The organism is Shewanella litoralis (assembly GCF_009828585.1).
GTDB lineage: Bacteria > Pseudomonadota > Gammaproteobacteria > Enterobacterales > Shewanellaceae > Shewanella > Shewanella litoralis.
This window is the reverse complement of sequence record NZ_WSRZ01000006.1, coordinates 57,672-115,342: the sequence shown is the minus strand read 5'-3', so window position 1 is coordinate 115,342 and position 57,671 is coordinate 57,672. Positions and strand designations below refer to the sequence as shown.

The following is a 57,671-nucleotide window of genomic DNA, read 5'->3' as shown; positions in this document are numbered from 1 at the left end:
CTCAGTCGTGAGCATTGGTATGCATTGTATGTCAGTGCTAAAGGACAAGAGCTACCTTAACCATTACGACAACATGCTTGTTCAATACCTGAGCATTTAATCGATACCATTCAATGAAAGGATTCTAAGACAATATGAATAAGACAACATGGGCATTATTGAGTGCAGCATTGGTGTTAAGTGGATGTCAGCAAAAAGAAGTGGCAGCGACGGTGGTTCAGCCTATGTTGCAGCCAACCGATCGAGCTGATATATATCAGGATTATTTACACCGTGATATCCGTGATGACATTTTCTATTTTGTACTGCCCGATCGTTTTTATAACGGTAATTCAAGTAATGACAACGGCTCAACAACGCAACAGATTTCAGCAGGTGGCTTAGATTTAACTCACCCTCGTGGTTTTCATGGCGGTGATATTAATGGCATCGAACAGAAACTCGATTACCTACAAAATCTTGGTATAACCGCTATTTGGATGACACCGCTATTACGCAATAAAGCGATTCAATCTGACGGTATTGCCCATCATGGCTACTGGATTGTCGACTTTACTGAAATTGACCCGCATTTTGGCAGTAATGCAGATTTAAAACAGCTCATTAACGCTGCGCATCAACGTGGTATTAAAGTGTTTTTTGACATTATTACTAATCACACCGCTGACGTGATTAAGTACCAAGAGTGCCATCAAGCGTCGGGCGAGTTTATTGCACCCAATATACATTGCGAATATAAATCTCTAGACCAATTAGCAAAGGGCGACAGTTACACGCCATTTGTGCCCGCAGGCCAGGCTGAGGTCAAAGTACCGAGTTGGCTTAACGACCCACGTTTTTATCATAATCAAGGCGACAGCACCTTTAAAGGTGAAAGCTCGCTTAATGGTGATTTTAATGGGTTAGACGATCTCAATACCGCGGATCCAGAGGTATTAGCGGGCATGATTGAAATATACCAAAACTTGATTAAAGAGTTTAAGCCCGATGGTTTTAGGATCGATACCGTGAAACATGTCGACTTATCATTTTGGCAAACCTTTAGCCCACAAATCGTTAACTTTGCTAAAGCGCAAGGCATTCCTCAGTTTCATGTGTTTGGTGAAGTGTACGATCCTGATCCAAAAGTGCTCAGCCTTTACACCACCGCAGGCAAGCTGCCATCTGTTCTCGACTTTGCGTTTCAGCAAACCGCAGCAGATATTTTCTACCGTAAAAAGAGCCCGCTGTTAGCACAGCAATTGTTTGCTCAAGACGCGCTTTATCAAGACAGCGATAGTCAGGCCGACTTGTTAATGACCTTTTTAGGCAATCACGACATGGGGCGCACGGGGTATTTTATTAATCAAGCTGCGCCAACAATGTCTGCCGAAGACAAATTGCAACGCAGTATTTTGTCGCATGCGTTTATGTTTTTATCTCGCGGCATTCCGGTGATTTACTATGGTGATGAGCAGGGATTTACTGGTGATGGTAACGATATTCACGCTCGCGAAGACATGTTTGCCTCACAAGTGGCCAGTTATAATGACAATACCTTATTAGGCACTAAAGCAACAACCGCAGATGACAACTTTAACAGCAACCATCCTTTGTACCAGGCTATTGCTCAATTGAGTGATTTGCGTAAGCAGCATATATTGCTGCGCCGTGGCGAGTATCAGGAGCGCTTTTATCAAGCTGATAATGACATATTTGCATTTGCGCGTGTTGATGCTGTCAGCGGCGCTGAAATGTTGGTGGTGTTTAACACTGCTGAGCAAGCACAAACGATGAATCTAACAGTACAAGGCAAATCATATCGTTTATTGACATCGTGGCCACAACCGATAAAGGCAACGAGTAATGCAGACAAATCCGCAACAGCATTAACCGTGACTTTACCTCGACTAAGCTATGCGATTTATACTAAAGCTTAAGGCTCAAAAGATTAGTGCGAAGGTTTAGCGCAACGTAGGTATAAAAAATGGCTATCGAGTAGATAGCCATTTTTATTGATTTACGTAAGCTAATTATTGCTTTAACGCAAGGTAGTTAATCAACCCGATAATATCGTCCAGGCTACGCATTTCATTTAAGTTAATCGCGTATTTATCGTTAACAATAAAAGCAGGCACGCTTTGTACGGCATACATATCCTGTTGCTGGCGCCATAAGGCTAGCTTTTGGTCTGTTTCAGTGCTGTCGGCTAAGGTGTCATATTGTTTGGCATCAACGCCTAACTCGGCAAACACTTTTTTAATATCATCACGGCTGTTAATCAGCGATTTATGTTCATGACCTGCTGCGTTGTGGTCATGACCAGCGTTATTGTCTTTGCCTTGTATCGCACTAAACATGGCAATTTTTAATGCTTCTTTGTTATCTAACTCATGGATAACCGCGAGTGAACGCATCACTTCAGTACCTAAATCACTGTTCATAAAGTCGACGTGTTTGCTGTCGAATGCCACTCTTTTATCTAGGCCTTTTTTGATTTCTGGTAGGTACTGGCTTTCCATGTTGAAGCAGTTATGGCAATAAAAAGAGAAAAATTCAGTTACTTTGGGCTCTGTAGGCACCATGTTATTTGATATTTGAGTGTAGTGCGTTCCTTCAACAAATGGCGCAGCAAAGCTGGTGAGAGGGGTAACCATTAACGTGACGGCTAAAGCTAAATATTTAAACATGAAAACCTCAAGATGGAGATGAAAATTGATAAAATAATGCCACTAATGATGGCATAAATAGCCAAAATCAGGCGCAGAATTTGTGTGATCAGGTAGCGATTTACGTTAAATAACCTGAGCTCAGGGAAATAACGAGTTGAGTTGGCGTTAAGCCACTAAGCTTTTTTCGCGCAGGGTTTGCCAGGCTTCGCAGACTTCACGGAATCGTTCAGCATTACCTTCATCACGATCAGGATGCCATTTTAGCGCCAACTTACGCCATTGCTTACGGATGTCTTTATCGGTCGCAGTGGCATCTAACTCAAACACTTTTAAAGCATGACCTTTATGCATTAATTGAACATTAACGCCGATATATTGTTGGTAACTAGACCAGAATGACTCGAGCATTTCACGCACTACGTTAACGCTAGCATCGTAATTAGCCCAATCAAGGTAGTAGTCACGCAGGGCGCCGTCTCGGGTATGTTCGATATCGGCATTGCTGGGAATTATTCTAAAAATTTGAATGTCCATTGCTTTCACTTGCAGCCATTGCCTAGGCATTAGCATGTCTTGCAATTCATATAGGGCATTCATTAATAGAAAGTTGCGTTTGAAGAGATCTTTTTCAGGCATTGGGTCAAGGTCGTGCATCAACCCTTTGGTTTGCAGTTCACTGGCTAAATGGTGCACTTTCCAGCTAGTGTTCGACGATTTAAGTAAGGTTAATACTGGCCAAATTAAGGGGTTGTCGCCTTTAGGCACACTCAATACACGGGCATCGGTTGCAGTCGACTGCGCGTTTGCATAATGATTCTGTGAGTTTTTGTCGAGCAACATAGTGGCGTATTCATCCTGAATTGGCGGTAATATACGATAAAATCAACAAATCGGTTAAAAAACACTATGCCATAGCCATAGTGAATGACAAGTAGATTTTATCGGCAATGATACCCGTTCAGCTTTTCTTAGCGCCGGTATAGCCGATGAATAGAAAGATTAATTTATCCATTTGAACCACTAGATGATAATTATCGACTTAATCGAATAACTTTATGCTGACTTTGATCAATTAATTCTGATTCTTACGGGCAAGATAATTTTATTTGGTATAAAATTCTCGACAACAAAATAACAGGGGGCTTCACCAATGACTGATAAACATTATATTAGCGCACAACAACTTTTAGAAGATTCATTTAGACTGGCTGCGCAGGTATATGACAGTGGTTTTAGACCGCAGTTTATTGTCGGTATTTGGCGTGGCGGTGCACCGATTGGTATCGCGGTTCAAGAGTATTATGACTTTAAAAAAGTCGAAACCGACCATATTGCTGTGCGTACATCCTCTTATTACGGTATTGGTACCGACAAGCAAGACAAAAACATTAAAGTACATGGTTTGCACTACATTATCGAAAATGCCAATGCCAGCGATGGCTTGTTAATTGTTGATGACGTATTTGACTCAGGTCGAAGTATCGATGCCTTAATCGGTAAGCTTAAAAAGTTTATGCGTCTTAATGTTCCAAGCGATATTCGCATCGCGTGTCCTTACTACAAGCCTAAAAACACCAAAGTCGATTTAAAGCCTGATTATTTCATCCATTCATCTGAAGATTGGTTGGTATTCCCTCATGAAGTTTCAGGATTAAACCCACAGGAAATTGCTGAAGGAAAGTCTGACTTTAAAAACATCCAAGAGCTGTTTTTATAAACAAATGCGTTAGTCGCAATTTTACTTAGAACTTTGTTTAAAGTTTGCTAAAATACAAGACTATGCGAGTGCGTCAACATACTAATGTCACCAAGACGGTATCAGTATGTTGGCGCACTTTTTTATCCGAATTGAGCGAAATTTAGTTAACATTATGGTTTCTGTAGAATTGTTTACCCCCGAGGCTCCGGTAAAGCGCCAACTTGAATTGCTTGCACCGGCAAAAAATGCTGATTACGGCATTGAAGCGATTCGTCATGGTGCCGATGCGGTTTATATTGGTGGTCCTGCGTTTGGCGCGCGTCACAATGCTGGCAACAGTGTTGAAGACATTGCTCGCTTAGCAGAGTTTGCTCATCGTTATCATGCCCAGGTGTTTGTTGCCTTAAATACCATTTTAATGGATAACGAAATAGACAAAGCGCAAAAGCTAATATGGGAACTCTACGAAGCCGGCGTTGATGCCTTGATTATTCAAGACATGGGTGTTTTACAACTGGATTTACCGCCAATAGCCTTGCACGCCAGCACGCAAACCGATAACCGCAGCCCTGAAAAAACCGTGTTTTTTGAACAGGTGGGTTTCTCGCAGGTGGTATTAGCGCGTGAACTGAATATTCCGCAAATTCGTGATATTGCCGCTAGCACAAAAATGAAATTAGAGTTTTTCATTCATGGGGCATTGTGCGTTAGTTACAGCGGCTTATGTAACTTAAGCCATGCGTACTCAAACCGCAGTGCTAACCGTGGCGAATGCTCTCAAATGTGTCGCTTGCCGTGTAATTTAACCACGCGTGATGGCGACGTATTAGCGGAAAATCAGCATTTGTTGTCGCTTAAAGACAACAATCAAACTGACAATTTAGAAGCCTTGATAGATGCTGGTATTAGCTCGTTTAAAATTGAAGGCCGCTTAAAAGACATTACCTATCTTAAAAACGTGACCGCTCATTATCGTCAGCAATTAGATGCGATTATTGCTAAGCGTAACGATCTTGAATCGATATCTCATGGTCGCTGCGAGTTTAACTTTACCCCCGACCCAGATAAGAGCTTTAACCGCGGTAAAACGGACTATTTCGTTAACGAGCGTACCGAAGCGATTGAGCATTTTAGTTCACCTAAGTTTATTGGTGAAAAAATTGGCCGTATTACTCAAGTTGGTAAAGATTTTATCAAAATTGATACCAGTGAAAGTGGCAAAGACATTCTGTTTAATAATGGTGATGGCTTATGTTATTTCGTTGAGCATTACGAAACTCAGCGCCTGTCTGATGACAAGTTATCTGGTTTACGAGTTAACCGCGCAGACGGCAATACCTTGTATTTAACCGAGGTGCCAAAAGATTTAAAAGTTGGTGTGATGATGTTCCGTAACTTTGACCACAAGTTTGAAGCCACACTAAACAAAGACTCTGCCACGCGTAAAATCAGTGTCGACATGCAGTTTTTTGATACCGATGATGGTGTAGGGCTAACAGTTACTGACGCACATAACATTAGTGTTACAGCGACATTGGCATGTGATAAAGCTCCGGCAAATGACCAGGCTAAAACGGCTGAAAACTTAAAGAAGCAATTAGGTAAATTAGGTAGCAGCGATTTTGTGTTAAATAAAATCAACCTGCAAACCGAGCAAATGTGGTTTTTACCGGCATCAATGGTCAACGAATTGCGCCGTGATGCTGTGAGCGAGTTAATGGCGGCTCGCGTTGCTGCGTATCAGCGCCCAGAGCGTTGGGTGCATAATAAAGAAGCGCGTTTCCCGCAAAAAGCCTTAAGCTTTTTATCTAACGTGGCCAACGAAAAAGCCAAATCGTTTTATGAACAACATGGTGTGATTCAAATCGAAGACACCTACGAAAAAAACACCGTGTTGCATGATGCGCCATTGATGGTGACCAAGCATTGTTTACGCTACAGCTTTAATTTATGCCCTAAAGAAGTTGAAGGTATTAAAGCTGACCCAATGTTTTTAGATGTAGGCAAAGATAAGTTAAAACTGGTGTTTGACTGCCACAAATGTGAAATGATGATTGTGGGCTCAAACCAGTTAGTGAAGCAGCAATAACGCGATCACAAAAAAGCGTTAAAAATAACCAATAATAGCTGCCCAAACTCGTGAGTATCGAGTACACTGCGCGGCTGAAATTTAATGGGTTTTGCATTGGCGATGCCCAAAGTAGGATAGAAAAGATTATGAGCGATAGCAAAAAGTACGGTTTACGTGTTACACAAGTTGAAAACACGTGGAAAACCGAAATCACTCGTCGTATGACAGCGACTAAAACCATCGTATCAAAAAGCCAAGATGGTTTTGCGACAGAAGCAGAAGCCATTGCATGGGGCGAGCAGTCTCTACAGGGGTTCCTGTCTAAGCAAGCAGATCGCAACAAGCGTAAAACAGAAAAGCATCTTAAAGCGAAAAGTCTAGCAGCGGCGATTGCAGCTGAATCTGCCGTTGATGAAGATGAGCTATTTGACGCAGAAGACGAAGACGACGAAGAGTTAAACTAACATTTTACAATGGTGTAAATGTTATAGATAAGTTTCAATTTTTGTATGTTCAGGATAGGATATACATAATTAGAATGATTTTTAGTCAACTTATCGTCACATCTTGACCTAGCAAGGATGACATTGGGATGAACAAGATTGCTGCAGTTATCAGCTACGCGGGATGCGTTGGAATATTCAGTTTATTCCCCTATACCGCGTATGCTACTTTTCCAGCATTGGTCACATTAGAATCTGACAATGATGCCTCTGGCGTGCTTGTTATGTCTAGCGACGTCCAACGGCTAACGACTGTGTCGCAAACCTTCGGCTTTTTACCTCCTCTTTCATGGAAACTCGCTTTTAACGAAAAGCGCGGTGACATGACCATGGCTGAATTTATTCCCGCCAACGAAACTCTTAATGATTGGTCTAGCCTCGTGTGTATGCAGGGCTTTAAAGGGCTTGCCGAAGATGTTGAGCCTGAAGAGTTTTTAGATTCAATGGCAGACACCTATAAAGAACATTGCCAGGGTGAAGTGATTTATCAGCAACTTGGCAGCATGAAAGTTGAAGGTTATGAAGCGGTGCATGGTTTGCTGGGGTGTACGAGTATGCCTAACATTCATAATGCTTCTGCTATTGTGTCTGAGTCTTACGTTACCAGCCCTCGTGGCGAGATGGGCTACTTTACGGTAATTAGCGATGATGAAGATATTTTTTTAGTGCATAAATCCATTCGTACCGCTGTATTTGCAGCCGAGTCAGCGCCTGTAACCCAAAACAATTATCGCGAGTTTATGGCTGAGCCTTAAATCGCACTAACGTGAGTAATCTGCGGGTTGATATACAACGAGGCGACTATCAGCAACGTGCTGATTCCGTTATAATCCTGCCGAAGTTTATGGCTGTCGTTATTAATCCATTCAGCCATTGAGCTCTAATTTTATATTTATATCAGTTTAGTCAATCTTTACGGTGCCAATGTTGAGTCATATCGACCCATTGGAGAATCGGGAAACCAGTGAAAGTCTGGTACTGCCCCCGCAACGGTGATAGGTGAGAGCCCAATATGCAAAGCATATTTGCTTGGCTCGTGTGTACTATTGAGTACCGTAACCTCAGTCCGGAGACCGGCCATAAAGGTGATTTCGAGATTTCGGTGGGCAGATCTCGAGATGTGATGTTATGCCGTTTTGGGTTTGCTCTGCTGAGTAAGCCCAAAAGTGGTGGTCAATGTTGCGGCGCTTTTGCCCCATTTTTCCTTTCAGGAGTTAAAGGTAAATGGGTACTAAACCAACTACACTCGCACTATTAATCAGTGCAATGCTTTGCGCAACGAGCCTTAACGCTGTTGCAGCACCAACCTCGACACAATCAATACCCAGCGCGTCAACCGAGTCAGATATGACAATGGATGAGACGATTGTGGTGATTGGTCGCAATCAAACCAATCCGTTAAATATTGCCGCTAATGTCAATGTCATCGATGCTGCAGATATTGAAATGAGTGGTGCAACCAACCTTACTGACTTACTGCGCGGCCAATCTGGCATTCAAGTTTCAGATAATAATTCTGGTGCGGTCTTTTCGATGCGCGGCTTTTCAGCTTCGCAAGCGGTTAATAACACCCTTATTTTAGTTGACGGTCGTCGGTTAAATAATATCGATATTTCTGCACCAAGCGTTGAATCCATCCCACTTAACTTAATTGAACGCGTTGAGATTTTATCTGGCAGTGCGGGTGTATTGTATGGCGACCAAGCGGTAGGCGGCGTGATTAACATTATTACCAAAGCCCCAACCCAAACCGCTGGTGGCTTGCAAGTGGGTGGCGGCAGCTTTGACACCTATGAAGTTAAAGGCGATGTTTCTGGTGCAATTAACGACACCTGGCGTTACTTTTTAGCGGGCAGTTATAACCAAAGCGATAACTATCGTGATAATAACGACAACGAAACAGGCTCTATTCTAGGTCGTATTCAGTACCAAACCGATGTTGAAGATTTTTATGTAGAAGTGAATTACTTCGATAATGATCGCCAGGCTCCTGGGGCGTTAAGTTTAGCGCAATATGAAGACAATCCTCGTCAAGTCGCGTCTTTTTCAGACGGTGAATATTCTCACGAAATCACTACCGCCGTTCGCAGTGGCTATCAATATCAGCTCACTGATGTATGGGCGCTGGGCGCAGATTTAACGTATTCAGACACTTCAATGAGCAGCTTATTGTTTGGCAGTGCAGGGCATATTGATCGAGATTTACTGAGCTTTTCACCAAAAGCGACCGCGAACTATCCGTTAGCAAATGGTGCCTTAACTATGGTTGCTGGTATTGATGTGAGCCGAGGTGAGGCTGACTTTGATACCTTGTATATTCAGCGTAATAACCAACAAACCATGCAAAGTGCTTATGTTCAAGCAACGGTGCCGTTAACCTCAACCTTGTCATATGTAGTTGGTGGTCGTTATTCTGAAGTAACCGACGATTTAACTGATCAATTATTGTATGCAGAGGGTATTGAACTAGATAACGATGCTCATGCATTAGAGTTAGGTGTCAATTATCGTCCAAGTGTAGAACATCGTTTTTATGTTCGCGCCAATGATAACTTCCGTTTTGCAAAAGTCGATGAGCAAGCCTACACGCCATTAGACGTGCAAGGATTAGATCCACAAACCGGGCGCTCATTTGAGGCTGGCTGGGATTGGACTGGTGCAACGCAAACCGTTAAGTTAAACCTTTATCGCCTTGATTTGGAAGATGAGATTGTTTACGACGGCAGCCGTACTGACGGACCTTACGGTGGTGGAGCAAACGTAAACGCTGATGAGTCTCGTCGTTTTGGTATTAACACGACTTATGAAGTGCAGTTAGCAAATGATTGGCTGTTAGGCGCTTCGTACGACTATATTGATGCCGAATTTACCCAAGGCGAAAACGAGGGTAAAGCACTATCATGGGTCGCTGAGCATTCTGGTAAAGCGTACATGAGTTACGATTTTGCAGATCATTGGCAAACCTTTGTTGAAGGCGTTTATACGGGTGAGCGTTACATGGAAGGCGATAATAGTAATGCTGGTGATAAGCTCGACAGTTATGTACTCACAAATGTCGCGTTAAACTATCAGCGTAATGCCTGGACAGCGAGTTTGCGTGTCGATAATTTGTTAGATGAAGACTATGTAGGAACAGGTTATTACTCGTCTTTTGGTAATGGTTATTACTCAGGTACTGGGCGCTCATTTAGAATAACGGCCGGTTACCGCTTTTAATCAACTCAGCTGAACTCAGCTTAAACACCAAAGCCAGTAACTATTACTGGCTTTCGTTTTAATATATCGTTAAATTAATTTATAGCCTGATTCTTTCACCAAAGGTAACTGATGCATATGACAAATCTTGAACAACAAGTGCTGACTCAAGTTCAAGCGATTATTGGCAATGAAGAGCAAGTGATTGGTCGCCGTGGTATTTTGATCCCATTAAAAAAGGCACTCATTAATGAAGCTGATATTCGCATTGTTATTGATACCGTTTCTGCCGATCCCGCGCTTGCCGCTCATTTATTACAACGCAGTAATACAGCGCAAAATGCAGGGGTTGTGTCAACCAAAAGCCGCAGTGTAAAAGATGCCTTAATCCGTTTAGGTCAGGTGAATATTTACCGTTATGCTTTTTCATTTTATTTAAAAGAACGTCTTGATGAACTCGCCGAGCCTTACAAAAAGCTAGTCCAGGGTTACTGGGCGTTAAATGAAACTATAGCCCATGATTGTATCGAGTTACTGCGAGCTGAAAACGAAGCTGGAGCGGGGATAAAAGTCGATGCTGATGAAGTGCAAACCTTAGCCTTATTTAGTGTGTTTGGCCAGGTGATAGCCTTAACGGCATTTGCTTATTTAAATGCAGAACTGCCAAGACCTGTGTCTTTAAAAGTGCTTAAGTCATTGATTGACCAACAGCAACAAAAACTGTCTTTAGAAGCGTTTGAATCGTTAGGCTTAGATGATGATTTACGTGAAGAGTTTTTAATCGCGCATAACTTACGTCAAACACAAAACCCTGACTCTGCAGGACTTGTGCTTCGACGCGTGTTATCTAAACGGAAACTATTGATTAATCCGTTGTAATGCCATGCCTTCACTTGCAACAAGCTCAAGCCACTTTTGAATCAAATTAGCATTAGTGGCGTCTCGGCGATAAGCACCAAACAACGGACGTTTAAGCCCTTCTGAACCTAATTTTACCGCAGCTAAACTTAAGCCCTGGCTTTCACGAATTGACCATGTTGGTAATGTCGCTACGCCATCATTACAAGCCACTCGTTGCAATAACATTGACGTTAAGTCGCATTGCTTTTGCTCTCCAGGTTCAATACCTGCAGGCTCTAAGAAGTGTTTGTAAATGTCTAAACGAGCTAATGGTACAGGGTAACTAATCAAGGTTTGTTTTGCTAAATCGGTTGGCGTTACGTAAGCTTTTTTCGCTAAGGTATGCTCACTCGATGTCACGAGCTTTACTTCAAAATCAAACAAATGTTGATACGCCACGCTGTGACCAGGAACCGGATCAGAGGTGAGCACAATATCTAACCCGCCTGTTTCTAGCGCATTAAGTGAATCAAATAAATGGCGGCTTGAAATATCAATCTGCGCAGCTGGAGCGTGGTGCTTAAATTGCTCAATCACCGGCATTAACCAACGAAAACAGCTGTGACATTCTATGCCTAATTTAAGCTGCTGACTTTCACCTTCAAGACCGCGTTTAAGATCAGACTCAGTTGCAATCACCTTTGGTAAGATTTCTTCTGCTAAATTCAGCAGTCGCGCACCTTCATGAGTGAAAGTTAACGGTTTACTTTTGCGCACAAAAATCGCTGAGTTAATTCGAGTTTCTAACTCTTTTATTTGATGAGAAAGCGCCGACTGGGTTACAAACCGCTTTTTAGCTGCACCTGCCAAACTGCCACTTTCTTTTAACGCCATCAAGGTGCGAAGGTGTCTAAGCTCTATCATTTTCTCTCCACATGAATCTTGCTCAACTAGCTGATGAAATCAATTCGATTGCTTGGCAGCAGAGTAACACAATAAACTTCTAGACGTCCAGACGCCTGTATGAGTTTTTGTACATATTTAACTATTAATTTTAGTTAATAAAGCGACTTTGCTGTATACAATATTCAATAACTGAGCTTCAAGTTGTTGCTGGGTCAGTTAGATGCTTAACCTAAGCGCCTATTTGAAGAGAAGTAGAGCCCACTTGCGTTATAGGATTGAAACCATAACGCCTCGCACGATAGAAAAAAGCGAACAGACAAGCTTAAGGCTACACTGATAAAGGATTAATCATTTATTAATAGCGCTTTAATGATCTGAAAATAAGGAGCTAAGCATGAGTCATACTTACAAGATTATTGAGCTTGTCGGTTCATCGCCAATCAGCAGCGACGATGCAGTAAAAAACGCCATTGCCCAGGCCAATAAAACGGTTAAGCATTTACGCTGGTTTGAAGTAATAGAAACCCGTGGTCATTTGGAGGAAGGACTAGTGGCTCACTGGCAAGTCACCATAAAGGTGGGCTTTACCTTAGATACTTAACATCATGACGGTTTAGCCTGCTCAGACAAAAACACTCAAAAACCTAGGCGTCTCTTGGTAGGCCTTTTTGTACTGAGCGGATGACTCGCTGGGTTTTACGTGAAAGCGCCTCTTGTGGCGCTTTTTGCTTTTGTTGTGCCAGGGCCCAATCGATATGCTCTAGCACCATGTCATCGACTTCGTCGCTGAGTTTACGTTGTTCAAGTGCGGCGATGATATCTGGATTTGCAGGTGCATTACCTAATGCTATGGCGATATTGCGTAACCAGCGTTTATGGCCGATACGTCTAATGGCGCTGCCTTCTGTTTGGCGTAAAAAGTATGATTCTGACCAACTAAATAAATCGATTAACTCGGGTTGAATAAGTGGTTGGCGGGTATGAAAGTCGGGCTCTGCTGTCAGTGGGGCTTTGCTGTTAACTGGGCAGACTAATTGGCAATCGTCACAGCCGTAAATTCGGTTACCGATTAAGGGTCTAAACTCTTCTGGGATAGCGCCTTGCAACTCTATCGTTAAATATGAAATACAGCGGCGCGCATCGACAACATAAGGCGCAACGATGGCATCGGTTGGGCAGGACTTTATGCAGGCAACGCAGGTGTTGCAGCCTTCTTTTATTGGAATATCTAACGGTAAAGGCAGGTTAATGAGCAGTTCACCGAGAAAAAACCAACTGCCAGCGTCGGGGTGTAAAATCAGCGAGTGTTTGCCAGTCCAGCCCAGTCCAGCCTTGTCTGCTAGCGGCCGCTCTAATATTGGTGCTGAATCGACAAAAGGCCTAAAGTCGGTTGCATCAAATCCGAGGGTTTTGCAGTGTTCCGTAATGTTATCGCCGAGCTTTTTAAGCCGTTGACGGATCATTTTATGATAGTCACGCCCGCCAGCATAACGAGATATATAGGCCAAGTTTGGATTGGTTAAATTACTGGCAAAGCCAGCGTCTGGTGGCAGGTAATCCATGCGTGCACAAATGACTCTGAGGCTGCCTGGGTGTAACTCATTAGGCCTGGCACGCATCATGCCATGGCTCGCCATGTAGTTCATTTCACCGTGATAGCCTTTGTCTAACCAGTCTTGTAATCCCGCTTCATGTTGGCTTAAATCAATGTCTGCCACGCCAATGTGAGCAAAACCGAGTTCTTTACCCCAGAGTTTGATTTGTCGGTTGAGCGCATCAAGCTGGGCCGCTGTCAATGGACATGGCTCAGGTGATTGGCTGGTAAGATCGATATGTTGATCTGGCGTTGATTCTGGGGTCGATGCAGTCATAACACTATCATTGAGTAAACACGCAGAAATTATACCCGTTTTACTCGGCTTTAACACAGTTTCGGCCCGCAGCTTTGGCAGAATAAAGTGCTTTGTCGGCTTTGAGTAATAATGGCGACAGTTCGACTTCATTGCTGTAGCTCGCAACCCCTGCGCTGACCGTTTGAGCTAAGTTAGGGGCAATTTGCTGCCAATCGTAATGCGCAATGGTTTCGATTAGGCGCTTAGCAATTTCGATAGCGGTGGTTTTATCAATATTGGGCAATAATACTAAAAATTCTTCACCGCCCACTCTGCCAACCACATCGGTGTCTCGCATCATACTGGCACAAATCGATGCCAACTTAACGAGCACCTTGTCACCAATTTCATGGCCTAACTGGTCATTAACCTGTTTGAAATGATCGGCATCGAAAGAAATAATCGAGAAAGGTTTGCCAGAGAGTTGAGCCACTTTTAAAAAGTGCTGCCCCTGTGAATAGGTATCACGCCTATTTGACAATTTAGTGAGTTCATCGGTCATGGCGAGGCGTCTAAACAACTTTTTACGCATCAATTGTTTATAGGCAAAAATCGACACAATGATTAAAATGATCGCCACTAAGATAATAATGATGATTTGCATGTTTTCGTTGCGCTGCATTATCTGCAATTGTTGTTCTTTGTCTTTATCTCGTTGCACTAACAAGTCATTTTCAGTTTGAATTTTGTTGGTATTAAAACGAGTCTGCATTTCAGTGTTTCTGTCTGACATGGTTTGTTTGTCGAGTGCTAGATGTGATTCAACATATGCAGATAATGATTGGTAGGCCTCAAGCCATTGCGCTAAACCTTGATAAATTTGACTTTTCAAACGCAATGCTTTGTTGAGCCCTCGAGCATTTTCACTGTAACGAAATGCAGTTTCAGCTTTTTGAGCATAGGTGAGTGCTTGAGTATTATTGTTTAATTGGTAGTGGACTTGGGCAAGATACAAATTCATATAACTATAACTGCCTTCGTTATCAGATTTAATTTGCTTTTCGGCTTGCTCAAGTACTGATTTTGCTTCATCTAATCGATTTAGATGGATTAAATTTCCACCAATGCTAATCGAGGTGTCGGCGGCGGCAATGAATTCCTTTTCTTTGAGCCAAAAATCACGTGTTTTTTGATAACGTACAATCGCTTCTTGATAGCGCCCGAGTTCTTCAAGCGACATAGCTATTTCACTATTAGTTTGATTGGCGGCATATAGCTGCTTGTTTTTGAGATAGACTTGCTCGAGTTTTAATTGATATTTTAAGGCTGTTGTAGCATCACCAAAGCGTCTGTAGCTGTTGGCAAGCTCACTTAAATTAACGTTTGCCCAATAAGGAATGTTAAGGGTTTCATATAAATTTTGTGCTGTGATGAGATCTTCTAGCGCGGCAGAAAAGTTACCCATGTAAGATAATATCGTGCCTCTAATGCTACGTCCGTCTGCAATAAGGCGTGGGTCTTCAAGCAAATAAGCATTGTCTATAGCGTTATCTAAAATACTAAATAACGAGCTATTTTGGCCTAAATAATGCAAATACCAAGATTTACACAACTGCAAATCGACTTGAATAAGGGATGGGCTAGGTTGGCTGTATATTTTTAGGTATTCGTCGGCATAAGCAACCGCTGTCTTCATTTGCTCTGACGTGTCGTAAGGGAAGTTCCAACATGTTAAGCGGATATGCAATTGCTGTCTGACGGTATCATTTGAGGCTAAACTGTTTTTGTATTCTTGTAGCAGTTCGCTTACTTCGTCGTCGGGTAAAAATTTGCCGCTATCAAAAAGCTGATAAATTTCATCTGCACGTTTATTTTCGATAGGATTGGCATATGCAATGCTGCTCAATCCCATTAAAAGCATGAGTACGATCGTGCGAGTCATTTGCGTTATTTTTAGCGTAAACAAAGTGTCGGAGTCTCAGCATTAATTATTATTTTTGGCTTAACTTTTCCAAGAATAGCGTGTTTTTGTATCAATGTCTTGCGGGTGTGTTTTTCATGGTAAATTATAGCGTGTTAAAGTTTTGTTACACTTGTTTTTGGCAGGTTTAGCACACGTTTTTGTATCCGTTTTGCAATAATATTATCTATGTTGGCGTTTGCATTCACATAGCTACGCGAGTATAAAGACGCCTTTGTGATTGTGGCTTTACATACACTTGCCCGAATAGCCTTACAGAGTCGGCTTAACCGCGCCTGAGTATATACCCAATCAACTTGAAGATCCGTGTTTCAGAGCTTCACCGTGTTTTCAATACTAGGCGCGTTAATGCGGTAATGTAGGTACCTTATAAATTAGCGCAACAACGTAGTGGGAACACGGTGAAACTCCCAAAGGGCAAGTTTTACACGTGTTTATGCTGCGTTATTGATTTTGGAAAGGGAACGACCATTACCCGCAATCAATGCCTTGCCTAAACGCGTGTAAACTCTTGCTGAAATCGAGCATCTTCAGGTTGTTTGGGTATAGACCACATATTATGTACATTGTTGCTAAAAGTAGAGAGAACACCATGAGCAAAGTTGATCAAGAATATGAAAAAGTGGCCAAGCAAATTTCATACAATGTAGCCAATAAAGTGCTACCCATGGACAAATTACCAGAAACACTTCAAGAAGCGTATGAAGGCTTGTTTAAAGAGTTGGTTGAAGATAACGCCAATGCATTTGCTAACGCCTGGGAAGCTTTGCCTGGCAGTGCGCAGAAGTTAATGCCCAAAGCAGAATTTCATGGCTTTTATATTGCCAATGCCTGGATGCAATTAAGCCGTGTGGCACAAGAAATTGCCGATAGTGCAGACTCTGAAGAAGAAATGAATAACAATGAATATGATGGTGTATTTGGCCGTTTAGCGGAGCAGTCGCTAAAAGAGTGTATCCGTAAACTTAAAAAAGCCCGCACCGATCGCTCAATGTTTAACAGTTTTAAGCAAGTCATGTCAGCTTAAGTAACCTGAGGTCGGGGGGGGTAAAGTATTGATTTTAAACAGCATAAATTCATCCCTTATCCCGAGTTCAGGTTAAGTATTGTAAACAGACATAAAAAATCCCAGCCTGGCTGGGATTTGTTGTTTTAAGACGCTTAAAATTAATTAAAATGCAGTACGTCTATAACGGCGGTATTCTGGTTCCCAGAAGTTTGCTTCAATCGATTGCTGCAAAAGCTCATCAGTGCACGGTAAAGCTAAGCCTTGATCAATTGCCGTTCTTGCAACCGCAAAGGCGATGTATTTACTCACTTCTTGAATATCTTCAAGTTTTGGCAATAACGAACCCGTACCGTTTTTACCCAATGGTGAGCATTCTGATAACGCCTGACTTGATGCCATGAGCATTTCATCCGACACACGTTTAGCACCACAAGATAACACGCCTAAACCAATACCTGGGAAGATAAAGCTATTATTACACTGGGCAATTTCATAGGTTTCGCCATTAACAACAACCGGTTCAAAAGGGCTACCCGTTGCCACTAAAGCCTGGCCTGCTGTCCAATGTAAAATGTCTTTTGGTGTCGCTTCTACACGGCTTGTTGGGTTTGACAATGGAAACACAATAGGGCGTTTGCAGTGGCTGTGCATGGCGCGAATAATTTCTTCGGTAAATAATCCTGGCGCGCCAGAGACACCAATTAGCACGGTTGGCTTGGCGTTGTTAACCACATCCAATAACGAGATGTTGTCACTGTAATTATCCCAGCCGTTAACACGGTCGCATTGTTGAGCTAACTTTTGTTGGAATGGCAGTAAGTTAGGCATGTTGTCTAGCAATAACCCCCAACGGTCAACCATAAACACCTGCGAGCGTGCTTGTTGGTCAGTGATGCCTTCTGCCACCATTTGCGCCACAATGGCTTCGGCAATACCGCAACCTGCGCTACCAGCACCTAAAAAGGTGATGCGCTGCTGGCTAAGTTTACTGTTAGCCGCTTTACAGGCTGCCAGTAATGAGCCTACCGTGACCGCAGCTGTACCCTGGATATCATCGTTAAAGCTACAGTATTGATCTTTGTAGCGCTCCAGTAATGGCATGGCATTTTTTTGGGCAAAATCTTCAAATTGAATTAATGCATCTGGCCAACGACGGCTAACAGCTTGCATGAATTCTTCAACAAATTCAGCGTATTCCTCACCGCCAATTCGTTGGTGACGCCAACCCATGTACATAGGGTCTTCTAATAAATGCGGGTTATCGGTACCGACATCTAGGGTAATCGCTAAACAGTATGCAGGGCTGATACCGCCACAGCTGGTGTAAAGTGATAATTTGCCAATAGGGATACCCATGCCGCCAATGCCCTGGTCGCCAAGGCCTAAAATACGTTCACCATCAGTGACTACAATGACTTTTACTTTATGACGAGTAGAGTTGTTTAAGATGTCATCTATACGGTCTTTGTTAGGGTATGAAATAAATAACCCGCGGTTACGGCGATAGTTTTTTGAGAAACGCTCACAGGCTAAACCCACTGTAGGGGTGTAGATAATCGGCATCATTTCGCTGATGTGATTACGCAATAATCGATAGAAAAGCGTTTCGTTGGTGTCTTGAATGTTGCGCAGATAAATATGTTTATCAAGATCGTTATTGAAACTTTTAAATTGGTCGTAAGCGCGCGATGCTTGCTCGTCGATTGTTTCAATGACCCAAGGAAGTAAGCCTTCAAGGTTAAAATAAATGCGTTCTTCTTCGCTAAATGCAGTGCCTTTATTAAGCAGAGGAGATTCAAGAATCGCAGGACCAGCGAAAGGAAGATATAGGGGGCGTTTATTATCGTCCATGGGAAACCTTTATGTGTGTGTTTATGATAAGAATATTTATCAAGGTAGATTATCACGTCTGATCTTTTTTGTGGTCTGTTAAGTGACTAAAATCACGTTTTTTATGATGAATTATTGTCCTTATCAATAAGCATTCTTTCAGTGAGGCCTGTTTGAATTCAAACGTTAAAGACAAAAATGCGCAGCCTAAGCTACGCATTGATAACGTGTTGCAGTGGGATATTGCCACTTTATTCAGTCAGGTTACTTACCGCGATGCTTAACCGATAAACCTTTAACGAAGTTACGTAACACCTGGTCGCCACAGGTTTTATAATTTTTGTGGTCAGGGTTGCGGAAAAGTGCACCAAGCTCTGACTTAGACATGGCAAAGTCTGCTAGGGCTAACGTAGCAATAATATCGTCTTCGCGCATTTCGAGTGCAACACGCAATTTTTTGAAAATAAGATTATTGGTTAATTGCTTTAGTGGTGCAGGGACTTCTGTACCAGGCTTTAAGCCACGGTTGTTGATAATCAAACCATCTAAAAATTGACACATTAATTTGTCGTTACAAGCTTGATAACCTTCTTCTTCCTCTTTTTTCAGCAATGCAATAATTTCATCTGAGGTGATTTCGGTATTAGCTTGGCTGAAAATATTAATCATTTTGGCATTTGAAAAGTCAAAAACAAAACGAATACGGCGAAGAATATCATTGTTAATCATAAGGTTCTCTGGCGCGGCTGCGCATAAGTGGTTTAGGTCAAGTGACGAAGCGCTATTATAGCGAGTTATGTGCGATCCGTCAGATTATTCGTCAGCTTTTAATTGATTTCTTATTGTGTGGCGGATTTTGTCATGTAAACCAAAAACACGCTCCATGTTGTCTAAGTCCCACGAGGTATTTTCTAAAATCACCATACTCAATTGTGCTTGTGGATAATAGAGCATCAGGCTGATGTAGCCGGGTAAGTAACCGCTATGGCTGTATTCGATTAGCCCATCCTGATGATTAATTTGCAAACCATAGCCATAATTTAACTCACCCCAACGATGTGGCCTTTTGGCGCTAGGCGAGGTCATTACTTGTAAACTTGCAGCAGATAAAAATTGCTGTTGGGTTAAGCCCTCAATAAATGCCGCAATGCCTTGGTTACTGGCTTGCATAGCACCAAAAGCAATAAAACCATTGTCTATGGTGAACTCATCTAACAGCACGCGTTGCTGTTGTTGCTCCATATATCCGCGCACTAATCGTGGTTGTTGAGCGTATAAGTCGGTTATTTCACCCACATCAGCGCTTATATCGAGCTGGTATTGCCTGGCAAACTGATTAACTAACTCAGCGTAGGGCACCTGGTAGCTTTGCCTAAGAATATCGCCAAGCAGTTTGTAGCCATAATTTGAGTAGTTAAATTGACTGCCAGGAATAAATTGCGACCTCGCATTAAGGCTCGGTGATTTAGGCGGCAAAATGCCAGAAGTATGGTTAAGTAGCTGCGCAACAGTGATGGGGTGTTCCGTCACGATATTAAGATAATCAGTGATGTTATCGTTTAAGTTTATTTTTTGCTGATCAACAGCCCGTAAAACCAAGGTTGCAGTGATGGTCTTAGATATTGAGCCAATTAAAAAGCGGCTGTCAGCGTGAATGTCTTCTCCTATCATTAGGTCAACATAAGTTTGCTGGTTGTCACTGATTAAAATCCGCCCAGTAAAAGGCCTGGAGTCATGGTTGATAATCGTTTGTACATTACTATTGGTTATGCTCAATGCAAACGCTGAAGCTGACAGTAGGCTGCTGCTTAGTAATAGTAATGCGTAAACTCGGATTGTCATTTTGTTTATCATTTTTGTCATTTTGTTAAATACCAATAAATAAACAACAGCGCAAAACCAACTAAGTACACCAGCCCAATCCAGGATAATACTACCATAGCAGGGCCATACCGATGTGCTTTAGGTAAGTTTTGACTGGTCATTAAGCGGAAGTTTAACCAGGCAAAAATAACCGTGGTCATAAAGGCAAGGATCATCACAAACTCAAGCAGTGGCAGCAGAGCGCCTTTAAAAAATAAAATAAGCATCAAACCGAGTGCGCTAACCCCTAACATCACTGGCGTTAAATAGCTGCGTGGTGAAGTGTTGTGAGACAAGAGTTTCCAGCCCATATCTAACGTGCGGCTGTAGCCATCTATGACGGTGACAGTGGTGCTGAAAATGCATAAAAAAGCCACAACACCAATCAAATAGCGGGTTTCATTGCCCATCACCTGGCTATAAAGAGTAATCAGCTGTGAGGCAAATACCGCCCCAGAGTCTGAAAAACGCTCGCCACTGCCGTGCATCACCAGAGCTCCCAATGCTAAAAATACAATCGCGAGAATGGCGGTGGTGACATAGCCTAAATTGAAATCAAAAATGGCCTGTTTTGCGGTGACGGTTTGGCTTTTTCGTTTTTCAATGAGCCACAATGAATTCCAGGCGCTGACTTCAATAGGTGCAGGCATCCAGCCCATCATGGCCACTAAAAAGCCGACGTATGCCCATTGCCAGGGCGATTCGCTTGCCGATGGCGTGGCCAAACCTGTTTGATGATTAAGCGCCAATGCCACCGCGATTAACGTGGTTAGGGTGAGGGCAAACATAATCACTTTTGTGAGTTTATCGAGCAGTTTGTAATGGCCAAAAATTAATAGGGCTAATGAGCTCAGTAAGACGATTAAGGCCAATATATCAATCGATAACGGTACAAACTGAGTCAACATGGCCGCGGTTAGCATGCATACCCCCGCGGTGCTGGCGATGGCGGCAATGACATTAAGCCCAGTAAACAGCATTAAATAACCACGCCCTTGCTTTTGGTAGCCTTGTAATAGGCTTTCGTCGGTGGCTGCTGTGTAGCGCGCACCAGCGGCAAAAAAGGGGTACTTTACAATATTAACTAACAAAATTAGCCAGGCTAGCTGCCAACCAAATTCGGCCCCAGCACGAGTAGAGGCAACTAAATGCGACGCGCCAATGGCTGCTGCAGCCATTAAAATGCCCGGGCCTGTGGCTTTTAAAAGAGTATGAATTTGAGCAATAAAAGGGATGTGTTTATGTTTATTCGACATGATAAATAGCAAAAACCTATTGTGGAGAGTGTGGCGCTAACGCTTGTTCAATACGCAGCAAGGTGGCATTCATTTGTTGCACGTTCTCAAGCAATAATTGATCGATATCGAGGTTATCTACAACCGTAGATTGGCGCTCAGTGAGTAATGATTTTTGTAATAGCACTTTTTCTCTAAACGCTTGGACATCGACAACGCCGACCAAATTGATCAACGACCCAGTACCTGATTGTCCAGCGGTTTCAACGGTGAGTTTATGTATACCAAATAAGCGCATAAGTGGGCCCTGAATAAGCGCCATATCGGTGATTTTATCTAAAGGGACCGTGTTCTCTGTGCGGGTTAATAATCCTTTACGGACAATCAGTTTTTGGGTAGTTAATTCAGCACTCATATTAGCAATATACCGTTTGGCAGCCAGTAAACCTAAAGGAAACCACAGCAATAACAAGGGAATACCAACAATGCTCACTGAAATTAACAGCGCACCTGAGACAAGCCAGTACAGACCTAGGTTTGCGTGAAAGTGTGCACTAACTCGTTTTTGTTCACTCATCTGACCTCCATATCAAAAGCATTTAAATTCACTTTTTTTGATTGTTTATTCTTGATTAAGTGTTTGGTTACATTTACATTACACCGCGGTACTGACAATGTGTTGACATTGTTAAAATTTAACTTAACTTGAACAAGTAGATCAACATCCAAGAAATGAGTAAGCGGTAATATTGTTACCGCAGTTTGCAGTAGTCATGGATATAAAACAATAAATTAACGTTAAGGATGATCATGAAAAAAACTACCCTATTACGAAGCGCTTGCGCTATCGCTGTTTCACTCTCTTTCGCTCCTGTTTCACTTGCTCAAGCGGCTGATGACGCTCAAGCAAAAGTTGAACGTATTGAAGTGACCGGTTCTCGTATCAAACGGACTGATATTGAAGGGCCTTCACCAGTACAATCACTGAGTAAAGACGATATTGCTAACATGGGTTTTGATAACCTACAGCAATTGCTTGAACGCATGCCTGCTAACGGCTCTGGTGCGTTTTCTACTCGAGGAAACAGCCAGGATTCTACCGCAAACGGTGGTGCATCAATCAGTTTACGTGGCTTAGGCCCTGATGCGACATTGGTATTAATCAATGGTCGTCGTGTTGGCTCGAGTGCATTTGCTGAAGGCATTTCAAACTCGTTTGTTGATATTAACAACATTCCGGTATCTGCTATTGAGCGTATCGATATCCTAAAAGATGGCGCGTCAGCCATTTATGGCTCAGACGCTATTGCGGGTGTGGTGAACATTGTCTTGAAAAAAGACATTGAAGGCATTGAGATTAACCTAGGTTATGGCGATGACAGTGGCACAGGGTATGACGAAACCACAGCAAGCTTAGTGTGGGGCGTAAAAGCCGATAAAGGCAGCGCATCAGTTATTTTAGATTATTTTACAAACGGCACCTTATCTGCAGAAGACATGGGCCGTTTTGGCACGGCAAACCAATCACAATATGGCGGTGAAGATTACCGTTCATCACGTGGATACCCTGGCTACTTTTATGTTAATGGCGTGAAAACCATTGACCCAGATTGCCCTGCAGACAGCGCGACAGCAAGTGGCAGCTGCTTATTTGATTACGGTCCATACAACATGACCATTCCGACTTCTGAGCGAGTGGGCGCCATTGGCCAATTTGATTACATGTTGGGTGAAGACCTCACCGCATTTTTAGAGTTGTCGGTACAACACAACACTTCTGAAGCTGGCGGCGCACCAACACCATTGGATGAAGATGCAGGCTTAACCGTACCAGGCACTCATCCAGACAATCCTTTTGGGCAAGATATTGATATCGGCCGTTACCGTACGGTTGATGCCGGCGCACGTCGTTGGGATATTGAAACAGATACCATGCGTATTGTGGCTGGCCTTCGTGGCGTCGTAAACGACTGGGACTGGGAAGTATCAGCACAACGTGGCCGCAGTGAATCAACTCAAACGGGTGATCGTTCACAAGGTTGGGTAAGAACAGACTACTTACAAGCTGAGATAGATGCCGGTAACTACAATCCATTTGGTGGCGTAACAAACTCACAAGATGTGATTGACCGAATTACCACCAGCTTAGTAAGACAGGGTAAGTCGAGCATTACTGCTTATGATGCCAGTATTTCTGGGCAAGCATTTACCATTGCTGATCGCGATATCATGATGGCTGCCGGTGCAGAGTACCGTGAAGAAAGCGTCAGTGATGTGCCAGATGAGCAATTCCAACGTGGTTTGATTTTTGGTACTGAAGCAATATCTGCATTTGGTTCACGTGATCAGCATGCCGCTTATGTCGAATTCTCTATCCCAGTGACTGACAATTTTGAATTACAGTTAGCCGGTCGTTATGACAGCTACAGCGATTTTGGTTCAACTACTAACCCTAAAATTGCGTTCCAATGGGGCATTAATGATGAGTTAACCGCTCGCGGTTCGTGGTCTACGGGGTTCCGTGCACCATCACTTGCGCAAATTGGTTTAGGCCCATCTGAAAAAAGTGACTTCTTAATTGATAGTTATCGTTGTGCTGCTGACAATGTTGATTGTGAATTACTCGATTACAACTTCATCTTTGCCGGTAACCCTGATTTAGATGCTGAAGAGTCTGAAACCTGGAACGTTGGGATGATTTGGGCACCAAGCCAGCAGTTTGATATTGGTTTTGATTTATTCAATATTGTTCAAGACAACAAAATTGATTCATTGCAAAACCAGGATCTTTACGATGAAAACTGTGGCGACCAAAACAGCACAGTGTGTTTACGTAACGCGCCGCAAGCTGGTGAAACCTTTGGTACAATTGACGTGATCAAATCTGGGTTTGTAAACATTGGTTCGCAAGAAGTCCAAGGCCTTGACTTATCAACTCACTATGGCCTTGAGCTAAACAGCTATGGCGATATTAAGTTCGGTTTAGAGTACAGCTACTTAATCAGCTTCGAAAAAGAAGTTGATGGCACAACGATTGATTACACCGGTGAGTACGAGTATCCACAACACCGTTGGTTAGCGACAACTAACTGGATGATGGACGACTTTGCTGCCAACGTAAACTTAAGCTACATCGGCGAGTTTGAAGATTACAACAAAACCCGCACCGTTGACGCGCAGTTGTTAGTTGATATGTCTGGCTCATACCGCATTAATGAGATGTTTAAACTGTCGGTTGGTGTAAATAACGTGTTTGATGAAGAACCATCATTTGCAATTGGCGACGGCGATGCTGACCTTTACGGTTATGCAATGGGGGTTCATAACCCGTTAGGTCGTTATGTTTATACTAAAGTCACAATGAAGTTCTAATGACAACATTATAAGATACGTCAAAGCCACATTCACCTAGCGTGCATGTGGCTTTTTTTATTGTACAAATTGATTGGATGACCCTAAAGGATTCAACATGATTACATTATACGGAACACCCAAAAGTCGTGCGTTACGCGTTTCTTGGCTATTAGAAGAATTAGGAATTGAATGGCAGTTTCATTTTATTGATTTTGCTAAAGGTGAGAATAAAAGTGAGTCATTTTTGGCATTAAATCCAAGTGGTAAAATGCCAGTGCTCACCGACGGTGATTTTATATTAACTGAGTCTGCAGCCATTATGCGTTACCTTGCTGAAAAATACGGTCAAGGCCATTGGTTGCCTACACCAGGTACTCAGGCATCGGGTATTCATGAACGCTGGGTGAGCTTTGTGATTAGCGAACTTGAGCAACCGCTGTGGAGCATGGGTAAGCACCGTTTTGCATTGCCTAAAGAGCTGCGTTTAGAGGGCATGTATGCGGTAGCGAAATGGGAGTTTGATAAGGCGGCAGCGATAGCTGAACAATGGATCCCTCAAAGTGGTTTTGTATGCGGTGTACAACCGACAATTGCGGATATTTTACTAACCCAAACCCTAGGTTGGGCATTAGGTTTTGAGCAGCAATTGCCGCCGAAACTATCAGCTTACCGAGACAGAGTTAAACAGCGCCCCGCACTTCAGGCCGCTATCGATAAAACAGAATCGGTGGCAAGCTCAGCTCAGTAAAAAACGCCCAATAAAAAAAGAAGCCCAAAATGGCTTCTTTGATGATAGCGGAACGTGATGCACCAGCCTTAAACCCGGAGCGTGTTATCGCCTCGGTTATAACGCTGAGTTAAAGCTCGAATTAAAGCTGAGTCGCTGCCCATTTTGCACGGCTTTCACTTGCGCCGGTGTCTGCGCGATAAGCTTTGTATGCTTCTGCATCTAATGCCACCAAACTCACATCGACTTCAAGCAACAATTTACACTCTTTTTTTATGCGCCACGCGGCCGTATTGTACAATTCAGTTAGTGGCAATGAGCTTAAAAACTCTGGATTATATTGAGTATAAAGCGCTTGAGTTGGGTAAACCACAAACGCTAAACGGCGCTTTGGTTCTTTTTTAAATAACTCTTCAATACCATCAGTGGTGTTTAATACCTGCATTTCGATAATGTCATCGATATCGAGTAATTTCTTTTGCAGGGGCACTGGTGCTTCTTGTGTGCCGGCTTCCCATGCTAAAACATCTTCATTGCTGGCAGCACTTAAGTTGGCAACTTGTTCAGTCGTTAGGCCTAAAGATAAGCGCAAATATTGCATTTCAATGGCGTTCAAGCCGGTGTTTTTAGACATGTTTATTCCTGTATTCTTTAGTATATTGTGTAGGTCTTAAGTATTGGCAACAGCGTTTTTACTGTTCAAGCCATACGTCTTCAATCCAATCCCACAATGATTCCCAACCTTCTTCATGAAAGTCGCCGTCTTCCCAAAATTGCACTTCACCTTCTTCGTTAATGCAGTAAAAACCATCACCGACCTGACAAATCGCGATTTGTTCGCGCGGCATACCAATTGACCAGGCGTAGCTAGTCACTTCGGGTAAGTAAGTGTGAGAGTTTGGATCTGAAGCGGTAACAGGTTCAATGGTGCCATAGATAACATCGCTGGCTTCTAATAAAAACTCTTTGAGGTCATTGGGTAAACCAATAAGGATTTGTTCTTCAACTTCAACAAGTTGCTCAAACGTGGGCAGCTCTAATGGTACCGGTACTGTTTCGCTTAACTCTTGTAGTTGGTCAATAATTTCGTTCATGATGATGTCCAGCAGGAAGCTCTTGGGCGCGAGTATAGCAGAAGTGTTTGAGCGTGCGTTTTTCTGGCAAAAAAAAAGCGCTCAAATGAGCGCCAAAGGGTGTTAACCGCTATGCAGCCTGAATTGACGATGGATACAAGCTTTGGCGTTTATAGTACAACCAGGCTTTATGGTATTGCTTGTGTGAATCTTGGCGTAGTTTAGCAATGTTGGCTTTTTCAATGTCATTTAATGCTCTTGACTGGTTTTTGGCTTGCAACTCAATTGCTTGAATTTGCTCATACACTTGATGCTCTGGACCGCTCTTAATCTCTGCAATGTCATTTAAATGAAACTGCACCTCAACCACCATTTGGCTTTGTGGCAATTTAACTAACACGTTTAGGTCGCGATATCCTGAGTGTTTGGGCTCTGCAAAGCGGTTTTTTAATTGCACTACATCGGCCGATTGACGTAATTTTTGGTAACTGGTCAATAGACTATTGACGTCATTGGCGACCACACTGGCGCGGGCAATATCGGTTAATTGGCTGGCGTCACCATTAAACTTTAATTGCACTTTTTGGGCTGCTCGAGCATAGCTTTTTGTCGCGGGAATAATTGCTGAGGTATGGCTAGCCTGGTTAATATGATTAAGCAAATCAATAAGCTCTTGTTGGGCTTCTGGAGCTCGTGCCATTAAAGCATCCAGATCTTGGGTATCTTGAAGGGCAATCGCGGTATGCTGCTCACTTAAGCTGATTAAATGCTCAATATCATTATATGACGTTTGACTGAAATCAGATGGCTCGGCTAACTTGTTGTATTTAACTTCGTTAGGTTGAGCAATCGCACCGCGGGTAGACAGTAAAATTAAAAAGATAAAAAACGTACGAAACAACTTATTCATCGAATAGCTCCAGCGTAATGTCTGTGAATTCACTGTACCGTTTTTTCGCTGAATAGGGGCTGAATGAACAAGGTTTAATAAAGCCGATTGATGTGTTGAAATTTAGTATTGTTATTATTTATTAGTTGTTTATAGGATTTCGCTTATAAAAAAGAGCATCAAACGATGCTCTTTTTGTGTGTAAATGTGACCTAGGTCAGCTATTACATTATTGATTACCAGATTTTAACGCGTTTTTCTGGGGCGATATACATCTTGTCGCCTTCTTTCACGTCATAAGTGGTATAGAACTCAGGCATGTTAGACAGTGCACCTAGTGCACGGAAATGTCCTGGTGAATGTGGATCAGTCGCTACGCGGTTACGCATTGCTTCTTCTTTCATCTTTACGCGCCAAATTTGCGTAAAGCCCATAAAGAAACGTTGATCGCCCGTTAGGCCGTCAATCACCGGCGCTTCTTTGCCATCAAGTGACATTTTGTAGGCTTTGTAAGCGATAGTGACGCCTGACAAGTCACCAATGTTTTCGCCCAATGTTAAGCTACCGTTTACGTGTAGATCGTCAAATACTTGATAACCATCGTATTGAGCAATTAATGCATTACCTTTGGTTTCAAATGCCTTTAAGTCAGCTTCTGTCCACCAGTCGCGCATGTTGCCTTCGCCATCAAACTTAGCACCCTGGTCGTCAAAACCGTGGCCCATTTCGTGGCCGATAACCGCACCAATACCACCGTAGTTAACCGCGTCGTCAGCTTCTAGGTTAAAGAATGGCGGTTGTAAAATCGCTGCAGGGAACACGATTTCATTCATGGTTGGGTTGTAGTAAGCATTAACGGTTTGTGGCGTCATGTGCCACTCGTCTTTATCAATTGGTTGACCCAATTTAGCCAAACTTTTGTTGTGCTCAAAAATAGCAGCGCGTTTAGCGTTACCCACTAAATCATCCGCTTTGATGGTTAATTTAGTGTAATCATCCCACTTGTTTGGGTAACCAATTTTTGGATTGAATTTTGCTAATTTGTCTTTTGCAGCCACTTTAGTGTCTGCACTCATCCAATCTAATGAATCGATGCTTGAGCCATAAGCGCCGCGTAGGTTTTCAACAAGATGTTCCATACGGGTTTTAGCTTCTGGCGCAAAGTGACGCTTAACGTACACTTTACCCACCACTTCACCTAGGGTGTCGCTTACTGTGCTCACACCGCGCTTCCAGCGTGGCTCTTGCTCTTCTTGACCGTTTAAGGTTTTCGAGAAAAAGGCAAAGTTTTCGTTGTCTAATGCTTCAGACATGTTGCTTGCATTGTGGGTTAGCGTCATCCACGTTAAGTAGTTTTTCCATGCAGCAAGATCATTGGTCTTGATGACTTCATTTAACCCTTGAACAAAGCTAGGTTGGTTGATGATGATATCTGTTTGCTTATCACCACCCACTGCCGCTAAATAACCTTCCCAGTTAATGTCTGGTGCAAGTGCCGCAAGATCTTTCACTTGGTATAGGTTGTATGTTTTGGTGCTGTCGCGTGTTTCTACCACATCCCAGTGTTTGTCAGCAATTTGCGTTTCTAGTGCAAGTACCGCTTCTGCACTGGCTTTCGCATTAGGTAATCCTGCTAATGTGTACATTTTTTCAATGTGTTCAACATAGGCTTTACGGATGTTAACAAAGCGCTCTTCTTGATTAAAATAGTAATCTTTTTCAGGCAGGCTTAATCCGTATTGCCAAATATGGGTCGCGTAACGGCTAGAGTTCTTTGCATCGATTTCGACATAAAACGCTAATGGTGTTCCGCCGCCGTTAGCTTGGTTTTCACCAAAAAATGCGGTTAATTCATTTTTGTCTTTTAAAGCTGCAATTTTATCTAGGTCAGCTTGGATTGGCGCGATACCGATTTTATTTAAGGTTTCAACGTCCATAAATGAGCGGTATAAGTCCGCTACTTTTTGCTCATCGCTGCCGTCAGTTAGATTTGGTGTAGCACTTAAATCTTCGATAATGACTTTAACGTCATCACGGGCATTTTCACGTAAGTCGTAAAATGCGCCAATATTGGTACGGTCGCCAGGAATTTCTGCATTCTTCATCCATGCACCGTTTACGTACATGTAGAAATCGTCTTGTGGACGAACTGTTTTATCGATGTTGTCGAATGTGATACCAGACGTTAATGCTTTTTCAACGGCAACAGCGGTGGCTGTTTTTGCTACGTCTGCAACAGGGGCAACGACGGCCTTGTCATCACTACAAGCGCTTAGGCCTGCGATAAGTGAGGCACAAAGACCTCCAATAACCAACTTTTTCATTGTATTTCCTTTGCTGTGTTTAAGGCGCCTAATTTAGGCGTATGAGCATTTTTATATTTTTATTATATGGTTGGTCCTTAAATGCTACTCAGTAAGGAAAAAACCAACACTTTTTTTGTGAATACTATGTTAAGGCCTTACTAGGCTAGAAAACAAGGCGCTTTTAGTCCTTTTTGCCTCAGATGGACTGAGGATATGTAACCAAAAATTACGTATACCGTAAAAATATCACTGATTGATTTCTATTTAACCGTGTAAGCCGCATAATAGCGCCATTGTATTTAGAGTGAGTGTGTATTGTGCGTTTAGACAAATTTATCTGTGAAAGTACCGAATTGACCCGTTCGTTGGCCAAAAGAGCCCTACATCGTGGTGATGTGACCTGTGATGGTGAGGTGGTTAAGAATTCTGGTTTTAAGGTGTTACCGCAAATGGATGTGCGCCTAGAAGGCCAGTCTATCAGCATAGTGGGCGAGCGTTACGTGATGATGAACAAGCCGGTAGACACCATTTGTTCAACGATTGATGAACAATATCCGTCGGTATTAAGTTTGATGGAAATTGAAAAAGCCGACACCTTGCACATTGCTGGGCGTTTAGATGCAGACACGACAGGATTAGTGCTGATCACTAGTGACGGCCAATGGTCGCACAAAATTACTTCACCGAAAAAAGATTGCGGTAAGCGCTATTTAGTTGAGCTAGCCGATGCTATCGACGACAGCTTAATCTCTGTGTTTGCCGACGGTATTGAGCTGCGTAATGAAGATGGATTAACAAAACCTGCAGTACTTGAGATTATTGCGCCAACTCAGGTGCGTTTAACCATTAGCGAAGGCAAGTATCATCAAGTAAAGCGCATGTTTGCTGCAGTGGGGAATAAAGTGGTTAACCTACACCGCGAAGCCGTGGGCAGTATTGAATTAGATGCTGATTTAGCGCCTGGAGAATGGCGTTATTTAACTGATGATGAAGTGAGTTCGGTTAAGTAGTGCCAGCCTGAACAACCAAGCAATCGTTACGGTTAATCTTAATCTGTAACAGCTTTGCTCAGCGATATTAGTATCAAATAACGATGCCCAGCGATAGCGATATCACTGGGCATTTTACTGTCTGGCATCAATAGTATTACTTCACGCTAATGCGGCCGCTAATGGTGTTGATATTGACCTGGCCGTCACCAGACAAGCTGTTAAATTGTAGACTTTGGCTTGATGAGTACTTTTGCTTTAAGGGAGTATCGTCGGTTAATTGATTATCAATTTTTCCACCAGGGCCGCCATCAATCGTAAAGCTTACATTAGGCTGCTCAGTAAAGCGTAAATTCATGTCACCGCTTATGCTTTCTAGTCTCGCGTTTGCCAGTTCAGCCCCCAGTGTTAATTGGGCATCGCCACTGATCGTGACCATATTTAAAACTGATATCGCCTTTAAGGTCGCACTGATATCACCAGAAACTTGGTCAATCGTAACCTGGGTATAGTCGCTGTCGGTATTGAGTTTGCCACTGACTAATCTCAGCTCTGCTTGCCCCTGGCTGCGATTATCCTTAATGTCACCCGATACGGTTTCAAGATTAATCTTACCGTTTAATTGTTCACTGGTGATGTTACCTGACACCGTCGTTAATTTGGTGTCACCGTTTAGTTGTCCCGCCTGAATATTGCCACTGACTAATGCCATTGCAACTTGCCCGCTTAACTTGGCAACGCTAAAATCGGCTGATACGCCTTCGGCGTTAAGGTTAAGTTGTTTGGGTAGATAAATGGTCAGTTGCGAGCCTTGTTTATTGCTGCCTTGATAGCTGCGCGGCAGTTTGTCCTCAATCATCACCGTATTGCCTTTCACATCGAATATAAACCCCTTGCTTAGCTCGTCTAGCTCGCCTTTAACTTGGATGCTGTTGTTGTCCCAGCTAATAAATTCCACATTGCCACGTTGTACCTTGATGTTCACACTGGGATTAGCAACGACATCGTGTTGTTGGTCGACAGACTCTGCTGCAATAGTTAAGGCGCTTATGACCATTAACGGCGCTAATAGTGCGTATTTTATGCTGCTCATAGGGTATTTCCTTGTGCTGGACGCGTGTGGGTAAAAGGCAATTCTTGCCCTTGCTGTAATAGGGTTATTTGACGCTGCATTATCCAACGCCATAACTGCCAAAGTTGTTGATTAGTCGGCTGTTGTGCCAATGCTGCTTGCACTTGATTTGACGCGTTTTCTAGCTCTATGAGCGCCTTGGCGATGTCGGTTTGTATATGCTTATTGTTGTCTGCTGATAACTGCCAGCTAACGGTATATTGATTGCGGATAAATCCATTTAACTGGCTTTGGTGAGTTTGGGCAATCTGGTTTATCAATTCTATTAAGTGATTATCCACTTCAACTGATGCCGATGTGTCTATTGCCACAGTAGTGATTTTTGCCGCTTGCATCTGGGATAGTGTTTGCTCTTGAGGTAGCACAGGTTCGTCGCGCCATTGTGTTAACCATAATAATGAACACACTAGGAATGTAGCGGCTATTGCCCATAACGGGCGAACGGCATTTTTATAAAGCGCTTTTTGCGGCGTTAATTTCGACGTTAAGTGCGGCTTAATGCCATCCCATAAGTCTGTCGTTGGCGCAATTTTAGGCGGTAAAGTGGCAATTAAATGGTCTAGGTCATGCTTTTTTTCGCTCATGTAAGCATCTCCTGTAGTAAATGTTTGGCATTGTGGTATTGCGCCTTACTGGTGCCGACAGCAATGTTCAGCAGCGCTGCTATTTCATTATGTTGATAACCTTCAATCGCGCACAGTACAAACACAATGCGAGTTCGTTGCGGTAACTTAGCGATACATTTGTCGAGTAAATGGTAATCGGTTAATTCGACGCTGGGCATGTCTTGATGCGCAATATCTTCTGCTGGTAAAAATCGTCGCCACAACGATTGTTGCGCCTTTAAATCGTTAATAGCCTGGCGAACACATAACCGATGCAGCCAGGTAGTAAATTGGCTGTCACCGTTAAATTGCCCCAGCTTGTGCCATAAGCGAATAAAACACGCTTGAGCCATGTCATCGGCAAGTGCCGTTTGGCCGCTGAGTCGAAAACAAATCGCGTATACCCGCTGGTGGTGCCGGCGATACAGTTGTTCAAATGCCTGCTGACACCCAGTTGTGGCAATGGCGACAAGTTGATTGTCGTCTAGCTGCACGAGGTGATTTATTGGCTGTGAATTAGGCTGATTGATACCGACATCCTTACTGTTCCAAACTGTCATTATGATTAATTAGTTATTTGACAGGTTCAAGTCGGTAAAAGGTTTAGTCTTAAGTAACAAAAAAGTTATTAAGATGTAGTCATTTAGTTTAAGTCTTGCCGGCCGATGCTCTATACTGAAAAGATACGCAAATAGAATGATTAATTGCTTATAAAAAATAGATTTACTTCGACATAACGATTTAATTTTAATCACTTTAAAAGGACTTTTACATTTTACTCTTAGGTGGTAAAAAATATGCTTATTCGTTCAAAACTGGTTTTAAGTGCGGCTATTTCAGTATTTTCCGTTCTTGCTATGTTTGGCTTACAAAACTATTCAGAGTCAGTTTTATCTGAACTATCAACGACATCTAACAATATTATAGACATAGAAAGTAAAGTCCTTGAGTTAAGAACCAATGAAAAAGATTTTCTTCATCGAGCAAACACAGAGTACGTCGACAAATTTACTCATAGCATGAAAGACACATTGGCATTTATGGCTGATGTTCGTGTTGCGCTTGAACACCAAAACATGGACGTAACTGCACTCGATCACTTTAAAGAAAACCTTAATGGTTACAATAAAATATTTAACGAAATAATTATGTTAAAGACCGAGATAGGGTTAACACATGAGTCTGGTTTATATGGCGAGCTACGTGAGGCGGTAAAAAACGTTGAAACCATACTCAGTAATGCTTCACAAGACAGCTTACTGGTGAGTATGTTGCAATTACGTCGTAATGAAAAAGATTTTATGCTGCGTCATGATCTCAAATATGTACAATCTTTTGAGCAAGGTATTAATCGGTTTATTCAGCAAATTCAGTCATCGGCGATGTCACTTGATGATAAGAGTCAACTTATTGATAATATAAATAATTATAAAAATAAATTCACTCATCTTGTTGAAAAGGAATCACTGTTTGGTTTAAGCGATAGCGATAGCGATGGCAAAATGGCAGAACTACGCGATAAAATTCACCAGACCGATAATGATACTGTGACGTTACGTGAACAAACGCTTGCTGAAATAGCCCGTGGTAAAAATCAAGCTTTTGTTATTGGTTCGAGTCTCTTTTTACTAATAACGGCTATGTTGATCATTTCAACACTGTATATCATTAAGAGCATTATTGGGCCGGTCAACGATATCACCGCCACTATTTCAGCCATTGAAAAAAGTAAAAACTTGGCATTGCGTTGCGATGAATCTGGTAATGATGAGTTGGCACGTATCGCGCATCATTTCAATCGTATGGTGATGACATTCCAGGAGCTTATTTTACAGGTCAATGAATCTGTCAATGCAATGAATGACTCTTGCCATGAGCTGTCTCGTAATGCAATTACGGCTTCTGAAGGAGTACTACGCCAGTTAAATGAAACCGATATGGTTGCAACGGCTGTGACAGAAATGGGGGCAACCATCGATGAAATTGCTCAAAATACTGAGCTTGCTGCCACCAAAGCCAGTCAAACCCATGATAATGCCCAAGCTGGTCAGCAAGGGGTTGAACAAACGATAGCAAAAATCAATTTATTGGCGACACAATTAACGGATTCAGCTTCTGTGGTATCTGAACTTGAACGCGATAGCGTCACCATTGGTAGTGTATTAGATGTTATTCGTGGTATTGCCGACCAAACTAATTTATTAGCTCTCAATGCTGCAATTGAAGCTGCAAGGGCCGGTGAGCAAGGCCGAGGGTTTGCGGTTGTGGCTGACGAAGTACGCTCACTGGCAATGCGAACTCAAAGCTCTACTCAGCAAATCTCGACGATTATTTCTACTTTGCAAGAGCGTACTCGCGCTATTGTTGAACTCATGCAAGAGAGCCAGCAGCAAGGTAGAGACAGTGCCGATCAAGCGGCGATAGCGGGCGAAGTGTTGCGTCAAATTACTAATGACGTGACGAATATTATGGACATGAGCACCCAAATAGCAGCCGCGATTGAAGAGCAGAGTATGGTTGCTGCTGAGGTGAATAAAAACGTGGTTGTGATTCGTGATATTGCTGATGAATCATCACAAGCTGCGAAAGAGAATGCTGCAGCATCTGAAGATGTTCGCATTAGAGCCAAAGCACTGAATGAGGCCGTGAGCCAATTTAAAGTGTAGTGTTATTGAGCGAAATAAAAAATGGCCTAGCGAATTAGCTGGGCCATTTTCATTTAGATATTGATATGAACTTACAAGGTGACGGTATTGACGCCATCTGGCGTGCCAACCAGTAATACGTCTGCACCGCGGTTAGCAAATAAGCCGTTAGTGACGACACCAACAATGGCATTAATCTTAGTTTCCATCACTTTAGGATCTAAAATTTGCATGTTATAGACGTCTAAAATTACGTTACCGTTGTCGGTCACAACCCCTTGACGATACACTGGGTCACCGCCAAGTTTGACTAATTCACGTGCCACATAAGAGCGCGCCATCGGAATCACTTCAACAGGCAGCGGGAACTCCCCTAAAATCGATACTTGCTTAGTGTTGTCGACAATACAAATAAACTGTTTAGCCACAGCTGCAACAATTTTTTCGCGAGTTAATGCCGCGCCGCCGCCTTTAATCATGTCCATACGGTCGTTGATTTCATCTGCGCCATCAACGTAAACATCTATCATGTCAACACTGTTTAAATCGAATACTTCAATGCCTAATTCTTTGAGTTTTTTGGTTGATGCTTCAGAGCTTGATACCGCACCTTCGATGTCATCTTTCATTGTCGCAAGTGCATCAATAAAGTGATTGACTGTCGAGCCGGTGCCAACACCCACTATGGTGTCTTTTTTGACATATTGTAGTGCAGCCCAGCCGGCGGCTTTTTTCATTTCATCTTGTGTCATTTTGGTATTCCCCAATGCTAAATAATCTGTCGTTACTATGCTAATTGGCGCGATTATAGCGCAAATTAAGGTGTTGGCGTTTGCTGTTCATCATAAAAATGGGCATTTTTAAATGCGCTTAATACTCTTATGTTAATGTCGCTCATAAACTTTTTCTCTAGGCGTACATCCATCACGTAAGCTTTTACTGTAATGGTTTGTAAAAAATCGCCTAAGTCATATTCGTTACCTAAATTGACAATAATAGGCTTATTTAAAAAAGTATAAGGTGAGCATTGTGTGGCTTCACGGGCTAGAGCAATGGCTTTTTTGTGATCGACATGCATAGGCAAAGTAAACTTAACCACCACCATTTCATCTAATGCGCCGCTGTTGGCATTCGATACTGCGGTTTTTAAGGCTTCGGCATTAGGGACCATCACGGTATTGTCGTCAAAGGTACGCAGCCAGGTTACGCTCCATTCAAGCTTTATGACTTCGCCATAATGGCCTGCCAGTGTGACCATGTCACCGACCCGATAAGGCGGGTTAAGCATAATGATAAACCCAGCTATCATGTTTTTTGCCGGCTCTTGCGTCGCTAAACCCACCACAATACTGATTGAGCCAACCACGGCTAAAATTAAGTTTTCATGCGGGTCAATAATGCCAACAATTGAGTAGATGATGACGCACAGCCACACAAATAGGCGCACAAATGGGTATGATCTATTCCAAATTAAGCGGTATTTCGGCAGCTTATTATTGAGTTGGTTGAGACAAAATTGCACTAAAACTAAAAACAACCATGCGATTAAGCACAGTAATAAAATGCTTAAAATGCGATCAAATGAAATGATGTCTAAAAATGCTTGTAATGCTTTGCGTGAATCGTCCATTTTCGCCTCGCTTAATTAAACAGTTTATTGTTGTTGACCAAATAGCTGGCGATAATTTTGCTTAATGTTGGGGTAATAAAGTAAAAGTGCTGGGCAAAATCTTGTTGCGAGTATTGGGCGATAATCAAGCCGTGACGAGCTAAATAGCTTAGCTGTAGGCTACTTTGTTCAATGGTTTGGGCAAAAATATGTGCATGTTGCTCAACCTTTAAGCCACCGTGAACGTAAATTTCTGCTAATGAAAAAAGGTCGTTATCCTGGCATAGCTGTAACGCTGAGGAGTTAATTTTACAAATGTCGGTTTGATGGTGGTTCTCTGATGAGATTTCGTCTTGATTAGCTAGTGAATAATGCAGTAGTAGAGTCGCTAATTTGGGATGACCTTGGCTAATAGTGTGTAACTGCTTTAATTGGTCATCATAAGGATTAACGGCCTCTTTGTCTGGAGTTGACGATTTTTGAGTTGGCTCATTCGCTGCGTCATCGATTTTATCCAGGTAGTCGTTGCTGATTAGGCCTAGGGCAACCAATTGCTGTGTTTGCATATGGGCTAAATCGTTTGCATTGAAGTAGTCAAAGGTAATCACATGTTTAATAAAATGGGTGATTTGATATTGCGCACTGAGTCGCTGCCAGGCGTATTTTTCACAGCCTAAAATCCAGCAGTGGTGTTTGCGGGTTTCCATAATAATAGTGGCAAAGGTGACTAAGGCTTGATTGTTTCCCATCATTCTCAACATTAACTTGTGCAGGTCATCAATAATGATGAGCTGCGGTGTTTGTTGATTAATGGCATAAATGGTTTCGGTGATACTGCTGTCTGTTATGGTCGATGGTGGGGCGATATTAAAGCAATGACATACATTTTTAATGGCTTCGATAGCACTCAACGGTGCCTGATAGAAGCTCATTATTAACCATTTATCGGGCAGTGATTTTGCTTGCGGTGACGGCGTGTTTTCGCTGTCGTCGCGAATTTGCTGCAATAATATCGGCATATGACCTAAAAATGCCGATAAGCCTGCACCGGCAGGGGCTACAATCGCACTCACTTCACCATGATGATTGCGCCACAGGCTAATCACATCGCGCATTTGCGTCAGTTGCGACTGGCGGTTTATAAAGCGCTCTGTTGAATAGAACGGGCGTAGCGGGAGAACTTGCTGTAGTTGACCTTGCCCCATATTGAGCGGATATTGATTGGCAATGGTTTTGAGTGAAATAAGCCCTTGTTGCGCATCATCGGATTCAGATTTTAAGGCACTTTTTGGGGCCATAAAATCAGTGAACCATTGGCTTAATCGGCTAAAAAAACGCAAGTTAATGTCCATTTACACTCTCTTTTTACTTTCTTTTTAACGATTTATTTCATCTTAACATGAAGCTAACAAAAGCGGTATTTGGTCCATCATTCAGACTCGTCATACAGGCTTTGTTCACATCGCTTTAGCTCGCTAACAGCCTAAATTGCGTGAATATTAGCCAAGGCTGAATTTGAACACTTGATCTATGTTAATAAATAGCTAAAAACCTATTAGAAAGTAGTATTTATCTATTGTCGGACTAATCCTTTATCGTATACTCAGCAAAATAGAGAGTCTAATTTTTCAAGTGAGAGTGATGAAGCTTCGTTTCCTTTTTGCCTGCACCTTATTGTGTGCTACTTCGCTTAATAGCGCAGTATCCTTTGCTGCTCAGGCAGTGCAAAACAAACCTCAACAAGAATTAGCGTCGAGTAGTGCGATGCTGGTCGATTTAACCACCAATGAAGTGCTGTATGCCAGCAACCCTAACCAACCCGTTCCTATTGCTTCGGTCACAAAATTAATGGCGGCAATGGTGACATTAGATGCCAAGCTCCCATTAGATGAGAAAATATCGGTGAAAATTACCGACTCGCCCGTGATGCGCAATGTGTATTCACGAGTGCGTTTAGGCAGTGTGGTGACTCGTGAAACGATGTTGTTATTAACGTTAATGTCGTCAGAGAATAGGGCGGCGACTTCGCTTGCACACCATTATCCTGGCGGTTTTAAATATTTCGTAAAAGCAATGAATGATAAAGCCGCGGCATTGGGGATGAAAAACACTCGCTATGTTGAGCCAACCGGTTTATCTGCCGATAATATTTCAAGCGCTAACGACCTTATTTTGTTACTAAAAGCGAGTCAAAGTTATCCATTGCTAGGCAAGTTAAGTTCAACCATGAAAAAGCATGTCTATTTTGAATCTCCACGCTATGCGTTAGATTTTCAAAACACCAATAAGTTAGTGTTTAAAGACAATTGGAATATTGCCTTAACTAAAACCGGTTTTACCAATAAAGCAGGCCATTGTTTAGTGATGTTAACCGAAATGAACAAGCGCAAAGTCGCATTTGTAGTACTGGACTCATTTGGTAAATACACCCACATGGCCGATGCGAACCGATTAAAAAACTGGTTAGAAACAGGCCGAACAACGACGATACCTGCGTCGGCTAAAGCCTATAAAAAACAGCGTCAAGCGATTCAACATAACAGTATTTAATTATTAAAATTACACCACCATTTAAGCCCATTTATTGATATTGAATGGGCTTTTTTATTGATACGCTGTCGTTAGCCAGCAGTAGGTACCCAAAAGTACCTACTTTTTTATCCATTGCGAAAGCCTTACACTGTCGCCATTAATAGCATGTGAGGTATCAATATGTTGAATATGGACTTTAGTCAGCGAGTGGTGATAAATACCCATGATATGGAATGGCAAAATAGCCCAGCAGCAGGGGTTTTACGTAAACGCCTTGCTCGCGAAGAAGCAGAACGCGGCCATGCAACCAGTATTGTTAAATATGAAGCAGGCGCTAAATTTAACACGCACCCTCATCCATTAGGTGAAGAGATTTTAGTGCTTGATGGGGTGTTTTCTGACGAAACCGGCGATTATCCGGCGGGCACCTACTTACGCAATCCTGAAGGCTTTGTCCATGCGCCGTTTAGTGTCGAAGGTTGTACGTTGTTGGTTAAGCTGCATCAGTTTCAACCTACAGACTCACAACAAGTGGCTATTAATACCAATGAAACACCGTGGTTGCAGGGGCAGGGCCAGTTGCAAGTTATGCCGCTACACCAACATGGTACTGAATCTACTGCATTAGTGAAGTGGCCCGCTGGCGCACATTTTCAGCCGCATCGTCATTTTGGCGGTGAAGAAATCTATGTCATTAGCGGAGAGTTTATCGATGAGCTGGGTCATTATCCTGCCGGTACCTGGATCCGCAGTCCGCATTTAAGTCAGCATAATCCATATGTTGAACAAGACACGGTGATTTTAGTCAAAGTGGGGCATTTGTAAGTTCACTCTTTGTTGTCCTGACATCAGGTTATTTAGTATCGTTGCCCATATTCCGAGTTAATGCGCCTAGTCTGGCGCATTTTAATGGTGGCTCAATGTCATTAACTTCGATACGATTAAAGCATTAAGCGGTTTTACAAAACCTAATCAACTTTGCCTGTCATCATTTATTTCAGCGTCACTCTTTAAGGATAAAAAGTGCACAGCGATGTCTCTATAGCGCGGTTTAAGCAATTTCCTCGGTTGATGTGGATTTTGTTGTTTGGTTCGTTTATCACCCGCGGAAGTTATTTCATGGTGTGGCCATTTTTGGCGGTCATTTTGTATGAAAAATTTGCCTTAAGTGCAACTGAAGTTGGCCTGGTTTTGTCTTGTGCTGCATTTATTGCAGTGTTCACTAGCTTTATTGGCAGTGCATTATCAGACCGAATTGGTCGTCAAAAACTCATGTACCTTACCGGCATTTTGTACATTATTTCATTTTCACTCTTGGCCGAAGTTGACTCTGTTAACGGCTATGCCATTGTGATGACGCTGTGTTCTATTGCCACCTCATTATGGCGACCGCTTACCTCTGCCACCATCGGCGATATTATTGACGATCCACAAACCCGTGAGCTAGCAATGCAGTCACTGTACTTTATTGTTAACGTTGGCTGCGCAGTCGGCCCTATGCTGGGTATGTGGTTAGGTTTAACGGGGCAGCAATCGAGTTTTTACATTACAGCCGCCGCATTTGCGGTATTGATATTACTGTTATATTGGGGGTTTGCACACCAGGCTACACAAGGCGTTAATGGCACGATTGAGCAAGTGCCAGATGAACTTATACCTACCATGGGCGACCCTGTCGCAGCCGTTAAACGTAAACCGGCCCATGTAAGTCGCCAACAAGTCGTCGCGATTTTATTGCAAGATAAGCTTTTGCAATGCCTTATTTTTGCTAATATTTTGTGTATGTTTATTTATGCTCAAATGGACAGTTCGTTAATTCAATATCTCACCCGTGCTAACGCTCCTGACTTATTACAGCTCATCTCAGCGATGATTTTTACCAATGCGTTAGTGATTGTGTCGACCCAATTTTTATTACTGCGTTTAATGGCGGGTTACAGTTTAATTCATCGTATTCAGTTTGGGTTAGTGTTGCTGATGGCTTCACAAGTTTGGCTCGCTTATAACCCGATAGATTTATTTTGGGGGTGGATTGGTGCAGTTGTTGTTATGAGCCTAGCTGAAACCATTTTATTCCCGACTATGAATGTACATATCGATCGCCTTGCTCCTAAACATTTACGCGGGGCTTATTTTGGGGCGTCGTCATTTTATGAAGTGGGCTTTGCGATTGCACCATTGGGCGGTGGGATCATACTGGATCATTTAGGTGGCTATTGGTTGTTTATCATTGGTGCAATATTGTCGTTGGTGGTGATTTATTTATACAACATGTTGGAAACGTTACCACGGCCAGATTTTGCCGCAATGAAACGGGAATAATATGTTGTATTTAAGGCCGTGATGTTTAATTCGTCAGTTAATTTCCCATTAACCGTATCGCAAATCAAGTGATCTCAACGTTCGCTACATAAGCTTTTGCGAATTTAATAATGTTGGTTTATATATTCAGTTTTTTCACTATAGAAACGGCCGCTATTTTGTTATTGTTTTGCCCATTATGTTGATGAAGTAGGGTAACGTTTATGTCTGTAAAACAAGTGAATGAATTTATAACATCGTTAGATGATCGAGCAGATGATCTGCGTTTTGAAGAGACTATGGCATTAATTGATGCGCATTTCGATTTTACCCCAAGCGCGTTTAAAAATGGCGACCAATTAAATGATGCCGGGCAGAATTCTGGTTCTTGTAAGGTGTTTGCTTTTGGGCAAATCCAGCAATTAACACCGCAGCAAACATTAACATTATTTGGTCAACATTATCGTGATGTGGTTGCTACACCGCAGGGTGATGATCATCAAAATATTCGCCAATTTATGCAACATGGCTGGGATGGGATTTTGTTTTCACAATTGGCATTAACATCAAAATAGGTTGCTAGTTTGAGTGAGCTGCGTTTGAGACTACTTGGTTTAGGCTCACTCAATTGTAGGTTGTCCGTTTCTGTCGCAAATTGCAGTGTGGTATTTTCATGGCTGTGGTGGTTAACACGTTTTTATTATTTCCCTTCACCTGTTTGGTTCATTGCTTACTGCATAGCGTTGTTGCGGTGAATCATCATTTGCTGCTTTGTGGCAGACCTCTCAAATAATTCATTTGATTGATATCATTCGCAACTGTTGCTTTTAGCTCTGAGACTTTACGCTAAAAACTATTAAATGTTGATGTTCCTCCTTACACTACAAGTAACTTAATTACCTTGAGTTATATCGATGACCCCCATTATTTGCCAAAGTGCGTTAGAAGCGGTTTCGTTAATAGAAAACAATGAAACCTTATGGACTCATTCGATGGGGGCCACGCCAAAGGTTTTGCTCGATGCGCTTGCGCAGCATGCTTTAACAAAGCAGGGGTTAACCTTGTTACAGTTGCATACTGAGCGGGCAGAATCATTGAGCGCCGCACATTTAAAACCGCATATTCGTCATCGCTGCTATTTTGGTGGCGCGCCAACGCGTGAGCTTTTACAGCAAGGTGAAGCTGATTATGTGCCCATTTTCTTGTCTGAAGTGCCTAAGCTGTTTCGATCTGGTGAGCAAAAAATTGATACGGCTATTATTCAAGTCTCCCCGCCAGACAAACACGGTATTTGTTCTTTAGGGATTTCGGTCGAGGCCACACTGGCGGCTTGCCAGGTGGCAGGTAAAATTATTGCCCACATTAACCCTATGATGCCCCGCACTCATGGTGATGGGTTTATTCACTACAACAAGCTCGCTGCCGTTTTTGAACAGAGCATGCCATTGCCACAACATTTTATTGATTCGAGTGATAAAACCAGTCAGGCCATTGGTCAGCATGTTGCCACCTTGGTGCGCGATGGTGATTGTTTACAAATGGGCATAGGCGCTATTCCAGATGCGGTGTTGTCGTGCTTAACACAGCATAAAAACTTAGGCGTACACACTGAGTTGTTTTCAGACGGTGTGTTGAATCTCGTTGAGTTAGGGGTGATAAATAACAGCCTTAAAAAAGTGCATCCAGGTAAAACCGTAACTGGTTTTGCACTCGGTAGCCAACGGCTTTACGATTTTGTCGATGATAATCCGTCAGTGATTTTCATGGACATTGAGCAAGTGAATGACACTGCCATTATTCGTAAAAACCCCAATGTCATGTCGATCAACTCTGCGCTACAAGTTGATATATCGGGTCAGGTTTGTGCCGATTCTTTAGGAACAAAAATATACTCAGGCGTGGGCGGGCAGATGGACTTTATTCGAGGAGCAGGGCTGTCGGAAGGTGGTCGTTCTGTTATTGCTCTTCCTAGTACTGCTGCTAACGGCACCGTCTCGCGGATTGCGACTGTGCTCTCTCCGGGAGCTGGCGTTGTGACCACTCGTGCGCATGTCCATTATATTGTTACCGAGTATGGTTGTGCATATTTACGCGCTAAATCGTTAAGAGAACGTGCCCGCGCGCTCATTGATATTGCTCATCCTAAGTTTAGAGAACAACTGTGCCAAGAAGCATTTGAAATGTGGCAACTTAGGGTTTAACTCTCGCGAGTGGCTATTGTTAGGCTTGGTTTTTAAGTTGGATTATCTTGTTGTTTTTAAAGTTTTTAGTGGCGTATCATTCTGCATTTTTATTGATGTAACTCATCAGGTTTATTGTTGGCTTTGTTTGAATTATGTCATGTACAAGGCTGCTATATTGAGTCGTTGTTGATCTATCACGACAAATAATTTTACATTCATTGCGTATGTCGCAATTCACACCCTAACTATGTGTTGAGACATAGTTTTGTACTGCTTATCACTTGATAAATAACATCTGCGTATCATTTTATTTACTGTCGCATATCACATGTAAAGTTTTGTGTACGATGTTGGCTTATTATTCATCATTTGTCTTGTTTTATTCACTGTTAAATCTACAGTGTTTCTGTAAACTGCGCGCCTTTAAGATGTTGTGTCTCTGCTCAGCACTAATCTAAGTCTAAGTACTAACCCAAGCTTTGCGTTAATGCTATTAACGCTTTGGTTAAAGAAGGATATAAATGATATGCCATTCCCATCACACCGTTTTTACGAAGACATTATGGCTTTGTTTTGTGCAGGTGTAATGGTGTCGTTAGGCGTAACGCTTTATAACAGTAATCAACTTATCACTGGCGGTACTGCTGGCTTAGCTATCATAGGGATGCACCTAACATCGTTAAGTTTTGGGATGTTATTTTTTATCGTTAACGTGCCGTTTTATTATATTGCATGGACCAAGCTATCAAAGCGTTTCACCATCAATACCTTCATTTCTGTATCGATTATTTCGGTAATGACAGATTACATGCCGCTATTTATTCATATTGATAATGTCCATCCTGTATTTGCTGCAACGGTAGGTGGAATGTTGATTGGAGTAGGGATGCTGATTATGTTTAGGCATAAATCAAGCTTAGGTGGTTTGGGTATTTTGGCGCTGTATCTGCAAAATAAGTATTCAATTCGCGCCGGTAATTTTGGCTTATTAATAGACACTATTATTTTAAGCTCATCGTTGCTGATGTTCCCTGTCGAGGTGGTGTTCTTGTCGGTAATGGGCGCAGCGATGTTAAATGTGCTAATTGCCATTAATCATAAGCCCGGCCGTTACCAGGCATATGTTGAACCTAAAAAGCCGAAAAATACTGTAGTTTTAAACCCAGAAAAAGCGTAAATCAAACAACATATTCACCGTTATGTTTAACCACTCAGTTACTTTGGTGCAATTACAGTCATTAGTTTATGTCACATTATGTGGTTTTTATTCATGATTTCATGTGATTATGTGTGAAAATCGAATTAGAATAATTAATCTAATTATTTTATGGCTTGTTAATCGTTAATGGGTATTGAGGGTGTATCGCAATATGAATAAATTGGCAGCTCCACGCCAAACAGGTTTTACGCTGATTGAGTTGGTCGTAGTGATTATTATTTTAGGTATTTTGGCTGTTGTAGCAGCGCCTAAGTTTATCAATTTAAAGACTGATGCCCACATAGCAGCAATTAATGGAGCTGTTGGCTCGATTAAAACCGCAGTAACATTATTTAAAACTAAAACCTTAACTTCTGGCAGTGCGATGACTGACACCGTTGAGTTTTCGGGTGTTAAAGGCAGTAATTATCAACCTTGGGCCGCTGCCGCGAATGCCAGTGGTAGTGGTTTTAATGCTGATTACACCACGTCATCTGAAATTTTTGAGGCGGCAAGCCTGGATATGGATGAATGGTCGTATCGAATTTATGTATCAAGCGGCAGTTATGCCGTAGTAGCTGCCCCTAAGTCGGTACTGGATGTTGCAGAACCCACCTCAACTGAAGTTATCGCAACCAGTTGTTATTTCCAATACCACTGGAAGAGTGCTGGCGAACCTGAGATTACTTCTGTGACTTCTGGGTGTTAATGGTATTAAGTGCAAGTTCTCTGGTTTCCTGCTTAGATTTTGTGTTGAGAAGACAATAATCATTGCGGATAATGTTTTATATAAAAAGGATGTTTTATGATCGATTTTAATAATAAAGGCTTTTTTAAGCTTAAGCAAAACCCTGATTTTGCAGAAAAAGTGAAGGATTTACTGCTAGATGATGAACGAATAGTCGATTCATATAAAACGATGCGAGACGGTGTGGTTTTTACCAATAAGCGAATTATTGCAGTTAATGTTCAAGGCATTACAGGCAGCAAAAAAGACTTTACCTCTTTGCCTTACAAAAACATTGTCGCTTATTCGATCGAAACGTCAGGCACGTTTGATCTTGATTCTGAATTAGAAATCTATTTCTCGGCCATCGGCAAAGTGAAATTTGAGTTCACGGGTAAGTCTTCAATGTTGGAAATATCAAAAATAATTTCGAGCTATTTATTGTAAGCTGCTTAGGTGACAGGATGTAGGTTATCTGTGCGGCTCATGAGGCGATTGTGCAAATGATGCTGAATCAGGGGCGCGTGTGGTTGTAAGTCATCATATGTTAACGAAAAATCTAACGAAAAATGCTAATGAGAAATATCAATGAATCATCGTTCTTCGCCTCAACTTAGTTTATGATTTAATCGTCTCAATAATGAAGTTGATGAGGTCATATCATGATAATCGCTTGCCCACATTGCGATACCCTAAATCGCGTCCCAGATGAACGTCTTGAGCAGCAACCAACCTGTGGTCATTGTAAAAAGCCTGTGTTTATTGGTGAACCGATAGAGTTAACCGCGGCTAATTTTGCCCACCATGCTAATAAATCTGAATTGCCATTAGTCGTCGACTTTTGGGCCAGTTGGTGCGGTCCGTGTAAAAGCTTTGCGCCTGTGTTTACCCAAGCCGCTAAAAAATGGGAACCCAAATTCCGTTTTGGCAAACTCAACACCGAAGAGCAACAAGCCCTAGCCGCGCAGTTTAATATTCGTTCTATCCCAACCTTGATGGTATTTAAACAAGGCAAAGTTATTGCGCAGCAATCTGGCGCTATGCCTGCTTCATCGTTTAATCAATGGTTAGAGTCGCTGAAATAAGCACTACCGTTTGTAAAGCTGCACAGAGTTAGTCATAAAAAAACGCGATAATATATCGCGTTTTTTAATGAGTAATCTGAATACCACTGAGTATGAATTTACATAACCTATGAGTCTCAGAAGCATTGCTGGCACTAGCCATACTGTTGGGTATTTACAGTGAGTTAAGCGTCACAATGATATCGGCTGTTAGCCATAATATTAATAACTAAATCTGTTATTTTTAATGTTTATAAATTTACGTAAAAGCAGTTATTCATGATAATTTATCCTTAACTCAACATCATAATGGAATATGAATGCGTAATTTACTTGTCGTTTTACTACTCACCTTAACTGGATGTGCAAGCCAGCCAGAACCTTTCAGTGTGGTAATAGATCCACTCTCAGCAAACACAATTGTTTATAGTGGCGAAATCACCGCTGATAATGTCGCCTCTTTTGAACAGCTTATAACTAATAGCCCAACAAAAATAGAATCACTGATCATCAATAGTGGTGGCGGTGAAGTATTCGCAGGCATTCGATTTGGTGAGCTGGTATATCAATACAAGCTAAAGGTGATAGTAGACAAAATCTGCGCATCATCTTGTGCTAATTATATTGCTACAGCCAGTAATGATGTTACGGTCAAACAAGGTGGCCTATTGGGTTGGCATGGCGGTGCATTACAACCGATTTATCTCCCGAATTTTAATAACCAACCTACTAACAAGAGGTTGCGCAAAGGTGCGAATGACACCTTGACTAGGTGGCAGCAAGCCGAGCTCGACTTTTTCAACAAGGTAAAGGTGAATCAGATTGTGACGGTGATAGGCATGATGCCAGGGTTACACGATAAAAGAGACGCGCAGTTATTTAGTTATGATCAGAAAACCTTAAAGCGATTAGGCTTACACATTACTTATGAAGGTGAGCAAGCAACCCACTCAGCATCTGGTGAGTACGTAGTGCAAATATTTAGTTTATCGCCTGAGGTATTAGACTTGTTGTTAATTCAACATAGTAAGATTTTAGAACAAGAAAAGATTGGCTTGTTATCGCAAGGGATTTGATAATCATGAAAAAAATACTGCTCATTGGCTTACTCGCCATCGCGTTATTTGGCTATTTAGACAAAAACGTTCAAACCACCCAAATAGTACAAAACGTTTTCGCGGCTGATACCGTTGCCAGTGATAGTGCCAGCAACAGCGCTTTACAAAATGCCATTGATAATCGGCAGAGCAAAGTTCAAGTGGCGGGTTCTGGTGATGTTATAAAAGTACTGTCAGATGATCTAAAAGGTAGTCGCCATCAACGGTTTATTTTGAAAATAGCCAGTGGCTGTACCTTACTTGTTGCCCATAATATCGATTTAGCATCACGTATAGACGGCCTAAATGTTGGCGATAACGTCGAGTTTTACGGTGTGTATGAGTTTAATAACAAAGGCGGCGTTATCCACTGGACTCATCACGATCCACGCGGAAAGCACCAAGGCGGTTGGTTGAAGCACAATGGCAATGTGTATCAATAAACTACTTTAATGGTATGCAACAAGAAAAAGTAGCGATAAAGCATTCGGCGTAATACCCGCAATATTATTTAGCCAATGACTAAGCTCATAATTTGATAATATTTTATTAACACATGGGTTTTATATTATAAGTCCATACAAGAATAGAACTACTACATTGAATGTTTTGAGTGTGCTTGTTACATCCAATAGGGCTATAGATAACAATAGGTTTTTTGGTTAAAGTTAGTTTCTAAATAGGCTGGGGTGTTCTATTAAATCCCTATATTATGATTGATTTTTTTATCGAATGAGCAAAAGGTTGGGAGGATGTTAAAAAATATTATTGATAAATATCGTTATTTTCTATTACTTACGGTTTCGTTATGTTTATCTGTAATCGTTTTTTTTTCATATGCTTATCCTGAAGGAGATGAAACTGTGTTCGGATTTATGAAACGATATGAAGTTGAGTTATCGGCTCCTGTGAAAGGCCGTATTACTCATAATGGCATTCCAGTTTCGGGTATAGAGATTATTAGAGAGCTCTCCTATGGTGGCTATGACAAGGGAAAACCGATTATTGACTATGCATTAACCGATACAAATGGTGAGTTTTCATTTAACGAGGTTAAAGTTAAGTCAAATGCCCCTGGTAATATTTTTGGGCAAAATGCACGTTTGAAACAACATATATTTATTAAGAAAGATCGCGATGAGATAAAAAATGATGGTGATGCTTCATATTGGCTTTGGAGGATAAGCAAGAACTGGGTTTCTGTGCCCTATTTAAATCAGTATTTAATGCAATTAAATGCTGATTTACAAAATAAAGAATTGCAATATGAAGTTGATTTAACACAGTTTGGTTTAATTCGTGATCAACCTGTTGTTTCGATATGTTATTGGAAAGATGAATTATTCTCAACTTATTATGGGGATAATCTAGACGAAATTGAAAGTTTTGATGACTTAAAAAGCAATATCATTAATTAAAGTTTAACTTAATTATTTTAAGGATGAAATATGAGCGTAATCTCTCCAAAAATCGCTTCTCGATTAGCGTTACTTGCTTATGATGTCGAAGATACTCCAAATAATTTAGATGTACCTCGCGATGTTAAAAAACATTTTAAGTTCAATCTTAGTAATGTGCAGCAAGCATCATCAGGTGGTTTCTTTTGGCGTGAAACGACAGGCTTTTTACTCATTGGCCAAGGGCATAGTCAGCAACATAAAGGCGACCATGTAATCGCAATTCGAGGAACCAATACTTTAGCTGATGCGGTAACAGATATAACCGCCCACTCAAAAAGTAATGAGTCAGGTAGCTTAGTTCATACCGGTTTTCAAACAACATTTGAATCTTTTAGAGATGGATTAGCTACATATTTAGATAAACCTGAAGTATTAAATAGTCAAGGTATTATCCATTGTATTGGCCATAGTTTAGGTGGTGCATTAGCGACTTTAGTCGCGAATTGGGTTAAAACTAAATATAATAAAACAGTTTATTTATACACCTTTGGTTGTCCTCGAGTTGGTTATAAAGACTTTGCGATTAAAAGTAGCGCTCGAATTGACAAAGTATATCGCTGTGTTCATGGTTCTGATCCTGTCCCTAAAGTCCCAGTTTGGCCTTTCTGTCATGTACACATTAATGGTAGTGAGTATGTACCTGTGAGAGAACAAGGCTTAAACCATAAAGCACATAGTATGGATACTGCACCAGGTTATGTTAATACTACTAACTATGAGCAATGGGATGATATGTATAGTCAAACCGCTGGTTCAATGTATCAGCGAGTCATCCTTAATTATGAAAATAGATTACAAACGACATACTCTTCCCATTGGGCTGGTAAAATTGCAGCTGCTTTAATGACACTTATCATTGATGGTGGTGGTACGGGATTGATTGCGGCAATACAAGCTGGTGGGACAACAATTGCTACGGCTTATGATCTCATGGCAAAATTTGCTTGTGATCTTGCAAATGTTGTTGGATTTGAAGATCAGTTAAAAGGATTATTAGGCCATATGATTGTTTTTGCAGGAAAACCTGCTGTTACCGTGATTAAGTATACTTTTTCATTCATAAAATGGGTGTTTGATATCACTTTAGCTCGGTTATATGACAATGCTAAAAAAGCATTTAAAAGTGTATAAATACCTTAGAATTTTAATATAATCAATTTTGGTCGCTGAAACTTTATTTATCGTCTAAAGTTTTTATGTTCATATTTTAGAAAAAGATCCTGTATAGCAGGATCTTTTTAACTCTGTGTCATGTTTAATTTACGATAGCTCTCTACTCTGGATCATAGTCCAGCACTGGCGCTAGCCACTTTTCTGCTTCTGCCATGCTCATGCCTTTACGCTTAGCGTAATCTTCAACCTGATCTTTACCGACATTAGTCACGCCAAAATAGCGCGATTTAGGATGGGCAAAGTACCAGCCAGAAACCGCAGCGGTCGGGTACATGGCAAAGCTTTCGGTGATGTTCAAATCGATGGTTTCATCGGGTTTGAGTAAATCCCATAACAAGCCTTTTTCGGTATGATCTGGGCAAGCTGGGTAACCAGGTGCTGGGCGAATACCTTTATAACGTTCACGAATTAACGCTTCGTTGTCTAGCACTTCATCGGCAGCGTATCCCCAAAACTCTTTACGCACACGCTCGTGCATACGCTCGGCAAAAGCTTCAGCTAAACGGTCGGCTAGGCACTTAAGCATAATGGCATTGTAGTCATCGTGATTGGCTTCAAAACGCGCGATATGTTCGTCAATGCCATGACCCGCAGTCACTGCAAAGCCGCCCATGTAATCAGCAACGCCGCTGTCTTTTGGTGCAACAAAGTCAGATAAACAGAAGTTGTCGTTACCCACACGCTCAAGTTGCATACGCAAATGATGAGTGGTCATTTCAACTGTGGTGCGGCTTTCGTCGGTATACAGTTCAATGTCATCATGATTAACCGTATTGGCAGGAAATAACCCAATCACGCCTTTGGCGGTTAACCATTTCTCTTTGATGATGGTCTCTAGCATGGCTTTACCGTCGGCAAACAGTTTGCGTGCTTCTTCGCCCACAACTTTGTCGTTTAAAATCTCAGGGTAATGGCCGTGTAGCTCCCAGCTTCTAAAGAATGGTGTCCAGTCGATACGCTCCACTAGGTCTTCTAACGGATAGTCGTCGAACACCTGACGCCCCAGTACGTTAGGGGTAAATGGGGTATAACTTTCCCAGTCGTGTTTACAGCGGTTTTCACGAGCCGCTTCAATCGATACGATGGTTTTACGCTTGGTTTGCGACAGGCGTTTTTCACGCATAACGTCGTACTCAGCGTAGGTTTCGTCAATGGTGGCTTGGCGAGTGTCATTATTAATCAGTTTTGACACCATAGGCACAGCGCGCGAAGCATCGGCAATGTAAATGGCGCCGTGTGGATAATGTGGGGCAATTTTCACCGCGGTATGAATTTTAGAGCAGGTAGCACCGCCAATAATGGCTGGAATGGTTAAGCCTTCGCGGTGGAAGGTTTTCACGTTGTGGACCATTTCATCCAGACTTGGCGTGATCAGCCCTGACATACCAATAATATCGATATTGTGCTCTTTAACTGCGTCGAGAATTTTCTCAACCGATACCATCACACCTAAATCGAATACTTCAAAGCCATTACACGCCAGCACAACGCCAACAATGTTTTTGCCAATGTCGTGCACGTCGCCTTTTACGGTAACCATTAAGATTTTACCGTTAGATTGGCCTTCGACTTTTTCAAGTTCGATATACGGGTTTAAATAGGCCACGGCTTTTTTCATTACCCGGGCTGATTTAACCACTTGCGGTAAAAACATTTTGCCGGCGCCAAATAAGTCGCCAACCACGTTCATGCCATCCATTAATGGCCCTTCAATCACATCAAGTGGGCGAGTCGCTTCAAGGCGTGCGGCTTCGGTATCTTCGTCAATAAACTCGGTGATCCCTTTAACCAAGGCATGCGATAAACGTTGGTTTACCGGCCAGCTGCGCCAGGCTAAATCTTCTTTTTTAGCCACTTGTGAACCGTCGCCACGATATTGCTCTGCAATGTCGAGTAGCTGCTCAGTATTGCTTGAGTCGGCCACTGGGCAAGGTAAATTAAGGACCACATTTTCGACTTTGTCTTTTAAATCTTTATCGATGTCATCGTAAATCGCTAACTGACCCGCGTTAACAATCCCCATGTCCATACCCGCTTGAATCGCATGATATAAAAACACCGCATGAATGGCTTCACGTACAGGGTTGTTGCCGCGGAACGAGAACGACACATTCGATACGCCGCCAGAAATCATGGCGTGTGGCAGTGTCGATTTAATGTCTTTAATTGACTCAATAAAGTCGACAGCATAATTGTCGTGCTCATCAATACCGGTCGCGATAGCAAAAATGTTTGGGTCGAAAATAATGTCTTCTGGGGCAAAGCCGACCACATCAACCAAAATGCGGTATGCGCGGGTACAAATTTCAGTTTTACGTGCGCGGGTGTCTGCCTGGCCTTGCTCGTCAAACGCCATCACAATCGCCGCAGCGCCATAACGTTTCACTAATGTGGCTTGTTTAATAAAGGCTTCTTCGCCTTCTTTCATCGAGATTGAGTTAACAATCGACTTGCCTTGCACGCATTTAAGGCCGGCTTCAATGACTTCCCATTTTGATGAGTCGATCATGATAGGCACGCGGGAAATGTCTGGCTCAGAGGCAATGAGATTTAAAAATTTGGTCATCGACGCGGCGCCGTCGAGCATGCCTTCGTCCATGTTCACATCAATAATCTGTGCACCGTTTTCAACTTGCTCGCGCACCACATCGAGTGCTTCTTCAAATTTTTCTTCTTTGATTAAGCGTAAAAATTTAGCCGAGCCAGTGACGTTGGCGCGCTCGCCGACGTTAACAAATAGTGAGTTGTGATCGATTGTTAATGGCTCTAAGCCAGATAAACGACAGGCGACAGGAATGTCGGGGAGCTGTCTTGGGTCATGCTTGAGCACGGCTTCACGGATGGCGCTAATGTGAGTTGGCGTACTGCCGCAACAGCCGCCGACAATATTAAGCATGCCTGCTTCAGCCCACTGATTAATGACTTCGGCCATTTCTTCTGGGGTTTCATCATAACCACCAAATTCGTTGGGTAAGCCCGCATTGGGGTGGGCAGACACATAACATTCGGCAATGCGTGATAATTCTTCTACGTATGGGCGCAGCTCTTTGGGGCCAAGTGCGCAGTTAAGGCCAATCGATAATGGCTTAATATGGCGTAGCGAGTTATAAAATGCTTCGGTGGTTTGTCCGGTCAGGGTACGACCGGATGCGTCAGTAATGGTGCCCGAGATCATCACAGGTAAGCGCTCACCAATGTGATCGAACACTTTTTCAATGGCAAATAATGCGGCTTTGGCATTGAGGGTATCAAAAATGGTTTCGACCATAATAATGTCGGCGCCACCTTCAATTAACGCAGTGGTGGATTCAACATAGGCTTCAACTAATTGATCAAAACTGACATTACGAAAACCGGGGTCGTTAACATCTGGACTAATAGAGCAGGTGCGGTTGGTTGGGCCAAGCACCCCAGCAACATAACGTGGGCTACCTGTTTGTGCGGCCACTTCATCAGCAGCCTGGCGTGCTACACGGGCGCCTTCAAGGTTAATTTCGGCCGACAAGGCTTGCATGTCGTAATCGGCCATGGCAATAGTGGTGGCGTTAAAGGTATTGGTTTCAATAATGTCAGCACCGCCAAGCAGGTATTTGACATGAATAGCCTTAATTAATTCAGGTTGGCTCAGTACCAATAAGTCATTGTTACCTTTTACATCGCAGTGCCAATCTTTAAAGCGTTCGCCGCGATAATCTTCTTCTTCCAACTTATGATCTTGGATCATAGTGCCCATCGCACCATCTAAAATCACAATACGCTCTGCTAGCAATGCGTTAAGTTGTTCAAGTGTTTGACTGTGAGAAGTCGACTTCGCCATAAACAGTTACCTTTTTATCACTATGTTGCTTGATACCTTGATTGAGATAAGCATACCCTTAAATCAATTGAAAAGGGCGATATCCACATTGAACTCATCAATGAGCTAACTTACATGCTTATCTACTCAGAATGCGTTTGGACATATAAACGTATAGACGGCTATAATACGCGAGTTTTTATCACAAGGGCAAGGCTGAGGTGGATTTAAATGAAACAAGCTAAAATCATTTTTTTACGTCACGGTGAGTGCGAAGGCGGTGAAATCGCCCGCGGCCAAATAGATGTGGCATTAACAGAGCTGGGCCGAGAGAAAATGCACCAGGCTTTTAGCTGCGTGCCACAGCCTATTGAGCAAATTTTTAGCTCTCCTTTAGTGCGCTGTCAGCATTTTGCCGATGCGCTGTCGCAGCAGTTATCCATACCTTTAACGATTTTGCCTGCCTTACAAGAGGTTAATTTTGGTGTATGGGACGGCCAAACCTATGATGCCATTTATCAAGCCAGTCCAAGCCAATTTGATGCGTACTGGCAAGACCCATGGCAAGTAGCCAATACACCCGAAAATGGCGAGAGTTTGGTGGATTTTTATCAACGGGTGCAGCAAGGCTTTATGGCGGTGGTCGACAGCATGTGGCACTCGCTAAATGCAGCAGATGAGCCTGAAACAAATAATCAGCAAGCCCTGGTAGTGACGCACGGCGGGGTAATGCGCTGCATTATGGCTTATGTGCTTAAAAGCAGCCAAAACAACGGATTATTCGCTAACCTTGCCATCCCCTATGCTGCTATTATGTCTGTTGATGTGTACTGGGTTGAACCAGGCAATGACGTTACGCCTTTAGCTGAAAACCAAACGCATCAACCTGAAGCGAGCTTTAGATTAAATTGGCCGCAAATGTTGCCAACAGATACACGTTAATCATTATGTAATTCAAGGTATTGGGAATTGGGATAAGCCCAAACTGTACCCGCAACTGTAGGTATTCAGCAACTTGTTGAATATGAGTCAGATACCAGCTTTGAATTGCCTCAATATCCATACCTAAGCGGGTGACTTAGGGGAGTTATTATGTTTATTTTTATAGAAACTTCCTGGGCGCGGCAAGGTGTAAACCATGTCTGAGTCTGTTTTAGATGTAGAGCACCTTTTTTGGCAAGTTGACGGTAAAACCATTCTTGCAGACATTCATTTCAGCTTACCTAAAGGGCAAATGTTAGGGCTTATTGGCCCAAATGGCGCCGGTAAGTCGAGCCTATTACGTTGCTTATACCGTTATATTGTCCCGAGCAGCGGCAGTATTGACCTGTTTGGCAAAGGCTTAACGACCTATTCTGCTAAGGCATTAGCGCGCACCGTAGCCGTAGTGCAACAAGATACGCCACATTATTTTGACCTGACGACAGAGCAATTAGTCACCATGGGGTTAACGCCACATAAAGGCTTATTTGATGCGACAACTCAGCATGATCGCGAGTTAATTAACAGCGCTTTAGCTAAAGTGGGCCTTACTCAGCATGCCAAGCAACCTTACGAGCATTTGTCTGGCGGTGAAAAGCAACGTGCGCTTATTGCCCGGGCAATTGTGCAGCAACCGCAAATCCTTATTTTAGATGAGCCTACCAACCACTTGGATATTCGATACCAAATTCAAATTTTAGAATTGGTGGCTTCGCTTGGGATAAGCGTCATCGCCTCAATCCACGACTTAAATTTAGCCAGTGCCATGTGTGACAAATTACTGTTACTTGATCAGGGCAAGCTGATTGCCAAAGGTCATCCAAGCGCAGTGCTGAGCGAACGGCAAATAAGCGATGTGTTTGGCGTGTGCTGCGAGGTGAATGCTCATCCTCAGCATGGTAAGCCTTTGATCAGTTATTTTTATGGTTATCAAACCGCTAACAGAGCGAGCCACCAAGATGAGTAACCCAGCTCAAACACGATATTACGGTGTGTTAGCCCTCATTGTGGTTATTACGCTACTCACGCCGCTTTTTGCGGCCAGTTTTGGTGCCGCGAACATTAGCTTTACTGATGTTATCAGCGTTTTTAAATCCTGGTTTAGCAATAACTCTGTGCCAGTGCCAACACAAATACTTGGCGGCATTGCTGACGCGAATAACACTTCGCCTGTGAGCAGTTTAAATCAGCGGATTATATTTGAGCTGCGTTTACCACGTATTTTGCTGGCGTTTGTGGCGGGTGCGGGTTTATCTATTGCTGGGAGTGTGTTGCAAACGGTTACGCGTAATCCGCTTGCCGATCCGTATTTATTCGGCATTAGTTCTGGAGCGTCATTTGGCGCAGTGGTGGTGATTTCGCTATTTAGCCAAACGGGAATGTTTGCGCAATTGTTTGATGGCGCGCTACTGATATCGCCTGTTGGGCAGCAGCCCTGGTGGTCATGGTCGATGCTCAGTTTACCTGTGGGGGCCTTTATTGGTGCCACGTTATCGGTATTGCTCGTGGTCGCATTGTCGGGTATTGGTCGCACCAGCCAGGTTGAGCGCATGTTGTTATCTGGGGTGGCAACCTCATTTCTGTTCGGCGCCTTAACCAGTTTATTACTGTATTTTTCTAGCCCACAAGCGACCGCATCAGTGCTATTTTGGAGTTTAGGCAGTTTTGCTAAAGCCAGTTGGTCGCAATTATGGCTGCCTACGGTAACCGTTGGCGCGAGCTTACTGATTATGCTGGCCTTTAAACGACAGATTATGGCGCTGCAAGCCGGTGATGAGAGCGCGCATACCCTAGGGGTCAATGTGGCAAAATTGCGCTTAAGCATGCTACTGCTGTGTTCACTGATTACCGCAATGCTGGTGGCCAGTTGTGGCGGTATCGGCTTTGTGGGTTTGATGATCCCTCATACGGTGAGGCTATTGTTTTCCGGGCGTCAGCCGATGATATTAACTGCGGTATTGGGCGGTTTATTTATGGTGTGGATTGATGTGATTGCGCGCTGCTTATTGAGCAATCAAGAATTACCGGTTGGCATTATTACTGCTGCACTTGGCAGCGTGTTCTTTTTGTTTATTTTACGTCACCGTCGATAACAGGATGAAGAAGTGAAGCCACTATCTACAATGAAATCTATAACGCAGTCTATGCCAAAATCTATATCGCAATCGATAGCCGAGTCGTTATTTACCATTACTGCGCCGAGTCGTGAATACGA

Annotated in this window: 52 protein-coding genes and 2 riboswitches (2 of these 54 cut by a window edge); of the genes, 31 read left to right on the top strand and 21 right to left on the bottom strand. The window is 42.5% G+C overall.

The window, feature by feature from the left end; translation table 11 throughout:
* Together GQA99_RS07285 and GQA99_RS07280 are read left to right on the top strand one after the other, a co-directional pair.
* Positions 1–60, top strand: the end of a protein-coding gene (locus GQA99_RS07285) for an aldo/keto reductase (protein WP_160053236.1). 912 nt of this gene lie to the left of the window's left edge; the window shows 60 of its 972 coding nt (coding positions 913–972); its start codon lies off the left edge, out of view; its stop codon occupies positions 58–60.
* A 74-nt stretch (positions 61–134) separates the two neighbouring features.
* On the top strand, positions 135–1,919 hold the full coding sequence (locus GQA99_RS07280; protein ID WP_160053235.1) for an alpha-amylase family glycosyl hydrolase: 1,785 nt from the start codon (positions 135–137) through the stop codon (positions 1,917–1,919).
* A 93-nt stretch (positions 1,920–2,012) separates the two neighbouring features.
* Here GQA99_RS07280 and GQA99_RS07275 read toward each other — a convergent pair whose 3' ends face one another.
* On the bottom strand, positions 2,013–2,669 hold the full coding sequence (locus GQA99_RS07275; RefSeq protein ID WP_160053234.1) for a thiol:disulfide interchange protein DsbA/DsbL: 657 nt from the start codon (positions 2,667–2,669) through the stop codon (positions 2,013–2,015).
* Between the two features lie 147 nt (positions 2,670–2,816).
* The gene (locus GQA99_RS07270) at positions 2,817–3,491 is read right to left on the bottom strand and encodes a DNA-J related domain-containing protein (RefSeq protein ID WP_160053233.1); all 675 of its coding nucleotides are present in this window, start codon (positions 3,489–3,491) and stop codon (positions 2,817–2,819) included.
* A 310-nt stretch (positions 3,492–3,801) separates the two neighbouring features.
* Between GQA99_RS07270 and GQA99_RS07265 the strand changes: the two genes are divergently transcribed.
* From GQA99_RS07265 to GQA99_RS07240, 6 genes are all read left to right on the top strand, one after another.
* Positions 3,802–4,368 (top strand): phosphoribosyltransferase, encoded by a 567-nt coding sequence (locus tag GQA99_RS07265; RefSeq protein ID WP_160053232.1) that lies wholly within the window; start codon positions 3,802–3,804, stop codon positions 4,366–4,368.
* Positions 4,369–4,522: 154 nt separating this feature from the next.
* Complete coding sequence (locus tag GQA99_RS07260; protein WP_160053283.1) at positions 4,523–6,439, top strand: peptidase U32 family protein; 1,917 nt, start codon at positions 4,523–4,525, stop codon at positions 6,437–6,439.
* A gap of 128 nt (positions 6,440–6,567) precedes the next feature.
* On the top strand, positions 6,568–6,885 hold the full coding sequence (locus GQA99_RS07255) for a DUF3622 domain-containing protein (protein ID WP_160053231.1): 318 nt from the start codon (positions 6,568–6,570) through the stop codon (positions 6,883–6,885).
* A gap of 128 nt (positions 6,886–7,013) precedes the next feature.
* Positions 7,014–7,679 carry a hypothetical protein gene (locus tag GQA99_RS07250; RefSeq protein WP_160053230.1) on the top strand — a complete coding sequence of 222 codons (666 nt, stop codon included), beginning with the start codon at positions 7,014–7,016 and terminating at the stop codon, positions 7,677–7,679.
* A 144-nt stretch (positions 7,680–7,823) separates the two neighbouring features.
* Positions 7,824–8,020: riboswitch (cobalamin riboswitch) on the top strand.
* 128 nt (positions 8,021–8,148) lie between these two features.
* Positions 8,149–10,140 (top strand): TonB-dependent receptor, encoded by a 1,992-nt coding sequence (locus GQA99_RS07245; protein WP_160053229.1) that lies wholly within the window; start codon positions 8,149–8,151, stop codon positions 10,138–10,140.
* Between the two features lie 117 nt (positions 10,141–10,257).
* Entirely contained in the window at positions 10,258–10,998 is a 741-nt protein-coding gene (locus GQA99_RS07240; RefSeq protein ID WP_160053228.1) for an HDOD domain-containing protein, read from the top strand.
* On the opposite strand, the gene GQA99_RS07235 is transcribed toward GQA99_RS07240, so the two are convergent.
* Positions 10,978–11,883: a LysR family transcriptional regulator gene (locus GQA99_RS07235; protein ID WP_160053227.1), complete on the bottom strand. Its 906-nt coding sequence runs from the start codon at positions 11,881–11,883 to the stop codon at positions 10,978–10,980. The genes GQA99_RS07240 and GQA99_RS07235 overlap by 21 nt on opposite strands.
* Positions 11,884–12,259: 376 nt before the next feature.
* On the opposite strand from GQA99_RS07235, the gene GQA99_RS07230 reads away from it, so the two are divergent.
* The gene (locus tag GQA99_RS07230) at positions 12,260–12,466 is read left to right on the top strand and encodes a dodecin (RefSeq protein WP_160053226.1); all 207 of its coding nucleotides are present in this window, start codon (positions 12,260–12,262) and stop codon (positions 12,464–12,466) included.
* A gap of 43 nt (positions 12,467–12,509) precedes the next feature.
* On the opposite strand, the gene queG is transcribed toward GQA99_RS07230, so the two are convergent.
* Positions 12,510–13,736 (bottom strand): tRNA epoxyqueuosine(34) reductase QueG, encoded by a 1,227-nt coding sequence (queG, locus tag GQA99_RS07225; RefSeq protein WP_160053225.1) that lies wholly within the window; start codon positions 13,734–13,736, stop codon positions 12,510–12,512.
* A 40-nt stretch (positions 13,737–13,776) separates the two neighbouring features.
* Positions 13,777–15,639 carry a tetratricopeptide repeat-containing diguanylate cyclase gene (locus GQA99_RS07220; protein WP_160053224.1) on the bottom strand — a complete coding sequence of 621 codons (1,863 nt, stop codon included), beginning with the start codon at positions 15,637–15,639 and terminating at the stop codon, positions 13,777–13,779.
* Positions 15,640–16,270: 631 nt separating this feature from the next.
* Between GQA99_RS07220 and GQA99_RS07215 the strand changes: the two genes are divergently transcribed.
* Positions 16,271–16,705, top strand: a complete 435-nt coding sequence (locus GQA99_RS07215; RefSeq protein ID WP_160053223.1) for a DUF3069 domain-containing protein — start codon at positions 16,271–16,273, stop codon at positions 16,703–16,705.
* Positions 16,706–16,849: 144 nt separating this feature from the next.
* Here the strand turns inward: GQA99_RS07215 and GQA99_RS07210 are convergent, their stop codons facing one another.
* The 5 genes from GQA99_RS07210 to GQA99_RS07190 all read right to left on the bottom strand — a co-directional run bounded on the left by GQA99_RS07210 (position 16,850) and on the right by GQA99_RS07190 (position 22,192).
* Positions 16,850–18,538: an NAD-dependent malic enzyme gene (locus tag GQA99_RS07210; RefSeq protein ID WP_160053222.1), complete on the bottom strand. Its 1,689-nt coding sequence runs from the start codon at positions 18,536–18,538 to the stop codon at positions 16,850–16,852.
* 243 nt (positions 18,539–18,781) lie between these two features.
* Positions 18,782–19,246 (bottom strand): YehS family protein, encoded by a 465-nt coding sequence (locus tag GQA99_RS07205; RefSeq protein WP_160053221.1) that lies wholly within the window; start codon positions 19,244–19,246, stop codon positions 18,782–18,784.
* 84 nt (positions 19,247–19,330) lie between these two features.
* Positions 19,331–20,359 carry a serine hydrolase domain-containing protein gene (locus tag GQA99_RS07200; protein ID WP_160053220.1) on the bottom strand — a complete coding sequence of 343 codons (1,029 nt, stop codon included), beginning with the start codon at positions 20,357–20,359 and terminating at the stop codon, positions 19,331–19,333.
* Positions 20,360–20,376: 17 nt separating this feature from the next.
* Entirely contained in the window at positions 20,377–21,636 is a 1,260-nt protein-coding gene (locus tag GQA99_RS07195; protein WP_160053219.1) for an Nramp family divalent metal transporter, read from the bottom strand.
* Between the two features lie 16 nt (positions 21,637–21,652).
* Positions 21,653–22,192, bottom strand: a complete 540-nt coding sequence (locus GQA99_RS07190; RefSeq protein WP_160053218.1) for a PH domain-containing protein — start codon at positions 22,190–22,192, stop codon at positions 21,653–21,655.
* Positions 22,193–22,425: 233 nt separating this feature from the next.
* On the opposite strand from GQA99_RS07190, the gene GQA99_RS07185 reads away from it, so the two are divergent.
* Together GQA99_RS07185 and GQA99_RS07180 are read left to right on the top strand one after the other, a co-directional pair.
* Positions 22,426–24,987, top strand: coding sequence for a TonB-dependent receptor (locus tag GQA99_RS07185; protein ID WP_160053217.1), 2,562 nt, complete (start codon positions 22,426–22,428; stop codon positions 24,985–24,987).
* A gap of 97 nt (positions 24,988–25,084) precedes the next feature.
* The gene (locus tag GQA99_RS07180) at positions 25,085–25,717 is read left to right on the top strand and encodes a glutathione S-transferase family protein (protein WP_160053216.1); all 633 of its coding nucleotides are present in this window, start codon (positions 25,085–25,087) and stop codon (positions 25,715–25,717) included.
* Positions 25,718–25,838: 121 nt separating this feature from the next.
* On the opposite strand, the gene GQA99_RS07175 is transcribed toward GQA99_RS07180, so the two are convergent.
* From GQA99_RS07175 to GQA99_RS07160, 4 genes are all read right to left on the bottom strand, one after another.
* Positions 25,839–26,330: a DUF4447 family protein gene (locus tag GQA99_RS07175; RefSeq protein ID WP_160053215.1), complete on the bottom strand. Its 492-nt coding sequence runs from the start codon at positions 26,328–26,330 to the stop codon at positions 25,839–25,841.
* A gap of 58 nt (positions 26,331–26,388) precedes the next feature.
* The gene (locus GQA99_RS07170; protein WP_160053214.1) at positions 26,389–26,790 is read right to left on the bottom strand and encodes an SMI1/KNR4 family protein; all 402 of its coding nucleotides are present in this window, start codon (positions 26,788–26,790) and stop codon (positions 26,389–26,391) included.
* Between the two features lie 109 nt (positions 26,791–26,899).
* A complete protein-coding gene (locus GQA99_RS07165; protein WP_160053213.1) occupies positions 26,900–27,679 on the bottom strand; it encodes a RelA/SpoT-related domain-containing protein in 780 nt (259 codons plus the stop codon).
* A 215-nt stretch (positions 27,680–27,894) separates the two neighbouring features.
* Complete coding sequence (locus GQA99_RS07160) at positions 27,895–29,982, bottom strand: M13 family metallopeptidase (protein ID WP_160053212.1); 2,088 nt, start codon at positions 29,980–29,982, stop codon at positions 27,895–27,897.
* Between the two features lie 299 nt (positions 29,983–30,281).
* Between GQA99_RS07160 and rsuA the strand changes: the two genes are divergently transcribed.
* Positions 30,282–30,974 (top strand): 16S rRNA pseudouridine(516) synthase RsuA, encoded by a 693-nt coding sequence (gene rsuA, locus GQA99_RS07155; protein ID WP_160053211.1) that lies wholly within the window; start codon positions 30,282–30,284, stop codon positions 30,972–30,974.
* 136 nt (positions 30,975–31,110) lie between these two features.
* Here the strand turns inward: rsuA and GQA99_RS07150 are convergent, their stop codons facing one another.
* The 3 genes from GQA99_RS07150 to GQA99_RS07140 are packed head-to-tail and all read right to left on the bottom strand — an operon-like array spanning position 31,111 to position 33,250.
* Entirely contained in the window at positions 31,111–32,046 is a 936-nt protein-coding gene (locus GQA99_RS07150) for a DUF4097 family beta strand repeat-containing protein (protein ID WP_160053210.1), read from the bottom strand.
* Positions 32,043–32,669 carry a hypothetical protein gene (locus tag GQA99_RS07145; protein WP_160053209.1) on the bottom strand — a complete coding sequence of 209 codons (627 nt, stop codon included), beginning with the start codon at positions 32,667–32,669 and terminating at the stop codon, positions 32,043–32,045. The genes GQA99_RS07150 and GQA99_RS07145 overlap by 4 nt, the downstream gene beginning before the upstream one ends.
* Positions 32,666–33,250: an RNA polymerase sigma factor gene (locus tag GQA99_RS07140; RefSeq protein ID WP_160053208.1), complete on the bottom strand. Its 585-nt coding sequence runs from the start codon at positions 33,248–33,250 to the stop codon at positions 32,666–32,668. Before GQA99_RS07140 ends, GQA99_RS07145 begins: the two co-directional genes overlap by 4 nt.
* A gap of 237 nt (positions 33,251–33,487) precedes the next feature.
* On the opposite strand from GQA99_RS07140, the gene GQA99_RS07135 reads away from it, so the two are divergent.
* A complete protein-coding gene (locus GQA99_RS07135; RefSeq protein ID WP_160053207.1) occupies positions 33,488–35,356 on the top strand; it encodes a methyl-accepting chemotaxis protein in 1,869 nt (622 codons plus the stop codon).
* 71 nt (positions 35,357–35,427) lie between these two features.
* Here the strand turns inward: GQA99_RS07135 and rpiA are convergent, their stop codons facing one another.
* The 3 genes from rpiA to GQA99_RS07120 all read right to left on the bottom strand — a co-directional run bounded on the left by rpiA (position 35,428) and on the right by GQA99_RS07120 (position 38,296).
* Positions 35,428–36,087 carry a ribose-5-phosphate isomerase RpiA gene (gene rpiA / locus GQA99_RS07130; RefSeq protein ID WP_160053206.1) on the bottom strand — a complete coding sequence of 220 codons (660 nt, stop codon included), beginning with the start codon at positions 36,085–36,087 and terminating at the stop codon, positions 35,428–35,430.
* Between the two features lie 65 nt (positions 36,088–36,152).
* Complete coding sequence (locus GQA99_RS07125; RefSeq protein ID WP_160053205.1) at positions 36,153–36,965, bottom strand: mechanosensitive ion channel family protein; 813 nt, start codon at positions 36,963–36,965, stop codon at positions 36,153–36,155.
* 11 nt (positions 36,966–36,976) lie between these two features.
* Positions 36,977–38,296 (bottom strand): hypothetical protein, encoded by a 1,320-nt coding sequence (locus tag GQA99_RS07120; protein WP_160053204.1) that lies wholly within the window; start codon positions 38,294–38,296, stop codon positions 36,977–36,979.
* A 289-nt stretch (positions 38,297–38,585) separates the two neighbouring features.
* Between GQA99_RS07120 and pbpG the strand changes: the two genes are divergently transcribed.
* The 13 genes from pbpG (at position 38,586) to GQA99_RS07055 (ending at position 50,637) form a co-directional block, all read left to right on the top strand.
* Positions 38,586–39,494 (top strand): D-alanyl-D-alanine endopeptidase, encoded by a 909-nt coding sequence (pbpG, locus tag GQA99_RS07115; RefSeq protein WP_160053203.1) that lies wholly within the window; start codon positions 38,586–38,588, stop codon positions 39,492–39,494.
* Between the two features lie 162 nt (positions 39,495–39,656).
* Positions 39,657–40,301: a cupin domain-containing protein gene (locus tag GQA99_RS07110; protein WP_160053202.1), complete on the top strand. Its 645-nt coding sequence runs from the start codon at positions 39,657–39,659 to the stop codon at positions 40,299–40,301.
* A 198-nt stretch (positions 40,302–40,499) separates the two neighbouring features.
* Entirely contained in the window at positions 40,500–41,798 is a 1,299-nt protein-coding gene (locus GQA99_RS07105) for an MDR family MFS transporter (protein WP_160053201.1), read from the top strand.
* Positions 41,799–42,001: 203 nt separating this feature from the next.
* Positions 42,002–42,352 carry a HopJ type III effector protein gene (locus tag GQA99_RS07100; protein WP_160053200.1) on the top strand — a complete coding sequence of 117 codons (351 nt, stop codon included), beginning with the start codon at positions 42,002–42,004 and terminating at the stop codon, positions 42,350–42,352.
* 339 nt (positions 42,353–42,691) lie between these two features.
* Positions 42,692–43,978: an acetyl-CoA hydrolase/transferase family protein gene (locus tag GQA99_RS07095; protein WP_160053199.1), complete on the top strand. Its 1,287-nt coding sequence runs from the start codon at positions 42,692–42,694 to the stop codon at positions 43,976–43,978.
* A 508-nt stretch (positions 43,979–44,486) separates the two neighbouring features.
* Entirely contained in the window at positions 44,487–45,137 is a 651-nt protein-coding gene (locus GQA99_RS07090; RefSeq protein ID WP_160053198.1) for a YitT family protein, read from the top strand.
* Between the two features lie 193 nt (positions 45,138–45,330).
* On the top strand, positions 45,331–45,867 hold the full coding sequence (locus tag GQA99_RS07085; RefSeq protein ID WP_160053197.1) for a type II secretion system protein: 537 nt from the start codon (positions 45,331–45,333) through the stop codon (positions 45,865–45,867).
* Positions 45,868–45,963: 96 nt separating this feature from the next.
* Positions 45,964–46,332, top strand: coding sequence for a PH domain-containing protein (locus tag GQA99_RS07080; protein ID WP_160053196.1), 369 nt, complete (start codon positions 45,964–45,966; stop codon positions 46,330–46,332).
* A gap of 215 nt (positions 46,333–46,547) precedes the next feature.
* Positions 46,548–46,970, top strand: a complete 423-nt coding sequence (trxC, locus tag GQA99_RS07075; protein ID WP_160053195.1) for a thioredoxin TrxC — start codon at positions 46,548–46,550, stop codon at positions 46,968–46,970.
* Positions 46,971–47,269: 299 nt separating this feature from the next.
* Positions 47,270–48,025 carry a Clp protease/crotonase-like domain-containing protein gene (locus GQA99_RS07070; protein WP_160053194.1) on the top strand — a complete coding sequence of 252 codons (756 nt, stop codon included), beginning with the start codon at positions 47,270–47,272 and terminating at the stop codon, positions 48,023–48,025.
* 5 nt (positions 48,026–48,030) lie between these two features.
* Entirely contained in the window at positions 48,031–48,489 is a 459-nt protein-coding gene (locus GQA99_RS07065) for a DUF3465 domain-containing protein (protein ID WP_160053193.1), read from the top strand.
* 309 nt (positions 48,490–48,798) lie between these two features.
* Positions 48,799–49,464, top strand: a complete 666-nt coding sequence (locus GQA99_RS07060; protein ID WP_160053192.1) for a DUF6795 domain-containing protein — start codon at positions 48,799–48,801, stop codon at positions 49,462–49,464.
* 30 nt (positions 49,465–49,494) lie between these two features.
* On the top strand, positions 49,495–50,637 hold the full coding sequence (locus GQA99_RS07055) for a lipase family protein (RefSeq protein WP_160053191.1): 1,143 nt from the start codon (positions 49,495–49,497) through the stop codon (positions 50,635–50,637).
* A gap of 142 nt (positions 50,638–50,779) precedes the next feature.
* On the opposite strand, the gene metH is transcribed toward GQA99_RS07055, so the two are convergent.
* Positions 50,780–54,496, bottom strand: coding sequence for a methionine synthase (metH, locus tag GQA99_RS07050; RefSeq protein WP_160053190.1), 3,717 nt, complete (start codon positions 54,494–54,496; stop codon positions 50,780–50,782).
* A 210-nt stretch (positions 54,497–54,706) separates the two neighbouring features.
* Here metH and GQA99_RS07045 point away from each other — a divergent pair, with 210 nt between their 5' ends.
* The 4 genes from GQA99_RS07045 to cobT form a co-directional block, all read left to right on the top strand.
* Positions 54,707–55,417: a histidine phosphatase family protein gene (locus tag GQA99_RS07045; protein ID WP_160053189.1), complete on the top strand. Its 711-nt coding sequence runs from the start codon at positions 54,707–54,709 to the stop codon at positions 55,415–55,417.
* Positions 55,416–55,534, top strand: a riboswitch (cobalamin riboswitch). It overlaps the preceding gene by 2 nt.
* Positions 55,535–55,613: 79 nt before the next feature.
* Positions 55,614–56,423, top strand: coding sequence for an ABC transporter ATP-binding protein (locus tag GQA99_RS07040; RefSeq protein ID WP_160053188.1), 810 nt, complete (start codon positions 55,614–55,616; stop codon positions 56,421–56,423).
* Positions 56,416–57,549, top strand: a complete 1,134-nt coding sequence (locus GQA99_RS07035; RefSeq protein WP_160053187.1) for a FecCD family ABC transporter permease — start codon at positions 56,416–56,418, stop codon at positions 57,547–57,549. Before GQA99_RS07040 ends, GQA99_RS07035 begins: the two co-directional genes overlap by 8 nt.
* A 63-nt stretch (positions 57,550–57,612) precedes the next feature.
* Positions 57,613–57,671, top strand: partial view of a nicotinate-nucleotide--dimethylbenzimidazole phosphoribosyltransferase gene (gene cobT, locus GQA99_RS07030; protein ID WP_373291444.1) — the start only. 1,036 nt of this gene lie beyond the right edge of the window; the window shows 59 of its 1,095 coding nt (coding positions 1–59); it begins with the start codon at positions 57,613–57,615; the stop codon falls past the right edge of the window.

Bases quoted from the DNA above. Each gene is read 5' to 3' on its own strand.
- trxC (WP_160053195.1), top strand. From the start codon at position 46,548: ATGATAATCGCTTGCCCACATTGCGATACCCTAAATCGCGTCCCAGAT.
- GQA99_RS07070 (WP_160053194.1), top strand. From the start codon at position 47,270: ATGCGTAATTTACTTGTCGTTTTACTACTCACCTTAACTGGATGTGCA.
- GQA99_RS07090 (WP_160053198.1), top strand. From the start codon at position 44,487: ATGCCATTCCCATCACACCGTTTTTACGAAGACATTATGGCTTTGTTT.
- GQA99_RS07125 (WP_160053205.1), bottom strand. From the start codon at position 36,965: ATGGACGATTCACGCAAAGCATTACAAGCATTTTTAGACATCATTTCA.
- GQA99_RS07085 (WP_160053197.1), top strand. From the start codon at position 45,331: ATGAATAAATTGGCAGCTCCACGCCAAACAGGTTTTACGCTGATTGAG.
- GQA99_RS07220 (WP_160053224.1), bottom strand. From the start codon at position 15,639: ATGACTCGCACGATCGTACTCATGCTTTTAATGGGATTGAGCAGCATT.
- GQA99_RS07100 (WP_160053200.1), top strand. From the start codon at position 42,002: ATGTCTGTAAAACAAGTGAATGAATTTATAACATCGTTAGATGATCGA.
- GQA99_RS07055 (WP_160053191.1), top strand. From the start codon at position 49,495: ATGAGCGTAATCTCTCCAAAAATCGCTTCTCGATTAGCGTTACTTGCT.
- GQA99_RS07165 (WP_160053213.1), bottom strand. From the start codon at position 27,679: ATGAATAAGTTGTTTCGTACGTTTTTTATCTTTTTAATTTTACTGTCT.
- GQA99_RS07255 (WP_160053231.1), top strand. From the start codon at position 6,568: ATGAGCGATAGCAAAAAGTACGGTTTACGTGTTACACAAGTTGAAAAC.
- GQA99_RS07230 (WP_160053226.1), top strand. From the start codon at position 12,260: ATGAGTCATACTTACAAGATTATTGAGCTTGTCGGTTCATCGCCAATC.
- GQA99_RS07215 (WP_160053223.1), top strand. From the start codon at position 16,271: ATGAGCAAAGTTGATCAAGAATATGAAAAAGTGGCCAAGCAAATTTCA.
- GQA99_RS07150 (WP_160053210.1), bottom strand. From the start codon at position 32,046: ATGAGCAGCATAAAATACGCACTATTAGCGCCGTTAATGGTCATAAGC.
- GQA99_RS07035 (WP_160053187.1), top strand. From the start codon at position 56,416: ATGAGTAACCCAGCTCAAACACGATATTACGGTGTGTTAGCCCTCATT.
- GQA99_RS07250 (WP_160053230.1), top strand. From the start codon at position 7,014: ATGAACAAGATTGCTGCAGTTATCAGCTACGCGGGATGCGTTGGAATA.
- GQA99_RS07260 (WP_160053283.1), top strand. From the start codon at position 4,523: ATGGTTTCTGTAGAATTGTTTACCCCCGAGGCTCCGGTAAAGCGCCAA.
- rpiA (WP_160053206.1), bottom strand. From the start codon at position 36,087: ATGACACAAGATGAAATGAAAAAAGCCGCCGGCTGGGCTGCACTACAA.
- GQA99_RS07040 (WP_160053188.1), top strand. From the start codon at position 55,614: ATGTCTGAGTCTGTTTTAGATGTAGAGCACCTTTTTTGGCAAGTTGAC.
- GQA99_RS07170 (WP_160053214.1), bottom strand. From the start codon at position 26,790: ATGAACGAAATTATTGACCAACTACAAGAGTTAAGCGAAACAGTACCG.
- pbpG (WP_160053203.1), top strand. From the start codon at position 38,586: ATGAAGCTTCGTTTCCTTTTTGCCTGCACCTTATTGTGTGCTACTTCG.
- queG (WP_160053225.1), bottom strand. From the start codon at position 13,736: ATGACTGCATCGACCCCAGAATCAACGCCAGATCAACATATCGATCTT.
- GQA99_RS07065 (WP_160053193.1), top strand. From the start codon at position 48,031: ATGAAAAAAATACTGCTCATTGGCTTACTCGCCATCGCGTTATTTGGC.
- GQA99_RS07120 (WP_160053204.1), bottom strand. From the start codon at position 38,296: ATGGACATTAACTTGCGTTTTTTTAGCCGATTAAGCCAATGGTTCACT.
- GQA99_RS07175 (WP_160053215.1), bottom strand. From the start codon at position 26,330: ATGTCTAAAAACACCGGCTTGAACGCCATTGAAATGCAATATTTGCGC.
- GQA99_RS07045 (WP_160053189.1), top strand. From the start codon at position 54,707: ATGAAACAAGCTAAAATCATTTTTTTACGTCACGGTGAGTGCGAAGGC.
- GQA99_RS07245 (WP_160053229.1), top strand. From the start codon at position 8,149: ATGGGTACTAAACCAACTACACTCGCACTATTAATCAGTGCAATGCTT.
- GQA99_RS07080 (WP_160053196.1), top strand. From the start codon at position 45,964: ATGATCGATTTTAATAATAAAGGCTTTTTTAAGCTTAAGCAAAACCCT.
- GQA99_RS07275 (WP_160053234.1), bottom strand. From the start codon at position 2,669: ATGTTTAAATATTTAGCTTTAGCCGTCACGTTAATGGTTACCCCTCTC.
- metH (WP_160053190.1), bottom strand. From the start codon at position 54,496: ATGGCGAAGTCGACTTCTCACAGTCAAACACTTGAACAACTTAACGCA.
- GQA99_RS07195 (WP_160053219.1), bottom strand. From the start codon at position 21,636: ATGTCGAATAAACATAAACACATCCCTTTTATTGCTCAAATTCATACT.
- GQA99_RS07280 (WP_160053235.1), top strand. From the start codon at position 135: ATGAATAAGACAACATGGGCATTATTGAGTGCAGCATTGGTGTTAAGT.
- GQA99_RS07265 (WP_160053232.1), top strand. From the start codon at position 3,802: ATGACTGATAAACATTATATTAGCGCACAACAACTTTTAGAAGATTCA.
- GQA99_RS07235 (WP_160053227.1), bottom strand. From the start codon at position 11,883: ATGATAGAGCTTAGACACCTTCGCACCTTGATGGCGTTAAAAGAAAGT.
- GQA99_RS07185 (WP_160053217.1), top strand. From the start codon at position 22,426: ATGAAAAAAACTACCCTATTACGAAGCGCTTGCGCTATCGCTGTTTCA.
- GQA99_RS07205 (WP_160053221.1), bottom strand. From the start codon at position 19,246: ATGATTAACAATGATATTCTTCGCCGTATTCGTTTTGTTTTTGACTTT.
- GQA99_RS07160 (WP_160053212.1), bottom strand. From the start codon at position 29,982: ATGAAAAAGTTGGTTATTGGAGGTCTTTGTGCCTCACTTATCGCAGGC.
- GQA99_RS07135 (WP_160053207.1), top strand. From the start codon at position 33,488: ATGCTTATTCGTTCAAAACTGGTTTTAAGTGCGGCTATTTCAGTATTT.
- GQA99_RS07180 (WP_160053216.1), top strand. From the start codon at position 25,085: ATGATTACATTATACGGAACACCCAAAAGTCGTGCGTTACGCGTTTCT.
- GQA99_RS07200 (WP_160053220.1), bottom strand. From the start codon at position 20,359: ATGACAATCCGAGTTTACGCATTACTATTACTAAGCAGCAGCCTACTG.
- GQA99_RS07190 (WP_160053218.1), bottom strand. From the start codon at position 22,192: ATGAGTGAACAAAAACGAGTTAGTGCACACTTTCACGCAAACCTAGGT.
- GQA99_RS07060 (WP_160053192.1), top strand. From the start codon at position 48,799: ATGTTAAAAAATATTATTGATAAATATCGTTATTTTCTATTACTTACG.
- GQA99_RS07270 (WP_160053233.1), bottom strand. From the start codon at position 3,491: ATGTTGCTCGACAAAAACTCACAGAATCATTATGCAAACGCGCAGTCG.
- GQA99_RS07145 (WP_160053209.1), bottom strand. From the start codon at position 32,669: ATGAGCGAAAAAAAGCATGACCTAGACCATTTAATTGCCACTTTACCG.
- GQA99_RS07095 (WP_160053199.1), top strand. From the start codon at position 42,692: ATGACCCCCATTATTTGCCAAAGTGCGTTAGAAGCGGTTTCGTTAATA.
- GQA99_RS07140 (WP_160053208.1), bottom strand. From the start codon at position 33,250: ATGACAGTTTGGAACAGTAAGGATGTCGGTATCAATCAGCCTAATTCA.
- GQA99_RS07110 (WP_160053202.1), top strand. From the start codon at position 39,657: ATGTTGAATATGGACTTTAGTCAGCGAGTGGTGATAAATACCCATGAT.
- GQA99_RS07240 (WP_160053228.1), top strand. From the start codon at position 10,258: ATGACAAATCTTGAACAACAAGTGCTGACTCAAGTTCAAGCGATTATT.
- GQA99_RS07210 (WP_160053222.1), bottom strand. From the start codon at position 18,538: ATGGACGATAATAAACGCCCCCTATATCTTCCTTTCGCTGGTCCTGCG.